A 56729-nucleotide genomic window follows, 5' to 3' on the forward strand; every position below is an offset into this window, starting at 1 on the left:
CGGGGCATCGTCACGGCCAACGGCGCGGGCACCAACGACGACAGCGTGGCCGACCATGCGCTGGGCCTGCTGATCGCCAGCGTGCGCGAGATGCGCAAGCTCGACCGCCTGTGCCGCGAAGGCGTGTGGCGCGACGCCATCGCGCAGCCGCGCAACGTCTCGGGCAAGAAGCTGGGCATCCTGGGGCTGGGCACCATCGGCCAGAAGATCGCCAGGCGCGCCCAGGCCTTCGACATGGAGATCGGCTATCACAACCGCAGCCCCAGGGCCGGCGTGCCGCACCGCTACTTCGATTCGGTGCTGGCACTGGCGCAGTGGTGCGACTTCCTGGTCTGCGCCGCGCCGGGCGGGCCGGCCACCCGGCACCTGATCGACGCGCAGGTGCTGCGGGCGCTAGGGCCGGATGGCTTCCTCGTGAACATCGGCCGCGGCAGCACGGTCGACACCGAAGCGCTGGCCCATGCGCTGCGCGAAGGCCTGATCGCCGGTGCCGGGATCGATGTGTATGAAAGCGAGCCGCAGCGCCCCGAATTGCTGATCGGCCTGGACAACCTGCTGCTCACGCCCCATGTGGCTGGCTGGTCGCCCGAGGCCACGCAGGCCAGCGTGGACCGCTTTCTGGCCAACGCCCAGGGCCACTTCGCCGGCCGCGGCGTGGTGTCGCCCATCTGAAAACCCCGTCAGGCCCGGCCCATAATCGCGCCCCATGGAAACCAAGTGGCTCGAAGATTTCGTGAGCCTGGCCGAGACCCGCAGCTTCAGCCGATCGGCGCAGCTGCGGCATGTGACACAGCCAGCCTTCTCCAGACGCATCCAGGCGCTGGAGGGCTGGGCCGGCACCGACCTGGTGGATCGCAGCTCCTACCCCACGCGGCTCACGCCCGCCGGGCAGACGCTCTACACCCAGGCGCTGGAAATGCTGCAGGCGCTGCAGAGCACGCGCGCCATGCTGCGCGGCCATTCGGCCGTGGCGCAGGACGTGATCGAGTTCGCCGTGCCGCACACGCTGGCCTTCACCTTCTTTCCTTCCTGGGTCACCTCGCTGCGCGAGCAGTTCGGCCCCATCAAGAGCCGGCTCATCGCGCTGAACGTGCACGACGCCGTGCTGCGCCTGGTCGAAGGCAGCTGTGACCTGCTGATCGCCTACCACCATCCCTCGCAGCCGCTGCCGCTGGACACCAACCGCTATGAGATGGTGAGCCTGGGCGCCGAAGAGGTCGCGCCCTGGGTGCGGCCCGAGGCCGACGGCTCGCCACGCTTTCTGCTGCCCGGCCAGCCCGGGCGCCCGCTGCCCTATCTGGGCTATGCCCCCGGTGCCTACCTGGGCCGGGTGGTCGACCAGCAGCTCAAGAACTCGGGCCGGCCCGTGCATCTGGACCGGGTCTATGAAACCGACATGGCCGAAGGCCTGCGCGTGATGGCGCTCGAGGGCCATGGCATCGCCTTCCTGCCCGAAAGCGCGGTGCGCCGCGACGTGCGGGCCGGGCGGCTGGTCAGCGCGCTGCCGCCGGAGCTGTCCAGCCTGGTGGCCACCATGGAAATCCGCGCCTACCGCGAGCGGCCCATGCCGCAGGCTGCGCGGCCGGGCGTGCGGCAGTCCACGGCGGTCGAGTCGCAGTCCAGGCGGGCCGCCGACGCACTGTGGGCCTTCCTGGCCCGGCCCGGCTGATCGCCGCCTGACCGAGGGTTGATGCCCTGCGGTCATGAGGGCCATGCATGCCAAGCTGCGCACACGGCATTGGCAAGCCGCCGGCCCTGCCCCTACAGTGCGGCCTGCCCGGCGAGCCTGTTTCGCGTATGGCACAGACTTTGGTGGTCCCGGGGGCCTGCGCTTGCATCGGCAAATCCCTTAGGCACAAAGGCTGCTAGATGGCTTGCAATTCATCGTCCGACAAAAGCCTGCGTCAAAATGAAGCGGGCCGTCGATGGCACAGGCACGCAAGGTGCGTCCTGCACCAAGGTGATGCGGGTATTCCCGTGACACAGTGTGTCTAGAATTTCGTTTTGTGTTCACCGTCATTCCCTAGGAGTTCTGAATGAAGAAACAAGCACTGGTTCTGGTTCTTGCGGCGCTGGCTGCGGGCGGCGCCTTCGCCCAGGCCAACGACACCCTGGCCAAGATCAAGGCCAGCGGCACCATCAGCCTGGGCGTGCGTGATTCGTCTGCGCTGTCGTTCACGCTGGGCAATGGCAAGTACGTGGGCTTCCACACGGAAATGGGTGAACGCATCATTGCCGACCTGTCCAAGGCGGCCGGCAAGGAACTGAAGATCACCTACACCCCCGTGACCTCGCAGAACCGCATTCCGCTGGTGCAGAACGGCACCGTGGATCTGGAGTGCGGCTCCACCACCAACAACGCCGCACGGCAGAAGGACGTGTCCTTCGCCATGACCACCTACGTGGAAGAAGTGCGCATCCTGACCAAGGCCAATTCGGGCATCAACGGCATTGCCGACCTCAAGGGCAAGACCGTGGCCACCACCACCGGCACGACCTCGGTCCAGACCCTGCGCCGCAACAAGCGCGCCGAAGGTGTGGACTTCAAGGAAATCATGGGCAAGGACCACGCCGACAGCTTCCTGCTGCTGGAATCGGGCCGCGCCGATGCCTTCGTGATGGACGGCTCCATCCTGGCTGCCAACGCATCCAAGTCGCGCAACCCCGCCGACTTCAAGATCGTGGGTGAAGTGCTGTCGGTGGAACCGATCGCCTGCATGGTGCGCAAGGACGACGCGGCCTTCAAGACCGCCGTGGACAACAGCATCAAGCGCCAGATCGCCGACGGCTCGCTGGCCAAGCTGTACGACAAGTGGTTCATCCAGCCGATCCCGCCGGCCAACACCAAGATCGGCCTGCCGATGTCGGAAGCCACCAAGGCAGCCTGGGCGAACCCGAACGACAAGCCCATGGAAGACTACAACAAGTGATTCACGTCACACTGATTCCGTGAAGAAACGCAAACACCCGCCATCAAGGCGGGTGTTTGTTTGGGGCTGCGTCAAGTAAGAGAGGTGCCGAATGGCAAATTGGGAATGGCAGGTGTTCTGCAAGGACACCATCGAGGGCGAAATCGTCCCTCGCTGCTTTGGCTCCGGCGGGAGCGTGACTTACCTGGACTGGATGATGTCCGCCTGGGGCTGGACGGTGTCCGTGGCCCTGTGCGCGCTGGTGCTGGCGCTGGTGGTGGGCTCCATCATCGGGGTGCTGCGCACGCTGCCTGACAGCCCCTGGCTGGTGCGGCTGGGCAATGCCTGGGTCGAGCTGTTCCGCAACATCCCGCTGCTGGTCCAGATCTTCCTCTGGTACTACGTGGTCCCGGCGCTGGTACCGCCCATGCGCGACTTCCCGCCCTTCATCCTGGTGGTGATCGCCCTGGGCCTGTTCACTTCGGCGCGCATCGCCGAGCAGGTGCGCGCGGGCATCCAGGCGCTGCCCAAGGGCCAGCGCTATGCGGGCATGGCGGTGGGCTTCACCACCTTCCAGACCTATCGCTTCGTCATCCTGCCGATGGCCTACCGGATCATCATTCCGCCGCTGACCAGCGAGTCGATGAACATCTTCAAGAACTCGTCGGTGGCCTTTGCAGTGTCCATTGCCGAGCTGACGCAGTTCTACCTGCAGGCCGGCGAGGAAACCTCGCGCCAGATGGAAATCTACATCGGCGTGGTGGCGCTGTACGTGATCTCCGCCATGGCCATCAACCGCATCATGGCCTTCGTCGAAAAGAAGGCGCGCGTGCCGGGCTTCGTGGCTGCAGGCGGCACGGGCGGAGGGCATTGATATGAACCCCCACGCTCATCACTTCGTGTATTCGCTGCCCCCCGAGGGGGCACAGGCCTCCCTTGGGGCGGCCCGGCGGGAGGCCTGATATGAATCTCGACTTCGGTTTCTACAACTGGGACGTCATCAGCAGCTACGTCCTCAAGGGCCTGTACTTCAGCGTCTTCCTGACCTTCGTGGCCACGCTGGGCGGTGTGTTCTTCGGCACCCTGCTGGCGCTGATGCGCCTGTCGGGCAAGAAGTGGCTGGACATGCCGGCGGCGATCTACGTCAACGGCATGCGCTCGGTGCCGCTGGTGATGGTGATCCTGGGCTTCTTCCTGCTCGTGCCCTTCATGATCGGCCGGCCCATCGGCGCCGAGAGTTCGGCCATCATCACCTTCATCGCCTTCGAGGCGGCCTACTTCTCCGAGATCATGCGCGCGGGCATCCAGTCCATCCCGCGCGGCCAGGTCTTCGCCGGGCAGGCCGTGGGCATGAGCTACAGCCAGAACATGAAGCTGGTGATCCTGCCGCAGGCCTTCCGCAACATGCTGCCGGTGCTGCTCACGCAGACCATCATCCTGTTCCAGGACACCTCGCTGGTCTACGCCATCGGTGCCTACGACCTGCTCAAGGGCTTCGAGACCGCGGGCAAGAACTTCGGCCGTCCGACCGAAAGCTACCTGCTGGCCGCCGTCGTCTACTTCGTGATCTGCTTCTCGCTGTCCTATGTGGTCAAGCGCATCCACAAGAAGATCGCCATCATCCGCTGAACCCCGACCCAGGAAGGATTAGTTCCATGTCTGAAAAAATGATCGAAATCAAGAACGTCTCCAAGTGGTACGGGCCCGTGCAGGTGCTCAACGACTGCTCGGTCAGTATCAACAAGGGCGACGTGGTGGTGGTGTGCGGCCCCTCGGGCTCGGGCAAGTCCACGCTGATCAAGACGGTGAACGCGCTGGAGCCGATCCAGAAGGGCGACATCATCGTCAACGGCATCAAGGTCAACGACCCCAAGACCAACCTGCCGCAGCTGCGCTCCAAGGTGGGCATGGTGTTCCAGCACTTCGAGCTGTTCCCGCACCTGTCGGTGACCGAGAACCTCACGCTGGCGCAGATCAAGGTGCTGGGCCGCAAGCCCGACGAGGCCAAGACGCGCGGCCTGAAGATGCTGGACCGCGTGGGCCTGATGGCGCACAAGGACAAGTTCCCGGGCCAGCTCTCGGGTGGCCAGCAGCAGCGCGTGGCCATTGCGCGCGCGCTGTCGATGGACCCGATCGTGATGCTCTTCGACGAACCCACTTCGGCGCTGGACCCCGAGATGGTCGGTGAAGTGCTGGACGTGATGGTCAGCCTGGCCAAGGAAGGCATGACCATGATGTGCGTGACCCACGAGATGGGCTTTGCGCGCAAGGTGGCCAGCCGCGTGATCTTCATCGACGTGGGCGGCCGCATCCTGGAAGACTGCACGAAGGAGGACTTCTTCGGCAACCCCGAGGCCCGCCAGCCGCGCACCAAGGACTTCCTCAACAAGATCCTCCAGCACTGAGCGCCACGGCGCCTCGGCAATGACAAAGCCCCGCATCGCGGGGCTTTGTCGTTTGTGCAGCGAAGGCCTTCGCCGGTCTTACTTCTTGCGTGCGGCAATGGCCTTCTCGGCCTTGTTCACCAGGTCATTGCCCACCGTGGGCTTCCACTTGTTGTAGACCGGGCGCGTGGCCTTGACGAAGGCTTCGCGTTCGGCCGGCGTGAGCTGGGTCACCGTCACGCCAAAGCCGGCGATTTCCTTGAGCAGCGGCTTGTCGGCCTCCACCAGCCCCTTGCGGGCCAGCGCCACTTCTTCCTTGCCGGCGTCGATGGCGGCCTGGCGCACGATGGCCTGGTCAGCCGGGGTCCAGGAGTTCCAGATCTCCTTGTTGACCACGAAGATCAGCGGGTCGGCCACGTAGCCCCAGGTCGTCACGTACTTCTGGCCCATGTTGTGCAGCTTGAGCACGGGGAACATGAACAGCGGGTTCTCCTGGCCGTCCACCGCGCCGCTGGCCAGCGCGGGCTGCGCGTCGGCCCAGCTCATCTGCGTGGGGTTGGCGCCCAGGGCCGTGAAGGTGTCGGCGAACAGCGGCGAGCCCACCACGCGCAGCTTCATGCCCTTCATGTCTTCGGGCGACTTGATCGGGCGCTTGGAGTTGCTGACCTCGCGGTAGCCGTTCTCGCCCCAGGCCAGCGGCACCACGCCGGCGCGGTCCAGCCGCGTGAAGATGTCCTTGCCCACCTCGCCCTGCGTCAGCGCGTCGATGGCGGCATGGTCGGGCATCAAAAAGGGCAGCGAGAACAGGTTCAGTTCCTTGATCTGCGGCGACCAGTTGATGGTCGAGCCCACCGCCATGTCGATCACGCCCTGGCGCAGCGCGCTGAATTCGCGCGTCTGGTCGCCCTGGATCAGCGAGACGCCCGGGTACAGCTTGATGTTGATGCGGCCCTGCGTGCGCTCCTTGACCATGTCGGCCCAGATCTTGCCGGCCATGCCCCAGGGCGTGGGCGGCCCCAGCACCAGCGAGAGCTTGTACTCGGCCTTGTAGTTGCTCTGGGCCAGCGCGCCGGCCGAGAAGGTGGCCAGCGCCGTGGCCACGGCCGCCAGGCCGAGCAGAGTGCGACGGAATTTCATGGGACAGGTCTCCTCTTTGGATAAATCAGTCAGTAGCCGAGCTTGTTCGGCAGCCACAGCGCCAGTTGGGGCCAGGCGATCACGGCCACCATGACCAGGGCCATGGCGAACAGCATCCAGCCCACCCAGCGCACGGTCTCTTCCATGCGCACCCCGGCGATGCGGCACGAGACCATCAGATTGACGGCCAGCGGCGGCGTGAACTGGCCCAGCGCCACCTTGAGCGTGAGGATCACGCCGAACCACACCGGGTCCCACTGGTAGTGCTGCATGATGGGCCACAGCAGTGGCACGAAGATCAGGAAGATGGACACGCCGTCCAGGAACATGCCCACGGTGATCAGCAGCAGGATCAGGAGCGCGAGCACGCCGTACTCGCCCAGGCCCGAGTTCACGATGGCCTTGGCCACCGGGTCGATCACGCCCAGCGTGGACAGCGAATAGGCAAAGATGCCGGCCAGCGACACCACCAGCAGGATCACGGCCGACAGCTCGCCGGCCTCGCGCAGGATGGGGAACAGGTCGCGCACGGTGATCGTGCGGTGCACCGCCATGCCTACGAACAGGCCGTAGAACACGGCGACCACGGCGGCCTCGGTGGGCGTGAACCAGCCCATGCGCATGCCGCCCAGGATCAGCACCGGCGCGGCCAGGCCCCAGATCGCCTCGCGCAGGCTCTTCCAGAAGGGCGGGCGGGGCAGGGCGGCTTCGAGTGCGCCCATGTTGTTGCTGCGCGCCATCCACACGGCCGGGATGATCAGCGCCAGCCCGGCCAGCACGCCCGGCACCATGCCGGCGGCGAACAGCGCCGGCACCGAGGCGCCCGGCACCAGCACCGAATAGACGATGAAGGCCACCGAGGGCGGGATCAGGATGTCGGTGGCAGCCGCGGCGCCCACCACGCTGGCCGAATAGGCCTTGGGGTAGCCGGCGCGCGACATGGCCGCGATCATCACGGCGCCCACGGCCGCCGCGTTGGCCGGGCCCGAGCCCGAGATGCCGCCCAGGAACATCGCCACCACGATGGCCACCAGCGGCAGCATGCCCGGTCCGCGGCCCACGATGGCGATCGCGAAGTTCACCAGCCGCAGCGCCACGCCCGAGCGGTCGAAGATCGAACCCACGAGCACGAACATCGGAATGGCCAGCAGCGGGTACTTGCCCAGGCCCGCATAGAAGTTCTGCGGCACGGCCAGCAGGCCGAACCATTGCGCGTCGGCATTGGCCAGCGCGATGCAGGCCGCACCGGCCAGGCCCAGCGCGGCGCCGATGGGCACGCCCAGCAGCATCAGCGCCAGAAAGCCGACGAAGAGCAGCGTCGCGATCATGCCTGCCCTTCTTCCTGCGCGAGGGGCGCACGGCTGCGGCGGATGAACAGCCCCACCGCGCGCAGCCCGATGCCCGTGCACACGATGGGCAGCCAGATCGAATACCACCACTGCGGCAGGCCCAGGCCGGGCGAGGTCTCCTCGAAGCGGTAGTCGTCCCACACCACGCGCAGGCTCAGGGCCGCGATCAGGAAGAACAGCGCCGCCACCATCAGCGCGCCCAGCTGGGCCAGGCGCTTGCGCCGCAGCGCCGAGCCGCGCTCGGTGAAGTACTCGATGCGGATGTGCCGGTCGCGCGCCACGGCCGCGCTGCCAGCCACCATGGCCAGCAGGATCATCAGAAAGACCGAGAACTCCTCGGTCCAGGCGAAGGACTGGTCGCTCAGGTAGCGCACCAGCACGTTGGCAAAGGTGATGCAGGCCAGCAGCGCCATGATGATGACGGTGGCCCAGTCCTCGATGGCCAGCGGCACCTTGGCGGGTTCGTCGGCGGCGGGCAGGTCTGGGGGCAAGGGGCTGGCGGCGTCCAGCTGGGCGCCGGACTCGGGTGGTGTGGTCATCGACAGGCGGGGAGGCAGAACGAACGGAAGCAGCGGACGGGAACGCGGGAGGCAGCAGAAGAAGACGCAAGGCGGCGCTGTCGTGGCCGGCCGCCGGGCGCGGGCTCTGCGCCGCGGCAGCAAACAGGGGCGCATGCTACGGGCGCAACGCCCCTTGCGCTCCTGGGGGCTTCACTGAGGCAGCGCTTTGCGCGACAGCCGCGGGCCTGCAGCAAAAGACATGGTGAAGGGCGGTTTCTCGCGCCGCACTGCCTTTACGATACTGTTCATGCATCCAGTATTCGGGGCCTGAAGCGATGGAGCTGCAGGCCAAACTCGCCATCCTGGCGGACGCCGCCAAATACGACGCCTCCTGCGCGTCCAGCGGCTCCAACGCGCGCCATTCGCTGGGCGGGCGCGGCATCGGCTCGACCGAGGGCATGGGCATCTGCCACAGCTATGCGCCCGACGGCCGCTGCATCTCGCTGCTCAAGATCCTGCTGACCAACCACTGCCAGTACGACTGCCTCTACTGCGTCAACCGCGCCAGCAGCAACGTGCCGCGCGCACGCTTTTCTGCCGACGAGGTGGTGCAGCTCACGCTCGATTTCTACCGCCGCAACTGCATCGAGGGCCTGTTTCTGTCCAGCGGCATCGTCAAGTCACCCGACTTCACGATGGAGCAGGTGGTGGAGGTGGCGCGCGCCCTGCGCGAAGACCATGACTTTTGCGGCTACATCCACCTCAAGACCATTCCCGATGCCAGCCCCGAGCTGATCGCGCGCGCGGGCCGCTATGCCGACCGGCTCAGCATCAACGTCGAGATGCCCACCACCGACGGTCTGCAGGCGCTGGCGCCCGAGAAGGACGAAAGCGCCATCCGCCGTTCGATGGCGCGGCTGCGGCTGCAGATCGACGATGCACGCGAGGAGCGCAAGCGCGTGGTGCCCATCCGCGCGCTGCCCGGCGCCACGCCTGTGGCCACCAAGCCGCCGCCCTTTGCGCCGGCTGGCCAGAGCACGCAGATGATCGTGGGCGCCGACGCCACCGACGACCGGCGCATCCTGGCCACCAGCGCCACGCTCTACGGCGCCTACCGGCTGCGCCGCGTGTACTACTCGGCCTTCAGCCCCATTCCCGATGCGGCGCGCGCGCTGCCGCTGGTGGCACCGCCGCTGATGCGCGAGCACCGCCTGTACCAGGCCGACTGGTTGATGCGCTTCTACGGCTTCGAGCACCAGGAAATCGTCTCGGCTTCCAACGGCCTGCTGCGGCTGGACGTGGACCCGAAGATGGCCTGGGCGCTGGCCCATGCCGAGCGCTTCCCGGTGGACCTCAACCGCGCGCCGCGCGAGATGCTGCTGCGCGTGCCGGGCCTGGGCGTGAAGGCCGTGGAGCGGCTGCTGCAGGCGCGCCGCGTGCGCCGCCTGCGGGCCGAAGACCTGCGCAGCCTGCATGTGCCCGCGCGCAAGGTGCTGCCCTTTGTGGTGGCCGACGGGCATCGGCCGGCCGCGGGCGATGCCGCGCGCGCCGCGCAGCAGTTGCGTGCGCCCGCGCCGCCCGTGCAGGCCTCCCTGTTCTGAGGGCCCAGCCATGCAGGTGCGCCTGGCAGACCCCATCGACCTGGACGGCTTCAGACGCCAGGCGCGCCAGCTGCTCGCGGCCGGCGTGCCGCCGCAGGAGGTGCAATGGTGTGAAGGGCCGGGCCAGAGCCTGTTCGACGATGACAGCGCGCCAATGCCCGCGCTGCGGCCTGCGGCCCCCGCGCCGCGCGTGCCGGCCGCCTTCGTCGAGCTGTGCCGCCGCCTCATCCTGCACCGCGACCCGCAGCGGCTCGATCTACTGTATCGGCTGCTGTGGCGCCTGGCGCACGAGCCCGCGCTGCGCCACGACCCGCTCGATGCCGACCTGCTGCAGGCCCAGCGCATGGCGCGCGCCGTGGCCCGCGACATCCACAAGATGCGTGCCTTCGTGCGCTTCACGCGCGTGGCCGAAGGCGAGGGTGGCGCAGAGCGGCATGTGGCCTGGTTCGAGCCCGAGCACCGCATCGTCGAAGCCAATGCGCCCTTCTTCATGCGCCGCTTTGCGCAGATGCGCTGGGCCATCCTCACGCCGCAGCGCTGCGTGGCCTGGGATGGCCATGCGCTGCGCATGGAGCCCGGCGCCGACGCCTCGGCCCGCCCGCCGCCCGATGCCGGCGAAGCCCTGTGGCTGACCTACTACGAGCACATCTTCAACCCCGCGCGGCTCAAGCTGGCCATGATGCGGCGCGAGATGCCCGTGCGCTACTGGAAGAACCTGCCCGAGGCCGCGCTGATCGCGCCGCTCTCGGCCGCTGCGCAGCAGCGCAGCCAGGCCATGATCGAGGCGCCCGCCACCGAGCCGCGGCGCATCCGCGCGCCGCAACCCATTCACCTGCTGCCGGCCGCCGGCAGCGCCCCCGCCAGCCTCGAAGAACTGCGCGCCGCCGCGCATGCCTGCCGTGCCTGCCCCATCGGCGCGCTGGCCACGCAGGCCGTGTGTGGCGAAGGGCCCCGGGCCGCGGCGCGCATGCTGGTGGGCGAGCAGCCGGGTGACCAGGAAGACCTGGCCGGTCGGCCCTTCGTCGGCCCCGCGGGCCAGTTGCTGGACCGCGCCATGGCCGAGCTGGGCTGGCCGCGTGAATCGGTCTACCTGGCCAATGCCGTCAGGCATTTCAAGTTCGAGCTGCGCGGCAAGCGCCGCATGCACAAGACGGCCGGGCAGCGTGAGGCCCTGGCCTGCGCGCCCTGGCTGGGCCACGAGATCGACCTGGTGCAGCCCCAGGCGCTGGTGGCCCTGGGCGCCACGGCCGCGCGCACGCTGCTGGGCCGGTCCGTCGCCGTTCAGGCCGAGCGGGGCCGCTGGCTGCACGAGCGCGCCGACGGCCGGGCCGTGCTGGTCACCTTGCACCCCTCGGCCCTGCTGCGCCTGCCCGAGGCCCACAGGCCAGCGGCCTACCGCCAGTGGCTGGCCGACCTCGCGCTGGCGCGCGCACCGGTGGCCTGAAGGGCTGTGGCTGCGTCGGGCCGATGGGAGAATCCCATGCCATGACCGACACACTCACGATCACCCGCCCCGACGATTGGCATCTGCATGTGCGCGATGGCGCGCCCCTGAAAGACGTGGTGCCCCATTCCGCGCGCCAGATGGGCCGCGCGCTGATCATGCCCAACCTGCGCCCGCCCGTGACCACGGCGCAGATGGCGGTCGACTACCGCGAGCGCATCCGGGCCGCCCTGCCTGAAGACGCGCGCTTCGAACCGGTGATGTCGCTCTACCTCACCGACAAGCTGCCGCCCGAGGAAATCGCACGCGCAGCGGCGGCCGGCGTGAAGGCCCTCAAGCTCTACCCGGCCGGCGCCACCACCAACAGCGATGCCGGCGTGACCGACATCCGCAAGACCTACGCCACGCTGGCCGCCATGCAGCAGCACGGCCTGCTGCTGCTGGTGCACGGCGAAGTGACCGACCCCGCGGTGGACCTGTTCGACCGCGAAGCCGTCTTCATCGACAAGGTGCTGATCCCGCTGCGCCGCGACTTTCCCGAACTCAAGATCGTGTTCGAGCACCTGACCACCAAGGAAGGTGCGCACTACGTGCGCGACGAGGGCGGCGACGTCACCGCCGCCACCATCACGGCCCACCACCTGCTCTACAACCGCAACGCCATCTTCACGGGCGGCATCCGTCCGCACTACTACTGCCTGCCCGTGCTCAAGCGCGAGACCCACCGCCTGGCGCTGGTGGAGGCCGCCACCAGCGGCAGCCGGCGCTTCTTCCTGGGCACCGACAGCGCGCCGCACCCCGCGCATCTGAAGGAACATGCGCTGGGCTGCGCCGGCTGCTACACCGCGCTCACCGCCATCGAGCTGTATGCCGAGGCCTTCGACAACGCGGGCGCGCTGGACAAGCTGGAAGGCTTTGCCAGCTTCCACGGCCCGGACTTCTACGGCCTGCCGCGCAACACCGACACGATCACGCTCAAGCGCGAAGCCTGGACCGTCCCCGAAACCGTGCCCTTCGGCGAGGCCACGCTCAAGCCGCTGCGCGGCGGCGAGGCGCTGGGGTGGAAGCTGCTGGGAGGCTGAGCCATGACCCGCGACACCGCCTTGTTCATCGACGCGGACAACGTGACCGCAGCCCTGGCCGATGAGGCGATGCGCCAGTTGCGCAAGGCGGGCGCGGCGGTGTCGATCAGACGGGCCTACGGCGGTGACGAAAAGCTGGGCGGCATGAAGGACATGCTTCGTCGCCACGCCTTCAAGGCTTTCATCAACCACGGCAAAGGCACCACGGACGTTGCGCTGGTCGTCGATGTGATGGATCTGCTGCATGCCGGGGCCCTGCCCGACGAGGTCACCATCGCATCGAGCGACGCAGACTTTGCGGCGCTGGCCGTGCGCCTGCGCGAAGCGGGCATCCGCACGGTCTGTTTTGCCCATCGGCAGAAATCGGACGAGCCCGCGCTCGGGCGCGTGTACGACGAAGTGGTGTACGACGACATGGTGCTGCCCGTGCCAGCGGGCGTGCCTGCTTCGGCAACCATGGCATCGGTGCCCGCGCCCGTCGCGCCGCCAGTTGCGGTGGCCAAGGTGCCCGCACCCGCACCAGCACCTGGCAGCACGGAAGACGTCGAACAGGTCCGGCGAATCCTCGCCGTCTTTCCAAAATGGCTGCCCAACACGGTTCGTCAGCTCAACCAGTTGGGCGCACCGCTGCGTGACGCCAAGATCAAGACGGGGAACAGGCCGCTGCACGAGCTGTTTCGCAAGAGCCCCAGTTTTTTCAAGGTGATGCCCGCCACAGGGCCAGCCAAGCAGGTCAAGCTGCTGCAAAGGCCGCCGGCCCATTGAACCTGGGCATTTCTGCTGATGATCTCTGGCGTGAACTGGGCCGAGCCTTGGCTGGCGCCGTATGCAGGCGCAGGCCGTTGCGCGCAAGCAGTGATCCCGCAGCTTGGCGTGGCCGGGGCGCTGAACACCCACGGCTGCGCAGGACCGCCCCGCTTTGTCGAACAGCAAGCCCTGCCGGCGAACGAGGCCTACGAATCCTTCATCGCCCGCACCGGCACCGTCCCCACGCGCGACAACTTCCATGATTTCTTCAACGGTCTGGTCTGGCTGGCCTTTCCGCAGGCCAAGCGGCGGCTCAACGACCTGCAGGCGGCCGAGATCGCGCGCTGCGGCGTCGGCCCCACGCGCGGGCCGGTGCGCGATGCGCTGACGCTGTTCGACGAGAACGGCGCCGTGCTGCAGGCGCCGTCCGCGCTGTGGGAGGCGCTGCGCGCGCGCGACTGGCTGCGGCTGTTCGTCGGCCAGCGCGCGCTGTGGCAGCAGGCCCGGCTGCTGGTCTTCGGCCATGCGCTGATGGAAAAGCTGCTGGCCGGCCGCAAGGACGCCACCGCCCACGTGCTGCTGGCGCCCGGAAGCGGCGCCTTTTCCATCGCGCCCGAAGACGGCGCCATCGCCGCCGCGCTGCAAGCCGGGCATTTGGCGCAAAAGCCCTTCACGCCGCTGCCCATCCTCGGCGTTCCGCTCTGGTGCGCAGGCAATGAAGACTTTTGCTTTTATGATGATCTGCGAGTCTTCAGACCGCGCCGGAACCCAGAAAAAACAACAAGAAAGGCGCCTGCGCACGACCGCCGTGCCGCTTGAAGCGGGCCCTGGGGCCCCCATCTGCACGGCAGCATTCCTCCCACGGAGAAATCCCCTTGAAACGCATCTTTCTGTTCGTCCTGACCAACGTGCTGGTGGTGGCGGTGCTGGGCATCGTCGCCAGCCTGCTGGGCGTCAACCGCTTCCTCACCCAAAACGGCCTCAACCTCGGCGCGCTGCTGGGCTTTGCGCTGATCATGGGCTTCGGCGGCTCGATCATCTCGCTGCTGATCTCCAAGCCCATGGCCAAGGCCAGTGCCGGTGTGCGCCTGATCAACGAGCCCCAGTCGCCTGACGAAGCCTGGATCGTCGCCACCGTGCGCAAGTTCGCCGACCAGGCCGGCATCGGCATGCCCGAGGTCGGCATCTTCGAGGGCGAGCCCAACGCCTTCGCCACCGGTGCCTTCAAGAACTCGGCGCTGGTCGCCGTTTCCACCGGCCTGCTGCAGAACATGACGCGCGAGGAAGTCGAGGCCGTGATCGGCCACGAGGTGGCGCACATCGCCAACGGCGACATGGTCACGATGACCTTGATCCAGGGCGTGATGAACACCTTCGTCGTGTTCGCCTCGCGCGTGATCGGCTATGCGGTCGACTCCTTCCTGCGCCGCGGCGACGACCGCGAAAGCAGCGGCCCGGGCATCGGCTACATGGTCACGACCATCGTGCTGGACATCGTGCTGGGCTTTGCCGCCGCCATCGTGGTGGCCTGGTTCTCGCGCCAGCGCGAGTTCCGTGCAGACGCCGGCGCCGCCCAGCTGATGGGCCGCAAGCAGCCCATGATCAACGCCCTGGCGCGCCTGGGCGGCCTGCCTGCCGGCGAACTGCCCAAGGCGGTGGAAGCCATGGGCATCACGGGCAAGCTGGGCAGCCTGTTCGCCACCCACCCGCCCATCGAACAGCGCATCGCGGCGCTGCAGAACGCGCAGCAGTGAGACGCTGAGGCATGGCGGCTCAGGCGCGGTGGCTTCTGATCGGGGCCATCGGGCCCTGGCTGCTGGCCGGCGCGCTGCAGGCGGCACCTCTCAGCGATGCCGATGTGGCTCAGGCCCAGGCGCTGCTGGGCTTCGATGTGGTCATGGACACGCTGATCGACGATGCGGTGCGCGAATTGCGCGACGAGATCCGCACCAGCACCGACCAGTTGTTTCCCGACTTTGTGCCGCCGGACAGCGCCCTCGGCAGTGCGGAGCGCGCGAGTCTGCACGAAGCCATGGGCCAATGTGTGGCCCGGCAGGTGCGGCCGGCGTTCGCGGCCTGGTCGGCCGAAGCCTTCCGGCACATGTTTGAGAGCCGCGAGAACCTGGCCGCCTGGGTTGATTTCTCTCATACCCCTGCCGGCGTGTGGCTGCTGGCGGACCTGCGCGCCCGGCTGCACGTTCCGCGCGGTGCGGCAATGGCGCCGCCGTCCGAGCGTCTGGCCGACCTGGGCGCCGAGGACCGGGCGGCCCTGCGCGCTTTTCTGGGCAGCCCTGCGGCCCAGGTGCTGCGCAGGAAGAAACAGGCACCTGCCGCGCTCTCCGATGCGACCCTCGATGCGTTGGCGCAGCAGGTCATCCACGAGTGCGTAGTGGCCGACGAGGTGCTGCAGCTGCTGGAACAGCTCAAGAAGGGCACGGCCGCCGGCAGCGGCCGTTGACGGCCCGCTGCCCACGCGTGCTCATCGCTTTTTCTTTTTGTGTCAGTCCGCTGCGGCCTGCCCGGCGGCCGCAGCGCGCTCGCTCCTGACGCGCTGCAGCGTGCGGGCCACCTCGGCGGGGTTCATGCCGTACATGTCCGCAAATTCCTTCTCGCTACTGCGGCCGCTGGCCTCGAAGGCGCGCAGCAGCGCTTCGCGCTTGGCGGCCTGTTCGGCCAGCAGGGCGAGGGCTTCGTCGAGCACGGCATTGTTGTTGGCGTCGCGCGAGCGCACCAGCACGGCATAGGCCTCGCGGTCCAGGCCTGAGGTTTCGACCGCGCGGGCCAGGCGCGCCACCAGTTGAGGGCGCAGGTCTTCTTCGGTGCGCTGCGAACGGCGGCGGTGCAGCTCGAGGATCGCGTGATGCACATGCTCGGGTGCGACCGCCTCGGCGACGTTGCCGTCGAGGTCGTGGCGCGGATGGCCCGCGGCCACGCTCTCGAGGTAGCGGGTGGAGCGCGCATGCAGGCCCATGGCCACCTTCAGTTCCTCGGCCTTGAACTCCTCGGGATGGCGGGCGATCAACTCTTCGAACACGCCGCGCTTGAGCGGCAGGAAGCGCGCGCCGAACAGGTTCGGGTACAGCTCGAACAGGCGCTCGAGCACGGGATGCACCTTGCGTTGCTGGCGCGCTGGCTGCTGCTGTGGCTGCGGGCCCTGTGCGGGCTGCGCCTTCCTGGAGCGGCGCTGCTTTTGCGGGCGCGGCCTGGCCTGCGCGGGCGCCGAGGGCGCGTCGGCAGCGGCTTCCGGCACCGTGGCTGCGTCACTGCTGTCGCCCCGCAGCGCCTGCAGTTGCTGCGCCATGTCGAGGCGCTCGCCCCTGGGGCGGTGCGACTTGTTGTTGTTCGGGTTGGCGGTGCTTGCTTCGGTCATTTTTGGAGATTCGGCCCGAGGCACGAGGCATCAAAAAAAGATTCAGTGGAATGCGCTCGCGCAGGCAGCGCGGCGGGCGAAATGGGGGCTGGGCGCATTGTCGTTTCTGTCGCCGCCATCAAAGCGCAGCGCCCGCACGCGCAAGCTGACGACCGATCAGCAGCCTGAAAGGCAGCAGCATCAGCACGCCCACGGCCAGCTTGACCAGCAGGTCGCCCAGCGCCCAGCTCAGCCACGGCCCGCCGGTGCCGGCGAAGCCGATGCTCCAGAACACGGCGCTGTCGAGCAGCGCGGCGGCCAGCGTGGCCACCAGCGGGGCGCGCCACCAGGCGCCAAGGCGCAGTCGGTCGAACACGCGGATGTCCAGCAGCTGCGAGGCGATGAAGGCCGCGCCCGAGGCGATGGCGATGCGCGCGGGCGCCAGCCACAGCGAAGCCGCGACCGCCACCGCAAACCCCACCCAGGCCACGCGCCGCGCCAGCGCGGGGCCGAAGCGGCGGTTGACCAGCTCGCTGACCAGGAAGGCCACCGGGTAGGTGAAGGCGCCCCAGGTCAGCCAGTCGCGCAGCGGGCCTTCAACGGCGTACTGCACCAGGATGTTGGAGGCCAGCACGACGGCCGCCATGGCGGCGATGGCCAGGGCGAACCAGGGCGCGGTCGGCCCGGCAAAGGGAAAGGGCGCACGCGAAGTCGGGTTCACTGAGGTACCTTCGCGCTGACGCGCTGCGGTGCGAGCGCCTTCGGGCGGCCGGGCGGCGCTCATGCCGTCACCTGCCGGGCTTGCTGCCCGGACGCCGCCAGCGCGCGTGCCACGGCTTCGGCCACCTTGATGCCGTCCACGCCGGCCGACAGGATGCCGCCCGCATAGCCCGCGCCTTCGCCGGCCGGGTACAGGCCGGCCAGGCCCGGGCACTGCAGCGTGTCGTTGTCGCGCGCGATGCGGATGGGCGAGGAGGTGCGCGTTTCCACGCCGGTCAGTACCGCATCGTGGCGGTCGAAGCCCGGGATCTTCTTGCCGAAGGCCGGGAAGGCCTCGCGCAGGGCTTCGATCGCATAGGCCGGCAGCGCGGCATGCAGGTCGCCCAGCAGCACGCCGGGCTTGTAGCTGGGCTGCACCTCGCCAAATTCCTTCGACGGCGTGCCCGCGACGAAATCGCCCACCAGCTGGCCGGGCGCGCAGTAGTCGCGGCCGCCGAGCACGAAGGCCTGCGATTCCAGGCGCCGCTGCAGCGCTATGCCCGCCAGCGGATGCGGCTTGCCCTGCACGCGCTCCAGCGCCTGCGGCGACAGGTCGAGGTTGCTGTAGTCGGTGGGGTAGTCCTCGGGCGTGATGCCGACCACGATGCCTGCGTTCGCGTTGCGCTCGGCGCGCGAATACTGGCTCATGCCGTTGGTCACCACGCGGTTCGGCTCGCTGGTGGCGGCCACCACGGTGCCGCCCGGGCACATGCAGAAGCTGTAGACCGAGCGGCCGTTGCTGGCGTGGTGCACCAGCCGGTATTCGGCCGCGCCCAGGGCCGGGTGGCCGGCATGGCGGCCCCAGCGCGCGCGGTCGATCAGGCCCTGCGGATGCTCGGCACGGAAGCCGATCGAAAAGGGCTTGGCCTCGATGGGCGCGCCGCGTTCCCACAGCATGGCAAAACTGTCGCGCGCGCTGTGGCCCAGCGCCATCACCACATGGTCGCAGCGCAGTTCATGGGTCTGGCCGCTGGCCTGGTCGCGCACCACCAGGCCGCGCACCCGGCCGGCCTCCACATGCACGTCGCTGACCTTCTGCTCGAAGCGGATCTCGCCGCCCAGCGATTCGATCTCGGCACGCATGTTCTCGATCATCTTCACCAGGCGGAAGGTGCCGATGTGCGGGTGCGCCTCCCACAGGATTTCCTCGGGCGCGCCGGCCTTCACGAACTCCTCGAGCACCTTGCGCCCCAGGAAGCGCGGGTCCTTGATCTGGCTGTAGAGCTTGCCGTCGGAGAAGGTGCCGGCGCCGCCTTCGCCGAACTGCACGTTCGATTCGGGGTGCAGCTCTTTTTTGCGCCACAGGCCCCAGGTGTCCTTGGTGCGTTCGCGCACGGTCTTGCCGCGCTCCAGCACGATGGGCTTGAAGCCCATCTGCGCCAGCAGCAGCGCCGCGAACAGGCCGCAGGGGCCGAAGCCGACGACCACGGGGCGCGAGCCCCCTTCGGCCGCCCGCACGGGCGCGCGATAGGCCATGTCGGGCGTGGGCTGCAGGTGCGGGTTCTTGGCGTTGGCCGCCAGCAGGGCCGCTTCCCGGGCCGGATCGGCCAGCGCCACATCGGCGATGTAGACGGCCAGCAACTGCGGCTTGCGCGCGTCGAAGCTGCGCTTGAAGACGGTGTGGCTGGCGACCTGTGCGGGCGCGAGGCCCAGGGTCTGCGCGATCAGCGCGGGCAGCGCCTCGGGCGCGTGGTCTAAGGGAAGCTTGAGTTCGGACAGGCGGATCATGGTGCGCGGGCCCGTGGTGATCGGGCATTCGGCGAGGCCGCCATTGTCCACGACCCGCCCGCGGCGGCCAAACGCACGGCGTTCAGCCCATCTGCCGCTGCGCCTTGACCCAGCGCTTGAACACCTCGGGGTCTTCCAGCATCCGCTGCTCGCGCTGCAACTCGCGCAGGGCGTTGTTGATCTTGGTGATCTCGTGCCGCAGCCGGTCGGCCAGCAGTTCGGGGCGCAGCTTGCCGTGCGGGTTCAGGCCGTGGCGGGCCTTGAAGTCGGCCTCCACGGTGCGCAGCTCCTGCTTGAGCTCGCGCAGTTGGCCGGCCAGCAGTTCGTTGTAGTGCACCAGCTTCGCGTCGGCCAGCCCCTGCAGGTGCGCGGCGTCGATCTGCGCGATCTCCAGTTGCAGCTGCAGCAGATCGAGCAGCCGGTTGGCCGCATAGGCCTCGTTCACGCGCTGCATCAGCGCGGTCTTGCGCTGGCGCTCCTTCTCGTCGGGCTCGCGGTCGGGGTGCAGGGCGCTGACCAGCTGGCGGTAGACGGCGCGCACCGACTGCGTGGCCTGCACCACCTCTTCCTTTTGCCGATGGGCCTGCTGTTCGCGCGTGGTGCCCTTGCGCTGGCGCTCGGCGCGGCGCTTCTCGCGCGCGGCCGCGGCCTTGGCGCGCGCAGCGTCCAGCTCGGCTTCCATGCGGTCCAGCAGGGCCTCGGTGTCGTCGTCAATGTTCTCCTCGGGCGCGGCCTCGTCGGCAGGCGCATAGCGTTCGTGCACGGCCGTCAGATGGCGGCGCCGCGCCGCATCGTCTTCGCCCGGCAGCAGGCTCTGGGCGATCTGCGCGATCAGCGCGTGCAGGGCCTGCGCATCGGTGCGGCCCAGCCGCATGCCGCCCGATGCGGCGTGGTCCAGAAAGTCCAGCAGCGCCACGTGCTGCGCGCGGTACTGCGCGTGCACGGGCAGGTAGTCCTGCAGGTAGCGCTGCTCGTAGCTGTCGATGGCGCCTTGCCATTGCGCGAGCAGCGCGCGCTGGGCCGCAATCTCCTCATGCAGGCGGGCGAAGCGCTGCTGCTCGGCGCTTGGGGGCGCGGCACCGTCGTCGGCCGGGTCCAGGTGCAGTCGGCGTGCGGGTGCGTCGGGCATGCGGCTTCTGGCTCCTCGCGAATCGGTGGCGGGGCTCAGGCGGCGCTCAGCGCCTGCCAGGCGCCAAAGAGCAGCGTGCCGCCGGCCAGGCACAGCAGCCCGCCCACCAGGGCCTTGAGCGTGCGCGGCTCGAACTCGTGCGGCAGCCAGCGATGAAAGCGCGAGACCAGGTAGACGGACGGGAAGGCCGCGGCCGTCAGCAGCGCAGCCTGCAGCGAAAACTGGCCCGTGGGCAGCACCACCGCCAGCCGCACCAGGCCGCCCAGCGCGAAGCTCAGCAGCAGCACGCGCCGGATGACGTCCGCCCCCAGCGGCTGGCGGTACATGTGGAACACCAGCGGCGGACCGCCACTGGAAAACAGCCCGCCCAGCAGGCCCGACAGCACGCCTACGAAGGTGAAGCTGGCGCGGCCCGAGAGCTGGGCGCGGGGGCGCGTCTGCAGCATGAACAGCAGCGCGCACACCAGGATGGCCAGGCCCAGCAGGCCGCGCAGCGCGTCCATGGCCGAGCCGCTGAGCCAGGCCAGCAGCATCAGCCCGCCCAGCACGCCGACCACGCTGCCGTTGAGGATGGGCCGCAGCAGGTGCCAGGGGTTGTGCGCCGGGTGCCCGCGCAGGTAGGCCCAGGCATTGACCAGCGACAGCACGCTGGCCGCATTGGCGGCATCGTTGATCGAGGCGACGTGCAGCACCGAGCACAGGCCCAGCAGGATCAGGCTGAAGGCGAAGCCGGTGAGGTTCTGGGCGTAGGTGGCAACGCCCGCGCAGGCGGCAAAGGCAAGGGCAGGCCCGGCCAGGGCCTGAAGTTGAAGCGACATGGGAGGCGGGCGAACGGGTTGGGCCGGCAGCGGTGGCCGGCGCCCGGGCGCGGGGGGCTCGAAAAGGGCCGTATTGTCGGGCAGCCATCGACAGGCCGCCCGACGCGCCGCTGCGGCGCAGCGTTCAGGCCGGCAGGAAGCCTTCGATCGACAGGTAGCGCTCGCCCGTGTCGTAGTTGAAGCCCAGCACCACGGCGTCGGCCGGCAGCTCGGGCAGCTTCTGCGCGATGGCCGCCAGCGTGGCGCCGGAGGACACGCCCACCAGCATGCCTTCCTCGCGCGCACAGCGGCGGGCCATCTCGCGCGCCGGTTCGGCATCGACCTGGATGATGCCGTCGAGCAGGCCGGTGTCGAGGATCTGCGGCACGAAGCCGGCGCCGATGCCCTGGATCGGGTGCGGAGCCGGGCTGCCGCCCGAGAGCACGGGCGAGGCCACGGGCTCCACGGCGTAGACCTTGAGCTTCGGCCACTTCTTCTTGAGCACCTGGGCGCAGCCCGTGATGTGGCCGCCCGTGCCCACGCCCGTGATCAGCACGTCCACGCCCTCGGGGAAGTCGGCCGCGATCTCCTCGGCCGTGGTGCGCACGTGCACGTCGACGTTGGCCGGGTTGTTGAACTGCTGCGGCATCCAGGCGCCCGGTGTGGCGGCCACCAGCTCCTCGGCGCGCGCGATGGCGCCCTTCATGCCCTTTTCCTTGGGCGTGAGGTCGAAGGTGGCGCCGTAGGCCAGCATCAGGCGGCGGCGCTCGATGGACATGGATTCGGGCATCACCAGCACCAGCTTGTAGCCCTTGACGGCCGCGGCCATGGCCAGGCCGATGCCGGTGTTGCCGCTGGTGGGCTCGATGATGGTGCCGCCGGGCTTGAGCGCGCCGGACTTCTCGGCGTCTTCGATCATGGCCAGGCCGATGCGGTCCTTGATGGAGCCGCCGGGGTTGCTGCGCTCGGACTTGATCCACACCTGTTGAGAGGCGCCCTTGAACAGGCGCTGGATGCGGATGTGCGGCGTGCGGCCGATGGTGTCGAGGATGGTGTTGGCTTTCATGCAGGTCTCCGGCAATGAAGGGAACGAGGTCGGGTCGGCGAACAGGGCATTGTGGCGATAATCGCGGCGTGAAGCACGCCAGGCCGTCGCTGGTGCAAGTCTCGAAAGAGCGCACTGGAGGAACGTCCGGACTGCACAGGGCAGCGCAGGAGCTAACGGCTCTCCACCGCGAGGTGAGGATCAGAGCAACAGAGACGAGTCCCGGGGGAGTGCCGCAAGGCAAACCACCGGGGGTGAAACGGGCAATCTCTGCGCGCAGCAATACCAAGTAGGTGGACGATGAGGCGGCCCGCTGAGTCCACGGGTAGGTAGCACCGAGCCGTGTGGGTGACCCACGGCCCAGATGAATGACGGTCACGCGCCTGTCTTCGCAAGAAGGCGGTCGTGCACAGAATCCGGCGTATCGGCGCGCTTCACACTTTTCTTGTTCCGGCAGCCGCCCACGCGCGCATGGCTGCCGCGCCCAACCCCCAAGCCCCGCGATCAGAACCTTTCCTGCGTGCGCAGGCAGCGCCAGTGGCCCGGCGCCAGGCCCGCCATCGACAGCCGGCCGATGCGCAGGCGCCGCAGCGCCAGGATGGGTGCCAGGCCCGCGCGCTGGCACAGGGCCGCGATCTGGCCCGGCTCGGGGCCATGCAGCACCACGCGCAGGCCTGTGAGTTCTTCGGTCTGGCGGCTGATGCTGGCGCGCGCGGGGCGCAGCCGCGCCAGCTGATCGGGCGCCACTGCGGCGCCAAGCTCGACGCTGAATTCATGCTCGACCAGCGGCGCGTCGTCCAGCAGGCGGCGGGCCACCCCCGGCACCTGGCTGAAGACCAGCAGCCCGCTTTCCTGCGGGCCCAGCGGCGCCACGCAGCGCTGGCCCATGAACAGGCCCGGCACGGCGGGGCGGCCGTGCAGGGCGTCGTGCGCGTCGCGCTGCAGCCGGGCCCAGAAGCCCGGCGCCTCCCAGTCCAGGCCGGCGGGCTTGTGCACCAGCAGCGTGGCCGGGGCCATGGCCTGGGGGCGCGCGCCCGGTGCCACGGCCACGTGCTGCTCAGGCCGCACGCGCTGCTGGGGCTGCGTGGCGGCTTCGCCGTCGACCGTGACCGCGCCCTGGGCCACCAGTTGCTCGGCTTCGCGGCGCGAGCAGTGCAGCTGCGCCGCCACGCGCTTGGCCAGCCTTTCGCCGGCCTCGGAGGATGGGTCTTCCTGCATGCGTTCCTAGAAAACCGGCGTTGCCGCGGGGTTCGCCCTCATGCGGCATTGGCCCGCTGGATCTCGGCCCGGCGCGCGGCCAGCTCGCGCAGCCGGTCCACGTGGGCCTGCAGCGAACGCAGCGCCACGGGCCACAGCGCGCGCGGCGTGTCGCTGTAGGCCACGCTCAGCCACTCTTCGGGCGTGCCGTGGGGGTTCTGGCGCAGCGCGGCCGCGACCTTGGCTTCGCGCTGCAGGCGATGGGCCTTGAGCCGCGCGATGGCATTGCGCGCGAAGCCCAGCACATGGCCATGCGCGGGCAGCACGTATTCCACCTGCAGTTCCTCGCAGGTGGCGTCCAGCGCGTCCAGCGAATCCAGGTAGGCGCTCATGTTGCCGTCGGGCGGATCGATCACCGTGGTGCTGCCGTTGAGGATGTGGTCGCCCGAAAAGAGCAGGCCGTCCTCTTCCAGGAACAGGCACAGGTGGTTGGCCGCATGGCCGGGCGTGTGCAGCACGCGCAGCGTGTGGCGCAGGCGCCGGTGCGGGCCTTCGGCCACCGGGTCGCCCTCGAGCACCAGCCGCTCGTGGTTCTCGAGCGAGCGGTCGGGCACGAAGCGCGCGTTGCTGCGCGCCGTGTGGGCCGAGGGCAGGCCCAGGATGGGCGGCTTCACGTTCTGGCACAGCGCCTGCAGCGGCTGCGCGCCCGGTGAATGGTCGGCGTGCGAATGGGTGCAGACGATGGCGCGGATGTTGCCGCCCGTGGCGCGCCACAGCCGGCCCACGTGGCCGAAGTCGTTGGGCCCCGGGTCGATGACGATGTAGCCGCTTTGCGCATCGCCCACGATGTAGCTGTTGGTGCCCGGCCCGGTCATGGCGCCGGCATTGGGCGCCGTGAGGCGGCGCACATTGCGCAGCAGCGGCACCGGCCGCAGCGACTGCCAGTCCAGGCTGTGCTGCAGCTGGCCGTCGGGGCAGGTCAGGGCCAGCTCGCCATAGGGCGCGTCGTGCTCCATGTAGCGCACCTCGCGCCCGTCCAGCCAGGCGCCGCGCGGGCAGCTCTGCCACAGCGGCTTTTCGCGCGCGCAGGCCTGCAGCACGGCGTCCACGCGGTCGAAGGCGGCCAGCCGCTGCAAGGTGCGCAGGGTCGAGAAGATCAGCGGAAAGCGCTCGTCCTCGTGCCAGGCCAGTGCGTCGGCCGGGCGCACCCAGGTGGGCTCGAACTGTTCGACCTCGTCGGCCTTGGGTTGCTGGCCTTCGGGCATGCGCGCCACCATGCACAGCACGTCGAAGCGCTTGGGCAGGTCGAGGTCGGTCAGCCAGTGGGCCATGGCCCAGATGCGGTCGGTGGACAGGCGCAGGCCGCGCGCGGCGCATTGCTGCGCGAAGGGCAGGGCGGGCAGCGGGTGGCGGTCGAGCGCGGCGACTTCCTGCGCGCTCACGGGCCGGCCGTCGGCATGCTCGGCCAGCAGCACGCCCAGTTCCTCGAAGGTCTCGCGCACGGCGGCCACGGCATGGGCCAGGTGATGGCGGCTCTGGGTGCGCCGGCGCAGCGCGATGGGGCGGGCCTGCACGTCGGCCTCTTCCACGCGTCCGCCGGGGAAGACGAAAGCGCCCGGCGCGAAGCGCGTCATGGCCGAGCGGCGGGTCATCAGCACTTCCATGCCCGCAGGGCTGTCGCGCAGCAGGATCAGCGTGGCGGCGGCCTGTGCCGTGGCGGGTTCGCGCGCGGCGTGGAGCTGTTGGGAAGGCCTGACCATGGCTCGGGATGATACGTAGCAGTGGGGTGAAATGCAGGAAGCGTGCGCAGTGCCCGTCGGCCGGCTCAGCGCGCCGCTTCGCAGCCCTGGCCGGCGCGCAGGGCCTGCGCGCGGCGCGGGGTGTCGGGGTGGGTGCTGAACCAGTCGGCGCCGCCTTCTTGCGTGTCGGGTGTCGTGGCGGCGCCCTCGGCCGGCTTCTGGGCGGCTTCTGGCGCGTGGTCGGGGCCGTCGATGCGCAGCAGCAGATCGGCCATGGGCGCGACCGGCAGTTGCGCGTGCCGCATCAGCGCCACGGCGAAGCAGTCGGCCTCGCGCTCGTGGTCGCGCCGGTAGGCCATGTGCGTCAGCACGGTGCTGGCCGTGGCCACCATGCTGGAGACATCGCCCAGCGCCAGCCCCAGGCCGACGTTGAGCACGCCCTGCTCGACCACCAGGCGCGTGCCATGGCGGTGCACCACATGCCCCATTTCGTGCGCGAGCACGCCGATCAGCGCGTCGTCGCCCAGCTTCGCGCGCTCGGCCGCGCGCACCAGCGCATCGGTCATCACGATCTGCCCGCCGGGCAGCGCGAAGGCATTGGGCGGCATGCCGCTGCGCAGCGCCAGCTTCATGGGCGGCGCGTAGTCGCCATAGCGGGAGAGCACGCCCGGCGCGGCCTGCGCGCGGGCCTGGCGCCATTGCGCGTCCAGCGCCTCGAAGCGCGCCTGCAGCACGGCCTGGCGCTCGGCCGGCAGGCGGCTGGGGCGCAAAAAACCGTCGTCGAGCTCGCGCATGGCCTGCTCGCTCACGGTCTGTTCCCAGCCCAGCGGCACGAAGCGCGCGAGCTGCGTGGCGGCCCAGGGCGTGCCCCAGCGGTAGAACAGCACCAGGCCCAGCACCGCCAGCAGCAGCACGGCCACGAAGACCTGCCAGCGCGTCTGCATGCGCTGGGCCAGGCCCGCGCGCGCGCCGGCGGCCTGCAGCGCGGCCTGCCAGGCGGCGCCGTCCTCGATCTCCAGGCTGCCGTGCGGGCCCAGGCCCACGACCAGCCGCGCCTGCGCGCGGCGCGCGCTCCAGGTTTCGGGCCAGTCCACGGCCTCGTGCGGCAGCAGCGGCGGGGCCGCAGCGCCGGCCTTGAGCGGATGCAACTGCAGCCCCGGGCCGCGCGGGCCGGGGTGCAGGCCCACCAACACGGGCTGCGCGCCGCTGTGGATGCCGTCAAACCAGCGCGCGCTCAGCAGGCCGCGCTGGTGGGGCTCGGGCGTCGGGGCGGGCGTCATGGCCATGGCGGGCAAGGAAGGCTCAGCCGACCAGGTCCAGGCCCAGCGCGTCGGCCACGGCATCGCCAAAGCCTTCCTTCTGCTGTGCCTCGAGCTGGCCCACCAGCTGGTCGAGCTCGCCCTTGATGTGCAGCGTCACCGACTCGGCCTTCATGCGGTATTCGGCCACGCGCGCGAAGGGGCGGTAGAAGCCGAAGGTGATCATGCCCAGGAGGATGTTCTTGATGCGCAGCCAGACGAAGGCCATGGGCTTGAGCTCGCTGCGAAAGCGCGCCACCTGGCCCAGGCCGATGTTGTTCCACATCAGCTGGAACATGCGCGCCTCGCGGTAGGCCAGGGCCGGCGAGCCCGCCAGGAACAGGCCGAAGAAGCCGACGAAGAAGGCCAGCATGAACAGCAGCACCATGCCCGCGCTGCGGCCCGAGCCGCCGCCCATGGCATTGAGAACGGCGCCCAGCCCGGCCAGCAGCACGATCAGCGACGTGAGCGCCGCGATGGCCAGCGCCGTGAGCAGGAACACGCCCACCGTGGCCAGCCAGACGCGCAGGAAGTCGTTGAACACGGGCTTCCAGCGGCCCACCTGGCCCCCGATGCGCGTGCGCGAGACAAGCAGGCGCTTGTAGTTGAACTCCAGGCGGATGAAGCACAGGAAGCTCAGGAAGAGCGCGGCCAGCGCCACGCCGGCCATGGGCCAGGTCGGGCGCGGCAGCGAGTCCAGATCGGGGGCTTCGCCGCTGCTGTCGCCGTCTTCAGCGGGCGAAGCATCGCCCTCTTCACTGCCCTCTTCGCCGGCCGCCCGCGTGGCGGCCTCGATGGCGGCCTGGATCTCGGCCAGCTCTTCCTCGGTCAGCTCGGGCTCCTCGCCCTCCTGCGCGGGCTCCGGCTCGGCGGAGGCGATGGGCGCTTCGGGCGAAGGGGCCTGCAGCGCTTCCTGGGCCTGGCTGGCGCGCTGCTCGGCCTGCGCCCTGTCGATCATCTGGCTCAGCGCCAGGCCCGCGGCCACCCACACGGCGGCGATGGCGAACACGGGCCAGCTCGCGGCATAGACCTCGCGCCAGCGCGCGCCGAAGTGCAGCCGCAGGCCGCGCCAGCGGGTGTGGAACAGGCGAAATCGCATGGCGCTGCCCCACAGCCAGGGCGCCAGCAGCACGGCGCCGAGCATGATGACGCCCACGACCCAGTCCTGCCCCAGGTTGCCCGCCACTTCCATCGCGATGTACAGCAGGGCGAAGAGCACGAAGCCCACCACCATGCTGCGGATGCCGGCCGTGAACTCCAGCGGCTGGCCCGCCACGTCGGTATGGCCATAGAAATAGCGCGCGGTGCGGCGCCGTGCCCAGGGCGTGTACAGGCCCAGGGTGATGATGGTCAGCAGCACATTGACGATCCAGACGCCGAAATAGACGCCGCCGTCGCCACTGAAGCCGATGCGGTGGGCTTCGATGGCCGGCGTGCCGGAGCTGCTGGCGGGCGTTTCGGGCGGTCGGGTGTCGCCCGCGCCTGCGGCGGACGGGTCGGGATCGTGCATTTGTGCCTCCTCCTAGAGAGCGGGCGCAGTGTATAGAAGCTGCATGGCGGCTCGTGTCGGTCGGCTTCCCGCCCGCGCCCGGCGCCCGCAGGCGCCATGCACCTACGGGCGCGGCGCGCCGATTCGGGGCACCATCGCCCACTTCGTCGTCGTTGTTGGGCCTGCCGGCGCACGGCCGCCCCTGTGACCATGCTCCTCCATTGCACTGTCTATCAGGACGGCCGCCAGGTCGCGCAACTGCAGCCCGAACACATCGGCGCCGCGCTGCAGGCCCGGGACGCGCAAGGCGCCGAACACGCCCATGGCAGCCGCTTCATCTGGGTCGCCCTGCACGACCCCACGCCCGAGGAGCTGGCGCCGCTGCAGGCCGCCTTCGGATTGCACCCGCTGGCGGTGGAAGACGCGCTGCAGGGGCGGCAGCGGCCCAAGCTGGAGGAATACGGCGAAGACCTTTTCGCCGTGCTGCATCTGCTGCACTTCGAGTCACCCGCATCGCCCGCCGCGCGCCACAAAAAAGCCGGCCCGCCGCCGCGCCTGCAGACCGGGCAGCTGGCCATCTTCGCGGGGCCGCGCTACGTGGTGTCGGTGCGCACGCACAGCGAACAGAGCCTGGCGCCGGTGCGCGAGCGCTGCGAGCGCGAGCCCGAGCTGCTGCGCCAGGGGCCGGGTTTCGTGCTCTATGCGCTCATGGACGAGGTGGTGGACCGCTACTTCCCGCTCACCGAACGCATCGAGGACGAGCTGGAGGAGATCGAAAAGCAGATCTTCACCCAGGGGGCCGGGCGCGAGATCGTGCAGCGCCTGTACGCGCTCAAGCGCCGGCTGCGCCTGTTGCGGCACGCGGTGGCGCCGCTGCTGGAAGCGGCCGCGCGGCTGCATGGCGGGCGCGTGCCGCCGCTGTGCGCGCAGGCGCAGCACTACTTTCGCGACGTGTTCGACCACCTCAGCCGCCTGGCCGCCGCCATCGACGGCACGCGCGACAGCCTCACGACCGCGATCCAGGTCAACCTGTCGCTGGTCACCATCGATGACAGCGACGTGACCAAGCGGCTGGCCGCCTGGGCCGCCATCTTCGGCGTGTGCACGGCCTTCGTGGGCGTGTGGGGCATGAACTTCGATGCGATGCCCGAGCTGCACTGGCGCTGGGGCTACCCGGCGGCGCTGGGGCTGATCGGCGCCGTGTGCGTGCTGCTGTATGTGCGCTTTCGCCGTGCGGGCTGGCTCTGATCCGGGCCGGCTTCAGGCGCATCGCGGGATAATCCCGCCATGCGAATCCGCTTCACCAAGATGCAGGGTGCGGGCAACGACTTCGTCGTGCTCGACGAGACCCGCGGCCTGCTGGGCCTGAGCCCCGGCCAGTACCGTTTTCTGGCCGACCGGCATTTCGGCGTCGGCGCGGACCAGATCCTCAGCGTGCGCACCGCCAGCGACCCGGGCGTGGATTTCCAGTACGTGATCCACAACGCCGATGGCGGCGAGGTGGAGCAGTGCGGCAACGGCGCGCGCTGCTTCATGCGCTTCGTGCGCGAGCAGGGCCTGACCGACAAGGACGTGGTGCGCGTGCAGACCCTGGCCGGCCTGATCGCGCCGCGCATGAACGCCGATGGCCGCGTGACGGTGGACATGGGCCCGCCCATCTTCGAGCCTGCGCGCGTGCCCTTTGACGACGCGGGCCTCGATGCGCAGCCCACCGGCGGCTGGCAGACCTGGCACCTGGCGCTGTCGACCGAGGCCGAAAGCCCCATCGTGCCGCTGGCCGTGCTCTCCATGGGCAATCCGCACGCGGTGCAGCTGGTGCCGGACGTGGACGGCGCGCCCGTCGCCACGCAGGGCCCGCTGATCGAAAGGCACCCGCGCTTTCCCCAGCGCGTGAACGCGGGCTTCATGCAGGTGCAAAGCCGCGGCCAGGTGAAGCTGCGCGTGTTCGAGCGCGGTGCCGGCGAAACGCTGGCCTGCGGCACCGGCGCCTGCGCGGCCGTGGTGGCGGGCATCCGCCTGGGCCTGCTCGACGCGCGCGTGGATGTGCACACCCGCGGCGGTGTGCTGACCATCGAATGGGCTGGAGAACAGGGCGATTTGGGCGCGCCGGTGTTCATGACCGGCCCGGCCGTGACCGTCTTCTCGGGCGAGATCGATGTGCCCGATGAAGGCTGAACGCTCAGCGTTCAGCAAGAACATCCAACTCCTATCCGCCCAACGCTGAACGTCCCTCCTCATGATCACTGAAGACGACATCGCCAACTACCTGGCCATCACGCCGGACTTCTTCGAGCGCCATGCCCAGCTGCTGGCCCAGGTGCAGCTGACCAGCCCGCACGGCAACCGCGCCGTGAGCCTGCAGGAGCGCCAGGCCGAGATGCTGCGCGAGAAGATCAAGGCGCTGGAGCACCGCATCATGGACATGGTGCGCCACGGCACCGAGAACGTGATGACGGCCGACCGCCTGCAGCGCTGGACGCGCACCCTGCTCACCTGGCGCGACACGCGCCAGTTGCCCTGGGAGGTGCTGAGCGGCCTGCAACGGCAGTTCATGGTGCCGCAGACCGGCCTGAAGCTGTGGGACCTGGACGCGGCCTATGCCGAGGAAGGCTATGTCCAGAACGTCAGCGACGACGTCAAGGCGCTGGCCACCTCGCTCACCACGCCCTACTGCGGGCTCAACGCCGGCTTCGAGGCCGCTTCGTGGCTCAACGATCCGCAGCAGGCCGTCTCGCTGGCGCTGCTGCCGCTGCGCGCCGAGCCCGAGCAGCCGGCCTTCGGCCTGCTGGTGCTGGCCTCGCCCGACGCCCAGCGCTACCACGCCGAAATGGGCACCGACTTCCTGGAGCGCATCGGCCAGCTGGCCGGGGCAGCGCTGTCGCGCCTGCGCGCCTGATGCGCAAGCCGCCGGCCGTGCCGAGGAACGCAGCGCATGGCCGAGCATGACGCCGACGCGGACGAAGGCCTGGTCACGCGCTACCTCGAGCAGGCCCGTGTGCAGCGCCGCCTGGCGCCGCGCACGCTCGAGCTGTACGCCGAGCACCTGACGCTGCTGCGTGCCCGCGCGCAGGAGGCCCGGCTGCCGCTGCTGCGCGTGCAGACGGCCCACGTGCGGCGCTGGATGGCGCAGCTGCATGCGGCGGGCCGGCAGCCGCGCGGCATCGCGCTGGTGCTGTCGTGCTGGCGCAGCTTCTACCGCTGGCTGGGGCACGAGCGGCTGATCGCCGCCAACCCGGTGCAGGACGTGCAGGCGCCCAAGGCCGCCCGCCCGCTGCCCAAGGCCCTGGCGGTGGACGACGCCATGCAACTGGCCGACTTCAGCCGCCCCGATGCCGACCCCTGGACCGAAGCGCGCGACCGCGCCATCGTCGAACTGCTCTACGGCTGCGGCCTGCGCGTGAGCGAACTCACGGGCCTGGACCTGCGGCATTCCGCCGGCGCGCGCGGCTGGGTGGACATGGACAGCACCGAAGTCAGCGTGCTGGGCAAGGGCGGCAAGCGCCGCGCCGTGCCGCTGGGCCGGCAGGCCGTCCAGGCGCTGCAGGCCTGGCTGGCGCTGCGTGGGCAGGGCGCGGCTGGGCGCGGCGGCGACGACGGTGCCGCGGCGCTCTTCATCGGCACGCGCGGCGCACGCCTGACGCCGCAGGCCGTCTGGAAGCTGCTGCGCACGCGCGGCATCCAGGCCGGCCTGGCCGCACCCGTGCATCCGCACATGCTGCGCCATTCCTTTGCCAGCCACCTGCTGCAGTCCAGCAGCGACCTGCGCGCCGTGCAGGAACTGCTGGGCCACGCCAACATCGCCACCACCCAGGTCTACACGCGGCTGGATTTCCAGCACCTGGCCAAGGCCTACGACGCCGCGCATCCGCGCGCGCACCTGCGTTCCCCCGCGCACGCCGAGCCCGAAGTGCCGGCGGGCGATCCGAAGAAGAAGCCACCATGAAAGTCCTGCGCCTCAAGCCCGGCAAGGAGCGCTCGCTCCTGCGCCGCCATCCCTGGGTTTTCGATGCCGCCATCGCCAAGGGCGGCGGTGACGCCGGGGAAACCGTGCGCGTGGAGTCGCACGAGGGCCAGTTTCTGGCCTGGGCCGCGTTCAGCCCGGCTTCGCGCATCCGCGCGCGGGCCTGGAGCTTCGACTCGGGCCAGCGCATCGACGCGGCCTTCCTGGCCGGCCGCGTGCAGGCGGCGGTGCAGGCGCGCGCGCTGTTCGAGCTGCGCAGCGACAGCGTGCGGCTGGTGCACGGCGAGGCCGACGGCCTGCCCGGCCTGATCGTCGACCGCTATGGCGACACCCTGGTGGCGCAGTTCTCGTCGGCCGGTGTGGAGCGCTGGAAGAGCGTGCTGGCCGACGCGCTGCTGGCGGCCACCGGCTGCCAGCGGCTGTACGAGCGCTCCGACACCAGCAGCCGCGAGCGCGAGGGCCTGGCGCCGGCCACGGGCTGGCTGCGCGGCGAAGGCAGCACCGAGCTGCAGATCCAGGAACACGGCTGGCGCCTGAGCCTGGACGTGGCCAGCGGCCACAAGACCGGCTACTACCTCGATCAACGCGACAGCCGCGGCCGCATGGCGCAGCTGGCGGCGCACCGGCGCTTCGGGCGCGTGCTCAATTGCTACAGCTACACGGGCGGCTTCACGGTGGCCGCGGCCAGCGGGCTGGCGGCGGCCGGCGCGCTGGCGGGCGCCGAGCTGGTCTCGGTTGATTCATCGCTGCCGGCGCTGGAGCGCGCGCAGGCGCACCTGGCGCTCAACGGCTTCGGGCCCGAAAGCGGCGTGAAGGCCGAGTTTCTGGATGCCGACGTGAACGCCACCTTGCGCCGCTTCATCGCCCAGGGCCGGCAGTTCGACGCCATCGTGCTTGACCCGCCCAAGTTCGCGCCCACAGCGGCCCATGCCGAGCGGGCCGCGCGCGCCTACAAGGACATCAACCGCCTGGCCTTCAAGCTGCTGCCGCCCGGTGGCGTGCTGCTGACCTTCTCGTGCTCGGGCGGCATCTCGGCCGACCTGTTCCACAAGATCGTGGCCTCGGCCGGCATCGACGCGGGTGTGGACGGCTACATCAGCGAGCGCCTGGGCGCCGCCGCCGACCACCCGATGACCATCGAGTTTCCCGAAGGGGAGTACTTGAAGGGGCTGGTGGTGGTGCGCAAGTAAAAGAAAGAAAAACAAAAGGCCGCTGCGCCCGCCCTGGGCTCAGGGCTTTCGCAGGGCAGGGGACGCAGCTTCCTGACCTGCGGCCTACACTTTCGCCCCTTTCCTCCTCGAACCCCATCTCCGGAGCGCCCATGGCCCTGATCCCCGCCACCATCCTCACCGGCTTCCTCGGCTCCGGCAAGACCACCTTGCTCAAGCGCGTGCTGACCGAGGCGCACGGCCAGAAGATTGCCGTGGTCGAGAACGAATTCGGCGAAGAGAACATCGACTCCGACATCCTGGTGACCGAGTCCAAGGAGCAGATCGTGCAGATGAGCAACGGCTGCATCTGCTGCACCATCCGCGAGGACCTGCGCGAGACGCTGCAGACGCTGGCCGCCAGGAAGCGCAAGGGCGAGCTGGATTTCGACCGCGTGGTGATCGAGACCACCGGCCTGGCCGACCCCGGCCCCGTGGCCCAGACTTTCTTCATGGACGACGAGATCGCCGAAAGCTATCTGCTGGACTCCATCATCACGCTGGTGGACGCCAAGCACGCGCCGCAGCAACTGAACGACCGCCAGGAGGCGCGCCGCCAGGTGGGCTTTGCCGACCGCATCTTCGTGAGCAAGACCGACCTGGTGAGCGCCGAGGAGACCGAGGCGCTGATCCACCGACTCAAGCACATGAACCCGCGCGCGCCCATCGAGCGCGTGCATTTCGGCGAGGTGCCGCTGGAAGGCTTCTTCGACCTGCGCGGCTTCAACCTCAACGCCAAGCTGGACATTGACCCGGACTTCCTCAAGGAAGACGAGCACGGGCACGAGCACCACGATCATGACCATGACCACGCGCATGGCGAGCACTGCGACCACCCCTCGCACCAGCATGGCCATGCGCACGGGCACCACCATCATCACGACGACGACGTCAAGAGCTTCGTCTACAAGGCCGACCGGCCCTTCGACCCGGCGCGGCTGGAGGACTTCCTGGGCGCCATCGTCAACATCTACGGCCCGCGCATGCTGCGCTACAAGGGCGTGCTGCACATGCAGGGCACCGAGCGCAAGGTCATCTTCCAGGGCGTGCACCAGCTGATGGGCAGCGACCTGGGCCCGCAATGGGCCGAGGGCGAGGCCCGCCAGAGCCGCATGGTCTTCATCGGCATCGAGCTGCCCAAGGACATCCTCGTGCAGGGCCTGGAGCAGTGCCTGGTCTGAGAAGCTGAGCCCGGACCCATCCCGCGCGCCGCACGGATGATGCGGCGGATCGCAACCTCTATACAATCCGCGCGCCCGTGCCGGCCCCGGCCATCCGGCGGGCCCTTCGGGGGGCCTGCCGGAGCCGTCGGAACGCCGGTCATGCATGGGTGGCCCCGACCTTGGCAAGTGGGGGTATAACCCCTGTCCAGCTTCGGGTCGGTGTCCGGCTGCGGTGCCGAGGATGGCTAGAGCCAGCCTCGATCTGCAGACCGAGTCAGCATCCGTGAAAGCGCGAATCAGCCCGTCCAAGGAGCCAGCGATCGTGAAGAAGACCGTCCCCGCCAAATCGGCAGCCGCCACTGCAGCGCCGAGCAAGTCCGAGGCCACCGGCACGGACAAGACGCCGTTGGCGGCCGCGCCCGCTGCCGATGCCGTGCCGCCGCGCGCCCGCGCCTCTGCGCGTCTTGCGCAGCTGACCGTTCCCTCCATGCCCCAGGCGGTGGCCTCCACCGCCCCCAAGGCCAGTTTCACCCAGACCATGTCCACAGCCCTCGTTTCCCCTGCACCCGTGGCGATCAAGAAAGATCCCAAGCTTGCCAACAACTGGAAGACCAAGACCGCCGAGGAACTGACCGACGCCGAGGTTCTGGCCATGCCCGACGGCGAGTACATGAACGACAAGCAGATGGCGTTCTTCCGCCTCAAGCTGCTGGCGCTCAAGCAGGGCATCCTGGAAAACGCCGGCGAGACCACCGAGCACCTGCGTGAGGACACCGTGGTGGTGCCCGATCCGGCCGACCGCGCCACCATCGAGGAAGAGCATGCGCTGGAGCTGCGCACGCGCGACCGCGAGCGCAAGCTGCTCAAGAAGATCGAGCAATCCATCGGCCGCATCGACAACGGCGACTACGGCTACTGCGACGAGACCGGCGAACCCATCGGCGTGGGCCGCCTGCTGGCGCGCCCCACGGCCACGCTGTCGCTGGAAGCGCAGCAGCGCCGCGAGCTCAAGCAGAAGATGTTCGGGGACTGAAGCTGCCCCGACCTTAAGAAAAGCCGAAATGCCCAAGGAAGAAGGCGGTGGCCGATTGCTGTCCAAGGTGGCGAAGTTCGTTCGCAATCCGCTCAAGGATTGGTCCGAACTCGACACCGCCCAGCGGTCCGGCCAGCCTTCGCCCGTCGACAGCGATGGCTATAGCCGCGAAGCGCTCAAGGAACTGATCGAGCGCCGCCAGCGCAACGAGTTCGTGCGCCGGCGCGAGTTCGACATGCTGCGCAAGATGCGCCAGCGCGAAGCCGCCGGCGCCCGCGACGGCACCGGCGTGTCTTCCTCCTTCCACCTCAACACGGCCGGCAAGACCGATGGCCGCGCGCTCACGCTCAAGAAGATCGACGAGATCGAAGAGCAGATGTCGCAGCAGTGGTGGAAGGTGCGGCCCTCTGCGCCAGCCGACTCCGTGCCCGCTGAATCGCTGGCCGAGCAGCACGCGCGGGCCTATGCCGACACCGCGCCGGGCGAGGTGTCGTTCGAGGGCGCGGCGGACGAGTCGGCTTCCGCCGTGCTGCCGCCCTGGCGGCTGAAGTTCGAGAACCCGCTGCAGGAGGCCTCGCTGCGCTTTGCCGAAGGCCGCCCTGCGGACGCCGAGCGCCTGTTGCAGGGCGCCGTGGCGCCCGACGGCCCGCACGCGGACGACGACGACGGCTGGCGCGTGCTGCTGGACTTCTACCGCGCCATCGGCGACGCAGAGAAATTCGCCGCCGCCAGCATGCGCTACGCCCAGCGCTTTCGCCGCCCCGGGCCCGAATGGGTGTCGCTGCGCGCGCTGGTGCGCCACGAGGCAACGCCCGCGGCGGCCGAGGCGCGCATCGACTGGTACTGCCCGGCACAGCTTGGGCGTGAAGGCCTGCTGTCGCTGACGCAGGCCCTGCAGCGCGCGGGCCCCGTGTGGGGGCTGGACTGGCGGGCGCTGCAGCGCATCGAGCCCAACGCCGTGGCGCCGCTGGTCACGCTGCTGACGCACTGGGCCGATCTGCCCACGCAGCTGCGTTTTTCGGGTGCCGAGCGGCTGATCGCCGTGCTGGACCAGGCCACGCCCCTGAGCGTGCGCGAGACCGATCCCGCCTGGTGGCAGGCCGCCATGGCGCTGCGGCGCCTGATGCACCAGGCCGATGAATTCGAGCTGGTGGCGCTGAACTACTGCATCACCTACGAAACCCTGCCGCCGGCCTGGCAGGAGCCCGCCGGCCACTACGCCAGCGTCGAAGGCCCGGCTGGCGCGCGCGCCGGCGGCCTGGCGCTGTCTGCCGCCGCGGGCGAGGCGCCCGCGGACGCGGCCCGGGGTGCCGAGCTGTCGGGCGAGCTGGCCGGCGACGGCCTCGCGCTCTGGGAGCGGCTGGACGCCGAGCTGGCCGAGGCGGAAAGCGCCCAGGTGTCCTGTGCGGCGCTGCTGCGCCTGGACCTCGCGGCCACGGCCGGGCTGCTGGCCTGGCTGGAAACGCGCAACGCGCGCGGGCAGACGGTGGAACTGGTGGACGTGCACCGCCTGCTGGCCGTCTTCTTCGCCATGGTCGGCGTCTGCGACCTGGCGCGCGTGCTGCCCCGGCGCTGAACGCGGCTTCTGCGCAATCCGGCCCTTGCAGCGCGGGGCACCTGTCCCCACCTGCCTGCGATGGAACAATTTCACGGCACCACCATCGTCAGCGTGCGCCGCAAGACCCCCCAGGGCGACCAGGTCGCCATCGGCGGAGACGGCCAGGTCACGCTGGGCAACATCGTCATCAAGGGCACGGCGCGCAAGGTGCGCCGGCTCTACCACGGGCAGGTGCTGGCCGGCTTTGCCGGCGCCACGGCCGACGCCTTCACCCTCTTCGAGCGCTTCGAGGCCAAGCTGGAAAAGCACCAGGGCCAGTTGGCGCGCGCCGCCATCGAGCTGACCAAGGACTGGCGCACCGACCGCGTGCTGCGCAAGCTCGAGGCCATGCTGCTGGTGGCCGACAAGGAGGTCTCGCTCATCATCACCGGCAACGGCGATGTGCTGGAGCCCGAGGGCGGCGTGGCCGCCATCGGCTCGGGCGGCGCCTATGCCCAGTCGGCCGCCAAGGCGCTGATCGAGAACACCGAACTCTCGGCCGAAGAGGTGGCCCGCAAGTCGCTGCAGATCGCCGGCGAGCTGTGCATCTACACCAACCTGAATCACACCATCGAGACCCTGTGAGCCGCGCCATGTCCATGACTCCTCAAGAGATCGTCTCGGAACTCGACAACCACATCGTGGGCCAGCCCGAGGCCAAGCGCGCCGTGGCCATCGCGCTGCGCAACCGCTGGCGGCGCCAGCAGGTCGATGCCAAGCTGCGCGCCGAGATCACGCCCAAGAACATCCTCATGATCGGCCCCACGGGCGTGGGCAAGACCGAGATCGCGCGCCGCCTGGCCCGCCTGGCCGATGCGCCTTTCATCAAGGTGGAAGCCACCAAGTTCACCGAGGTGGGCTACGTGGGCAAGGACGTGGATTCCATCATCCGCGACCTGGCCGAGGTGGCCGTCAAGCAGACCCGCGAGGCCGAAGCCGCCAAGGTGCGCATGCGTGCCGAGGATGCCGCCGAGGACCGCATCCTGGACGCGCTGCTGCCCGGCGCACGCGACGCCGAGGGCCGCCCCGCCAGCGACAGCGGCAACGCCACGCGCCAGGCCTTTCGCAAGAAGCTGCGCGAAGGCCAGCTCGACGACAAGGAGATCGAGATCGACGTGGCCGAGCAGCGCGCGCCGCTGGAGATCATGGGCCCGGCCGGCATGGAGGAGATGACCGAGCAGCTCAAGGGCATGTTCAGCCAGCTGGGCGGCGGCAAGCGCAAGACGCGCAAGCTGCGCATTGCCGAGGCGCTGCGACTGCTGATCGATGAGGAGGCCGGCAAGCTGCTCAACGAGGAGGAAGTGCGGGCCCAGGCCATCGCCAGCGCCGAGCAGAACGGCATCGTCTTCATCGACGAGATCGACAAGGTGGCCACGCGTAGCGAGGCCCAGGGCTCCGACATCTCGCGCCAGGGCGTGCAGCGCGACCTGCTGCCGCTGGTGGAGGGTACGGCCGTGTCCACCAAGTACGGCGTGGTGCGCACCGATCACATCCTGTTCATCGCATCGGGCGCCTTCCACCTGAGCAAGCCCAGCGACCTGATCCCTGAGCTGCAGGGGCGCTTCCCGATCCGCGTGGAGCTGTCCTCGCTGTCGGTGGCCGACTTCGAGGCCATCCTCATGGCCACGCGCGCCTCGCTGGTCAAGCAGTACCAGGCGCTGCTGGCCACCGAGGGCGTGACGCTGGACTTCCAGCCCGAGGGCATCACGCGGCTGGCCCAGATCGCGCACGAGGTCAACGAGCGCACCGAGAACATCGGCGCGCGCCGCCTGTCCACGGTGCTGGAGCGGCTGCTCGACGAAGTCAGCTTCGATGCCGTGCGCCTGCAGGGGCAGACCGTGCACATCGACGCCGCCTTCGTGAACGAACGGCTGGCGGCACTAAGTCACGACGAGGACCTTTCGCGTTTCATCCTCTGAATGTGAGCGCCGGCCTACATGCCGGCTCAGGAAACACTTTCATTGCAGAAGTTAAGTGTTTGTTCCTAAACGGTTTTTGCGGCAGGGTTCTGTGGCAAAAACCGAGCTAAGTCCTTGATTCCATTACAAAAAATAGCGTGGCCACCGGGTTGCGACACCACCGTTTGCTGCTACAGTGCAAAAAAGTGCAGTTAAGTGGGAAAAGGTGCCAGAAAATCCTCAGCAGAGGGCTGGCCGTGTCCAAAACGGGGAACCACAGTCTTGTTTCAAGGCGCGTCATCGCTGAGTCTGGATGCCAAGGGGCGGCTGTCGGTGCCGACCCGGCATCGTGACGTCCTGCTCGCGACCGCCGGCGGCCAGCTCACGCTCACCCGCCACCCGCATGGCTGCCTGATGGTGTTCCCGCGCCCCGAGTGGGAAAAGTTCCGCGAGAAGATCGCCGCCCTGCCCATGAATGCCCAGTGGTACAAGCGCCTGTTCCTGGGCAGCGCCATGGATGTGGACATGGACGGCACCGGCCGCGTGCTGGTCTCGCCCGAGCTGCGCACGGCAGCCAACATCACGCGCGAAGTGCTGCTGCTGGGCATGGGCAGCCACTTCGAGCTGTGGGACAAGGCCACCCACGACGCCAAGGAGGCCGAAGCGCTGGCCGCCATGGATCCGCAGACGCTGCAGGACCTGGCCTTCTGAGGGCGTGACGATGAACGCCCCCCTGACCCACACCACCGTTCTGCTGGACGAGGCCGTCGACGCCTGGCTCGGCGATGCGCCCGCGGTCGGCTGCTTCGTGGACGCGACCTTCGGCCGCGGCGGCCACAGCCGCCTGGCGCTGAGCCGGTTGCCGGCCGGCGCGCAGCTGATTGCCTACGACAAGGACGCCGAGGCCATTGCCGCGGCGGCGCAGGTGGCCGATCCACGCTTTTCCATCCGTCATCAGGGCTTCGCCGCCCTTGGGGAGTTGCCGCCGGGCAGCGTCGCCGGCGTCCTGATGGACCTCGGCGTCAGCTCCCCCCAGATCGATGACCCCGCACGGGGTTTTTCTTTTCGTTTCGACGGCCCGCTGGACATGCGCATGGACACATCGCGCGGACAGAGCGTGGCCGACTGGCTGGCCTCAGCCGAAACCCAGCAGATTGCAGAGGTGATCCGTGACTATGGCGAAGAACGGTTTGCTGTTCAGGTTGCAAAGGCGATTGTTGCTCGCCGACAGGAACGGGGCGCAATTTCAACCACCGCCGAGCTGGCCGAGCTCGTGGCTGGTGCGGTCAAAACCCGCGAGCCGGGCCAGAACCCTGCAACGCGCACATTTCAGGCTCTTCGGATTTTCATCAACGCCGAGCTTGAAGAGCTGCAACAGGCGCTGAGCGCCAGCCTGTCGGTGCTGCAGCCGGGCGGCCGGCTGGCGGTGATCAGTTTCCATTCGCTCGAGGACCGCATCGTCAAGCAGTTCATCACCGAGCATTCGAAAGAGGTCTATGACCGCCGCGCGCCCTTCGCCGCGCCCAAGCCGATGAAGCTGCGCGCGCTGGGCCGCATCAAGCCCTCGGCGCAGGAAGTGGCGGCCAACCCGCGCGCGCGCAGCGCCATCCTGCGCGTGGCCGAACGCACCGAGGTGCAAGCGTGAGCGCAGCGCCGGGCCGCCCCAAGCAAGCTCGCGCCCCCTCGGGGGGCAGCGAGGACACGAAGTGCCGAGCGTGGGGGCAGACATGATCGCGCGCCTGAACCTCATCCTGCTGCTGCTGGTGATCGGCACGGCCATGTTCCTGGTGCACACGCAGTACCAGTCGCGCCAGCTCTACACGCAGCTGTACCGGGCGCAGGGCGAGGCGCGTCAGCTCGAGACCGAGTTCGAGCGCCTGCAGGTGGAAAAGCGGGCCCAGGCCACGCCCCTGCGCATCGAGAAGCTGGCCAAGGAGCAGATCAGGATGCGCACCACCACGCCGGCCATCACGCTGTATGTGCGTGGCGACGGCAGCGTGATCCCGGCCGTGGCACCGCTGTCGCCGGCCGAAGCGGCCCGGCAGGCCGCCATCGCCGCGCAGGCCGGCCGCGCACCCAGCGAACGCACGCCCGTGCCGCCGCTGCCCGCGCCTGCCGCCAACCGGAGCCCCCGATGAGCCGGCACAGCGTCCGCTACACCACCAGCCCGCTGCTGGCCAGCAAGACGCCGGTCTGGCGCAGCAAGTTCATCGTCGCCGCCGTGGCGCTGGGCTTCGTGGTGCTGGGCGTGCGCGCGGCCTACGTGCAGGTGATCGACAACGACTTCTACCAGCGCCAGGGCGTGGTGCGCTTCGAGCGCACGCTCACGCTGCCGGCCAATCGCGGCCGCATCCTGGACCGCAACGGGCTGATCCTGGCCTCCAGCGTGATCGCACCCAGCGTCTGGGCCATCCCGGAGGATGTGGAGCGCAACGACCCCGAGACGCGCACCAAGTTGCGCCAGGTGGCCAAGCTGCTGGGCATGAAGCCGCAGGAGCTGGACAAGAAGCTGGCCGACGAGGACAAGACCTTCGTCTGGATCCAGCGCCAGGTCGACGAGCCCATCGCCAAGCAGATCGCGGCGCTGGGCATCAAGGGCCTGCACCAGACACGCGAGTACAAGCGCCAGTATCCCGAGGGCGAGGCTGCCGCGCACGTGGTGGGCTTCACCAACGTGGAAGACCAGGGCCAGGAAGGCATCGAGCTGTCCTTCAACAAGGCGCTGGGCGGCCAGCCCGGCTCGCAGCGCGTCATCAAGGACCGGCTGGGCCGCGTGGTCGAGGGCGTGGGCGACGTGGTGCCGCCCGTGGATGGCAAGGACATCCAGCTGTCCATCGACTCCAAGGTCCAGTTCTTCGCCTACCAGAAGCTGCGCGATGCCGTGAGCCAGCACAAGGCCAAGGCCGGCAGCGTGGTGGTGCTGGACGCCGTGACCGGCGAGGTGCTGGCTCTGGCCAACTACCCGAGCTACGTGCCCGACAAGCGGCAGAACCTCACGGGCGAGATGCTGCGCAACCGCGCGCTCACCGACACCTTCGAGCCCGGCTCGACCATGAAGCCGATCACCGTGGCCATGGCGCTGGAGGCCGGGCGCATCAAGCCCAGCTCCGTGATCGACACCAGCCCGGGCCGCTTCCAGCTGGCCGGCTTCACCATCCGCGACACGCACAACTACGGCGCGCTCACGGTGGAAGGCGTGATCCAGAAGTCCAGCAACGTCGGCGCGATCAAGGTCGCGCAGAAGATGGCGCCGCAGGAGATGTGGGACACCTACACCGCGCTGGGCTACGGCCAGAAGCCGCAGGTGCAGTTCCCCGGCGCCGTGGCCGGCCGGCTGCGGCCCTGGAAGAGCTGGAAGCCCGTGGAGCAGGCCACCATGTCCTACGGCTACGGCCTGTCGGCTTCGCTGTTCCAGATGGCGCAGTCGTACACCTCCTTCGCGCATGACGGGCGCATCCTGCCCGTGACCATCCTCAAGAGCCCCGAGCCGGCCATGGGGCAGCGCGTGTTCTCGCCCCAGAACGCAGCCGCCGTGCGCAAGATGCTGCAGATGGCCGCCGGCCCCGGCGGCACCGGGCAGCGCGCGCAGACCGTGGGCTACTCGGTGGGCGGCAAGTCCGGCACCGCGCACAAGCAGGTGGGCAAGGGCTACGCCAGCAACAAGTACCGCTCCTGGTTCACCGGCATGGCGCCCATCGACAAGCCGCGCATCGTGGTGGCCGTGATGATCGACGAGCCCAGCGCCGGCCAGTACTTCGGCGGTACCGTGGCCGGCCCGGTGTTCGGCGAAGTGGTGCAGCAGACGCTGCGCATGATGAACGTGCCGCCCGATCTGGCCGTCAAGCCGCTGGTGGTGGCGCAGGACGTGGACGAGAGCTTCTGATGGCGGCCACCCACGCTCCCCTCGAACCCGTGCTCGACGTGCAGGCGGCCGTGCAGTGGCTGCGCGCGCGCGGCGCCCGCGCCCTGCGCGTGGACAGCCGCGCCGTGCAGCCCGGCGACGCCTTCATCGCCTGGCCCGGCGCTGCCACCGACGGCCGCGCCTACGTGGCGGCCGCGCTGGCGCAGGGCGCCGTGGCCTGCCTGGTGGAGGCTGAGGGCGTGGACGCCTTCGATTTCGGCAGCGGCGAAGGCACGCTCGCGGCGGTGGCCTGCTATGCGGGCCTCAAAGCCGCCACCGGCCCCATCGCGGCGGCCTGGTGCGACCAGCCCTCGCAGGCGCTCGATCTGCTGGCCGTGACCGGCACCAACGGCAAGACCTCCACCGCGTGGTGGCTGGCGCAGGCGCTCAACGCCGGCCAGGCCCGGCCGCGCTGCGCGCTGATCGGCACGCTGGGCGTGGGCGTGCCGCCCGCGCTGACCTACACCGGCCTGACCACGCCCGACCCCGTGACCTTGCAGCAGAGCCTGCGCGAGTTCGCCGACCAGGGCTTCGACGCCTGCGCCATCGAGGCCTCGTCCATCGGCATCGTGGAGCGCCGGCTGGACGGCACGCGCATCGGCGTGGCCGTCTTCACCAATTTCACGCAGGACCATCTGGACTACCACGCCAGCATGGACGCCTACTGGGAGGCCAAGGCCGAGCTGTTCCGCTGGCCCGGCCTGCGCGCGGCGGTGATCAACATCGACGACCTGCGCGGCGCGGCCCTGGTGCAGGCGCTGATCGACCGCGGCACGCGCGGGCTCGATCTGTGGACCACCTCCGCCCAGGGCCGGCCGGCGCGCCTGTGCGCCCAGGAGGTGGGCTACGGCAGCGGCGGCCTGCAGTTCACGGTGGTGGAGCAGGGCATGGCGCCCGTGCGCCTGGCCACGGGCCTGACCGGCGACTACAACGTGGCCAACCTGCTGGGCGTGATCGGCGCCCTGCGTGCGCGCGGCATGGCGCTGCGCGAGGCCGTGGCCGCCTGCGCCGATCTGGACAGCGTGCCCGGCCGCATGGAACGGGTGAGTGCACCCGGCCTGGCTGGCCCCTTGCCCATGGCGGTGGTGGACTATGCCCACACGCCCGACGCGCTGGACAAGGTGCTGACCGGCCTGCGCAGCGTGGCCGGCCAGCGCGGCGGCCGCCTGTGGTGCCTGTTTGGCTGTGGCGGCGACCGCGACCCGCTCAAGCGCCCTTTGATGGCTGCCGTGGCCGAGGCCAGGGCCGACGTGGTGGTGCTGACCAGCGACAACCCGCGCAGCGAATCGCCGTCCGCCATCCTGAGCCAGGTGCTGCGCGGCTTCGCCCGGCCCGACGCCGTGCAGGTGCAGCCCGAGCGTGCGCAGGCCATTGCCGATGCGCTGGCCCAGGCCGCGCCCCAGGACGTGGTGCTGATCGCCGGCAAGGGCCACGAGGCCTGGCAGGAGATCGCGGGCCAGCGCCTTCCTTTTTCCGACCGCGCGCATGCGCTCGCGGCGCTTGAAGCCCGGAGCGCCGCATGAGCGATACCCCGCTGTTCACCCTGGCCGAGGCCGCCGCCTGGCTGCCCGGCGCGCGCCTGATCGGCGACGGAGCAACGCCCATCGCGCGCGTGCACACCGACACGCGCACCCTCGCCGCCGGCGACCTGTTCGTGGCGCTCAAGGGCGAGCGCTTCGATGCCCACAGCTTCTTGCCCGAGGCCGGCGCCAAGGGGGCCGTGGCGGCCGTGGCGCAGGGCGGCCTCGAAGCCGCGGGCCTGCCGGGTCTGGAGGTGGACGACACGCTGGCGGCGCTGGGCGCCATCGGCCGCGGCTGGCGCCGGCGCTTCGAGCTGCCGCTGATCGCGGTGGCCGGCAGCAACGGCAAGACCACGGTCACGCAGATGATCGCCTCCATCCTGCGTGCCGCGGCGCCGGGTGCCAGCCTGGCCACGGCCGGCAACTTCAACAACGAGATCGGCGTGCCGCTGACCTTGTTGCGCCTGCGTGACGAACACCGGCTGGCAGTGGTGGAGCTGGGCATGAACCATGTGGGCGAAATCGCGCGCCTGACGGCCATTGCCGAGCCGACCGTGGCGCTGGTCAACAACGCGCAGCGCGAGCACCAGGAATTCATGGCCACGGTGGACGCGGTGGCGGCCGAGAACGGCGCCGTCTTCAGGGGCTTGCGCGAAGGCGGCACGGCCGTGTTCCCGCACGGCGATGCCTTCACCGGCCTGTGGGAAGACATGGCCCGTGCGCCGGGCCAGGGGGCCGCGAGCCGCTGCCTGCGCTTTGGCCTGCGCAGCGAGGCCGACGTGGCGCTGCTGCGGGCCGACTGGCGCAGCGATGCGCAGGGCGGCGCCTGGGACTTCGAGGCCCGCACGCCCATCGGCAAGGTGCAGGCGCGGCTGCACATCGCCGGGCGCCACAACATTCACAACGCGCTGGCGGCCGTGGCCTGCGCGCTGGCCGCGGGCGTGTCCTGCCAGGCCATCGGCGCGGGGCTCTCGGCCTTCGAGGCCGTCTCGGGCCGTTCGCGCAGCCTGCCGCTGCGCTGGCATGACGGCCTCGCGCGCACGCTGGTGGACGACTGCTACAACGCCAACCCGGATTCCGTGCGTGCGGCCATCGACGTGCTGGCCGAGCTGCCGGGCCCGCGCCTGCTGGTGCTGGGCGACATGGGCGAGGTGGGCGACCAGGGGCCGCAATTCCACGCCGAGATCGGCGCCTATGCGCGCGAGCGCGGCATCGAGGCCTTCTACGCGCTGGGCGAGGCCTGCGCGCATGCCGTGTCCGCCTTCGACGCGCCCGGCGCGCGCCATTTCAAGAACATCGAGACGCTCAACGCGGCCGTGCTCCAGGGCGTGGATGCGGCGCGCAGCGTGCTCGTCAAAGGCTCGCGCTTCATGGCGATGGAGCGCGTGCTGCGCGCCCTCGAAGCCGCCGGCCCTGCTGCAACCCAAGAGGAGGAGACCGGCCATGCTGATTGAAGCCGGCGCAACCACATGCTGATGCACCTGGCCCAATGGCTGCAGGCGCAGAACCCCGACTGGGGCTTCCTGCGCGTGTTCCAGTACCTCACCTTCCGCGCGCTGATGGCCGCGCTCACGGCGCTGCTCGTGGGCCTGGTCGCGGGGCCCTCGGTGATCCGGCGCCTCACGGCGCTCAAGATCGGCCAGCCCGTGCGCGGCTATGCGATGGAAACGCACCTGGTCAAGAGCGGCACGCCCACCATGGGCGGCGTGCTGATCCTGTTCGCCATCGGCCTGGCCACGGTGTTGTGGTTCGACACTTCCAACCGCTTCGTGTGGGTGGTGCTGTGGGTGACGCTGGGCTTCGGCGCCATCGGCTGGGTGGACGACTGGCGCAAGGTGGTCCGCAAGGATCCCGAAGGCATGCGTTCGCGCGAGAAGTACATGTGGCAGTCGCTGATCGGGCTGGTCGCGGCGGTGTACCTGCTGTTCGCCATGTCGCAAGGCTCCAGCGGCCGCGTGCTCGAGCTGTTCATGGCCTGGGTGCGCTCGGGCTTCGCGATGGACCTGCCGCCCCGGATCGAGCTGATCGTGCCCTTCTTCAAGGAGATCAGCTACCCGCTGGGCGGCATCGGCTTCGTGATCCTGACCTACCTGGTCATCGTGGGTGCGAGCAATGCCGTGAACCTGACCGATGGCCTGGACGGCCTGGCCATCATGCCGGTGGTGATGGTGGGCTCGGCCCTGGGCGTGTTCGCGTACGTCTCGGGCAGTTCCGTCTACAGCCGCTACCTGCTGTTCCCGCACATTCCGGGCTCGGGCGAGCTGCTGGTCTTCTGCTCGGCCATGGCCGGCGCGGGCCTGGCCTTCCTCTGGTTCAACACCCATCCGGCGCAGGTCTTCATGGGCGACGTGGGCGCGCTGGCGCTGGGCGGCGCGCTGGGCACCGTGGCCGTGATCGTGCGCCAGGAGATCGTGTTCTTCGTGATGGGCGGCATCTTCGTGGTCGAGGCCATTTCGGTGATGGCCCAGGTGGCCTACTTCAAGTACACCAAGCGCCGCTTCGGTGAAGGCCGCCGCATCCTCAAGATGGCGCCGCTGCACCACCACTTCGAGAAGAGCGGCTGGCGCGAGACCCAGGTGGTCGTGCGCTTCTGGATCATCACCATGCTGCTGTGCCTGGTGGGCCTGTCCACCCTGAAGCTGCGCTGAACGGAAAGCCGCCGCATGCATTCACTCCACCAGCTCCCCGTGCTGATCCTGGGCCTCGGTGCGTCCGGCCTGGCGATGGCGCGCTGGTGCGCGCGCCACGGCGCCGACGTGACGGTGGCCGACACGCGCGAAGCGCCGCCCCAGCTGGCCCAGCTGCAGGCCGAACTGCCCACCGTGCGCTTCGTCAGCGGTGCCTTCGACGCGTCGCTGATCGAGGGCAAGCCCATCCGCGCCGTGTACCGCTCGCCGGGCCTGTCGCCTGCGCAGATCGCGCCGGTGGTGGATGCAGCGCGCGCCATCGGCCTCGTGGTGGGTGGCGAGCTGGACCTGTTCGCGCAGGCGCTGCGCGACATCGATGCGCAGCGCCGCGAGGCTTATGAGGCGGCGTGGGCGCAGATCCAGGCCGAGCATGCGCAGGCGCAGGCCGTTGTGGTTCAAAACCCCGTGCTTGAAGAAAGCGCTGAGCCCGAGGCCCAGGCCGTCGAGGCAGCCATCGAGGCACCTGTTGAAGCGGAAGAAGCGGAACCCGCCGCTTCCCCGCCCGGCGTGGAAGAAGAAAGCGCCGCGCCCGTCGAGCAGCTCACCGACACCACGCCAGCGCCCGAGCCCGAGGCTGCAACCCCCGCTGCTGCGCCCGCCGCGCAAGCCTACGTGCCCCATGCCGCGCGCGAAGCGGCCGAGTTCGTCGCGCGCATCGCCGAACTCAGCGCCGCCGCGCCGCAGGCCGAGGAAGAGCAGGAGCCGCTGCCCGTGGCCGAGGCCGCGCCCGTGCTGCAGCGCCCCGCATTGCCCGAAGGCTACCGCCCGGCCGTGCTCGCCATCACGGGCACCAATGGCAAGACCACCGTCACCTCGCTCACGGGCCTGCTGATCGAGAGCGTGGGCAAGTCCGTGGCCGTGGCCGGCAACATCGGCCCGACCTTGCTGGACACGCTGGCCGGCCACCTGGACGCCGGCACCCTGCCCGAAGCCTGGGTGCTCGAACTGTCGAGCTTCCAGCTCGACGGCGTGCAGGGCTTCGAGCCCACGGCCGCGACGGTGCTCAACATCACGCAGGACCACCTGGACTGGCATGGCGACATGGCCAGCTATGCCGCGGCCAAGGCACGCATCTTTGGCCAGACCGGCCTGATGGTGCTCAACCGCGAAGACGCGGCGGTGATGGGCATGCTGCCGCCGCCTGTGAAGGTCAAGCTGCAAAAGCCGCAGATCCGCGCGCACATCACCTTTGGCGCCGACCTGCCCCAGCGCCCGGGCGACTTCGGCATCGAGCGCGTGAACGGCATGGCCTGGCTGGTGCGCGCGCACGAGGCCGATGAGACGCAAAAGCGCAAGCGCGGCGCCGTGCAAGAGGAAGACATTCATCTGCAGCGCCTGATGCCCGCCGACGCCCTGCGCATCCGCGGCCAGCACAACGCGCTCAACGCGCTCGCGGCGCTGGCTCTGGCTGCGTCGGCCGGCTGCGCGCTGGCGCCCATGCTCTACGGCCTGCGCGACTACCGCGGCGAGCCGCATCGCGTGGAGCCCATCGCGCTGATCGACGACGTGGAGTATTTCGACGACAGCAAGGGCACCAACGTGGGCGCGACCGTGGCCGCGCTCGCGGGCCTGGGTGTGGAGCGCAAGCTGGTCGTGATCCTCGGCGGCGACGGCAAGGGCCAGGACTTCACGCCGCTGGCCGAACCCGTGGCGCGCTACGTGCGCGCCGCCGTGCTGATCGGCCGCGATGCGCCGCAGATCGAAAGCGCGCTGGCCGACACCGGCGTGCCGCTGCTGCATGCCGCCGACATGGACGCCGCCGTGCGCGCCGCCGCGCGGCAGGCGCACACCGGCGATGCCGTGCTGCTTTCACCGGCCTGCGCCAGCTTCGACATGTTCCGTGGCTACGGCCACCGGGCCGAGGTCTTCATCGCCGCCGTGCAGGCCCTGGCGGACGACCCCGAACCGGCCGCAGAAGGAGAGAGCGCATGAGCCGCGCACAGGCAGCCGCAGCCACGGCCAACGAGAGCCCCGGCCGCTTCGGCGCCTGGTGGCAGCGCCTGCGCGGCCAGGCCGCCGACGCCATGCCCATGCACCTGCCCGTGCGTCTGGGTGGCGGCGACTTCACGCAGACCAAGGCTGCCCCGGTGCGCGTGCTGGGCTTCGACCAGGCACTGGTGTGGGTGGTGGTGGCGCTGCTGCTGTGGGGGCTGATCATGGTGTATTCGGCCTCCATCGCGCTGGGCGACAACCCGCGCTTCGCGCGCGCCAGCTACAGCGAAGGCTTCTTCGTGCTGCGCCACGGCGCCTACATCTTCCTGGCCTTCGTGACGGCGCTCATCGCCTTCCAGGTGCCCATGCGCACCTGGGAGCGCTGGGCGCCGTGGATCTTCGTCGTGGCCCTGCTGCTGCTGGTGCTGGTGCTGGTGCCGGGCGTGGGGCGCGTGGTCAACGGCGCGCGCCGCTGGCTGCCGCTGGGGGTGATGAACTTCCAGCCCTCGGAGCTGGCCAAGGTGGCGATGGTGCTCTACGCGGCCAGCTACATGGTGCGCAAGATGGACGTGAAGGAGCGCTTCTTCAAGGCCGTGGTGCCCATGGGCGTGGCCGTGGTGGTGATCGGCATGCTGCTGCTGGCCGAGCCCGACATGGGCGCCTTCCTGGTCATCGCCGTGATCGCCATGGGCATCCTGTTCCTGGGCGGCGTGAACGCGCGCATGTTCTTCCTGATCGCTGCGCTGATGGTGGCGGCCTTCATGGTCATGATCATGACCAGCGAATGGCGGCGCGAGCGCCTGTTCGCCTACCTGGACCCGTTCAGCGAGGCCCATGCGCTGGGCAAGGGCTACCAGCTCTCGCATGCGCTGATCGCCATCGGCCGCGGAGAGATCTTCGGCGTCGGCCTGGGCGCCAGCGTGGAGAAGTTGCACTGGCTGCCCGAGGCCCACACCGACTTCCTGCTGGCCGTGCTGGGCGAGGAGTTCGGCCTGGTGGGCCTGCTGATCATCATCAGCCTGTTCTTCTGGCTCACCCGCCGCATCATGCACATCGGCCGCCAGGCCATCGCGCTGGACCGCGTGTTCTCGGGCCTGGTGGCGCAGGGCGTGGGCGTGTGGATCGGCTTCCAGGCTTTCATCAACATGGGCGTGAACCTGGGCGCGCTGCCCACCAAGGGCCTGGGCCTGCCGCTGATGAGCTTCGGCGGCTCGGCCATCCTCATGAACCTCGTGGCGCTGGCCATCGTGCTGCGTGTGGACTATGAGAACCGCGTCCTCATGCGAGGGGGCCGCATATGAAAACGGCGCTGGTGATGGCTGGCGGCACCGGCGGCCACATCTTCCCGGGCCTGGCCGTGGCCGAGGAGCTGCGTGCGCGCGGCTGGCGCGTGCACTGGCTGGGCGCGCCCGGCAGCATGGAAGAGCGGCTGGTGCCGCCGCGGGGCTTCGCCTTCGAGCCGGTGCAGTTCGGCGGCCTGCGCGGCAAGGGCCTGGCCACCGTCGCGCTGCTGCCATGGAAGCTGTTGCGCGCCTTCTGGCAGGCGCTGGGCGTGGTGCGGCGCGTGAAGCCCGACGTGCTGGTGGGCCTGGGCGGCTACATCACCTTCCCGGGCGGCATGATGGGCGTGGCCACGGGCCGGCCGCTGGTGCTGCACGAACAGAACTCGGTGGCCGGCATGGCCAACAAGTGGCTGGCCAAGGTGGCCGACCGCGTGTTCACAGCCTTCCCGCATGTGCTGGAGAAGGCGCCGTCCGCGCAGTGGGTGGGCAACCCGCTGCGCGCCGAATTCCTGGCCCAGCCCGGCCCCGCCGAACGCTTTGAAGGCCGCAGCGGCCCGCTGCGCGTGCTGGTGGTGGGCGGCAGCCTGGGCGCGCGGGCGCTCAACAGCGTGGTGCCGCAGGCGCTGGCGCGCATCGCGCCCAGCGAGCGGCCCATCGTGCTGCATCAAAGCGGCGCCACGCAGATCGAGGAGCTGCGCGCGAACTACGCCGCGGCCGGCGTGCAGGCCGAGCTCACGCCCTTCATCGACAACGCGGCCGAGGCCTATGCCCAGGCCGATCTCATCGTGGCGCGCGCGGGCGCCAGCACCGTGACCGAGCTGGCCGCGGTGGGCGCCGCGGCGCTGTTCGTTCCCTTCCCCTCGGCCGTGGACGACCACCAGACCACCAACGCGCGCTTCCTCGTGGATGCGGGCGCCGGCTGGCTGGTGCAACAGACCGAACTGACTCCTGAACTGCTGTCCGACTTGATCCAGAAGACCGACCGCGCCGCGCTGCTGGAGCGCGCGCTCAAGGCCAAGAGCCTGCAAAAGACCGAGGCCACCACAGCGGTGGCCCTGGCCTGCGAACAACTCGTGCACCGGGGGGTGGATCCATGAAGCACGCCATTCGCCACATCCACTTCGTGGGCGTGGGCGGCTCGGGCATGAGCGGCATCGCCGAGGTGCTGCTGAACCTGGGCTACACCATCTCGGGCTCCGACCTGGCCGACAGCGCCACCTTGCGCCGCCTGGGCGCCCTGGGCATCCGCACCCACGTGGGCCATGCGGCGGCCCATATCGCCGGCGCCGACGCGGTGGTCACCTCCACGGCCGTGAAGGCCGACAACCCCGAGGTGCTGGCTGCGCGCGAGAAGCGCATCCCGGTGGTGCCGCGCGCGCTGATGCTGGCCGAGCTGATGCGGCTCAAGCAGGGCATCGCCATCGCCGGCACGCACGGCAAGACCACCACCACCAGCCTGGCCGCCAGCGTGCTCGCGGCTGCGGGGCTGGACCCGACCTTCGTCATCGGCGGGCGCCTGAACAGTGCCGGCGCCAACGCGCGCCTGGGGCAGGGCGAGCACATCGTGGTGGAGGCCGACGAGTCCGACGCCTCCTTCCTGAACCTGCTGCCCGTGATGGCGGTCGTCACCAACATCGACGCCGACCACATGGAGACCTATGGCCATGACTTCGGCAAGCTGCAGCGCACCTTCGTCGACTTCCTGCACCGCATGCCCTTCTACGGCGTGGCGATCCTGTGCGTGGACGACCCGGCCGTGCGCGAGATCGTGCCGCAGGTGACCTGCCCGGTGACCAGCTACGGCTTCGCCGAGGACGCGCAGGTGCGCGCCATCGACGTGCGGGCCGTGGGCGCGCAGATGCACTTCACGGTGCAGCGGCGCAACGGCGTGACCCTGCCCGATCTGCCCATCGTGCTGAACCTGCCGGGCGAGCACAACGTGCGCAACGCGCTGTCGGTGATCGCCATCGCGGTGGAGCTGGGCATTGCCGACGAGGCCGTGCAGCGCGGCCTGGCCGAGTTCAAGGGCGTGGGCCGGCGCTTCCAGCGCTATGGCGATGTCGCGGCCCCGGCCGGTGGCCAGTTCACCGTGATCGACGACTACGGCCACCACCCGGTGGAGATGGCCGCCACGCTGGCCGCCGCGCGCGGCGCCTTCCCGGGCCGGCGCCTGGTGCTGGCCTTCCAGCCGCACCGCTACACGCGCACCCGCGACTGCTTCGAGGATTTCGTCAAGGTCATCGGCCAGGCCGATTCCGTGCTGCTGGCCGAGGTCTATGCCGCGGGCGAGGCGCCCATCGTGGCCGCAGACGGCCGCTCGCTCGCGCGGGCGCTGCGCGTGGCGGGCAAGGTGGAGCCGGTGTTCGTCGACGACATCGGCGCGATGGCGCAGGCCGTGATCGACAACGCGCAGGCCGGTGATGTGGTGCTGTGCATGGGCGCGGGCTCCATCGGCGGCGTGCCCGCACAGATCGTCGAGCGCGCGGCGAGGAACCAACCATGACTGACGCTCGACCCTCCACGCTCAACACGCCAGCCGCTGCCCTGGGCAAGGTGGCCGTGCTCTTCGGCGGCCGTTCGGCCGAGCGCGAGATCTCCATCCTCTCGGGCACCGGCGTGCTCGCTGCGCTCAAGTCGCGCGGCGTGGACGCCCATGCCTTCGACCCGGCCGAGCGCGACCTGGCCGACCTCAAGCGCGAAGGCTTTGCGCGCTGCTTCATCGCACTGCACGGGCGCCATGGCGAAGACGGCACGGTGCAGGGTGCGCTGGAGCTGCTGGGCATTCCCTACACCGGCTCGGGCGTCATGGCTTCCAGCGTCGCGATGGACAAGGTGATGACCAAGCGCCTGTGGCTGGCCGAAGGGCTGTCCACGCCGCGCTATGTGCGCCTGGCGCCGGATCAGCAATCGCCAGAGCGCGTGCGCGCCGTGCCCGACGAGCTGGGCCTGCCGCTGATCGTGAAGCCGCCGCGCGAGGGTTCGTCCATCGGCGTGACCAAGGTGCAGGGCCTGGGAGACGTGGATCGCGACATGCAGGAGGCCGTGCGCCTGGCCGCCCGCTACGACGCCGACGTGCTGTGCGAAGAGTTCATCGAGGGCGAGGAAGTCACCTGCGCCGTGCTGGGCCAGGGCGCCGACGCGCAGGCACTGCCGGTGGTGCGCATCGCGGCGCCCGAAGGCGCCTACGACTACCAGAACAAGTACTTCACCGACGACGTGAAGTACCACTGTCCGGCCGGCCTGCCCGATGCGCTGGAGCAGGAGATCCGCACCCTGGCGCTGGCCGCGTATCGCAGCCTGGGCTGCCGCGGCTGGGGCCGCGCCGACGTGATGATCCGCGCCAGCGACCGCAAGCCCTTCCTGCTGGAGATGAACACTTCGCCCGGCATGACCGGCCATTCGCTGGTGCCCATGTCGGCACGGGCCGTGGGCATCGCCTACGAAGACCTGTGCGTGCGCGTGCTGGCGGCCGCTGCGTTGGACAGCGCCGCCCCCGACGCCTTCGTGAAGGAGCGCGGCTGAGCGTTTTCCCATGGCCACCGATGCACTCACCCCTCCGCTGGACGTCCGGCTCATGAACCTCACGGCGACTTTGTTGTTCGCGCTGTGCGGTCTCATGCTGCTGGCCGCGGCCGGATGGTGGGTGCTGCGCCAGCCCTTCTTCCCGCTGGCGGGGATCAAGGTGCAGGGCGACGTGACCCACAACAACGCGGCCACCCTGCGCGCCAACGTGGCCCCGCAGCTGGCCGGCAACTTCTTCACCGTCGATCTGCAGCGCGCCCGCGTGGCCTTTGAATCGGTGCCCTGGGTGCGCAAGGCCGTGGTGCACCGCGAGTTCCCGAACCGCCTGCGCGCCACGCTCACCGAGCACGTGCCCGTGGCCTTCTGGGGCGGCGAAGACCGCTCCACCCTGGTCAACAGCTTCGGCGAGGTCTTCGAGGCCAACACGGCCGAGGCCAGTGACGAGCTGCCGCGCCTGGTGGGGCCCGACGAGCAGAGCGGCCATGTGCTGGGCATGTTCCGCGAGCTGCAACCGCTGTTTGCCGCCGCCGAGCTGGAGATCCAGCAACTGGTGCTGTCGCAGCGCGGCAGCTGGCAGGCCACGCTGGACAGCGGAGCCGTGATCGAGCTGGGCCGCGGCAGCAGCGAGGAAGTGGCGGCGCGTGCCCAGCGCTTCCTGACCAGCGTGCGGCAGGTGGCCGGCCAATACAACCGCGGCGTGGATGCGGTGGAAAGCGCCGATCTGCGCCATGCCGACGCCTATGCCGTGCGGCTGCGCGGCGTGACCACGGTGGACAACAGCAGCGCCCAGCCCGCGCGTGCGGGCGTGGCGGTGCGCGCGCAGCCGGCAGGCAGCGGCGCCTCAGCGCGTCGGCCCTAAGACGAAATACGAGAGAAGAGCAGGCTCAATCAGGACATCAAGATGCCCAAAGACTACAAAGATCTGGTTGTCGGACTCGACATCGGCACCGCCAAGGTGATGGCGATGGTGGCCGAGGTGCTGCCCGGCGGCGAGCTCAAGCTCGCAGGCCTGGGCGTGGCGCCTTCCAACGGCCTCAAGCGCGGCGTGGTGGTGAACATCGACGCCACGGTGCAAAGCATCCAGCAGGCCCTGAAGGAGGCCGAGTTCATGGCCGACTGCAAGATCAGTCGCGTCTACACCGGCATCACGGGCAGCCACATCCGCGGCATCAACTCCAGCGGCATGGTGGCCGTCAAAGACAAGGAGGTCACCACGGCCGACGTGGCCCGCGTGGTGGAGACCGCGCGCGCCATCAACATCTCCAGCGACCAGCGCCTGCTGCTGGTGGAGCCGCAGGAGTTCGTGATCGACGGCCAGGACGTCAAGGAACCCATCGGCATGAGCGGCATGCGGCTGGAGGCCAAGGTGCACATCGTCACCGGTGCCCAGAGCGCGGCTGAGAACATCATCAAGTGCGTGCGCCGCTGCGGCCTGGAAGTGGACCAGTTGATGCTCAACCCGCTGGCTTCGAGCCAGGCGGTGCTGACCGAGGACGAGCGCGAGCTGGGCGTGGTGCTGGTGGACATCGGCGCCGGCACCACCGACGTGGCCATCTTCACCAACGGCGCGATCCGCCACACGGCCGTGATCCCCATCGCGGGCGACCTGATCACCAGCGACATCGCGATGGCCCTGCGCACGCCCACCAAGGATGCGGAGGACATCAAGGTCGAACACGGTTTTGCCAAGCAGCTACTGGCCGACCCCGAGACCCAGGTGGAAGTGCCGGGCCTGGGCGACCGCGGCCCGCGCATGCTCAGCAAGCAGGCGCTGGCCGGCGTGATCGAGCCGCGCGTGGAAGAGATCTTCCAGCTCGTGCAGCAGGTGGTGCGCGAGTCCGGCTACGAAGAGGTGCTGTCCTCGGGCGTGGTGCTCACGGGCGGCAGCTCGGTGATGCCGGGCATGCTGGAGCTGGGCGAGGACATCTTCCTCAAACCCGTGCGACGCGGCATTCCCAAGTATTCGAGCGCCCTGTCCGACATGGTGGCGCAGCCGCGTGCGGCGACAGTCATGGGCCTGCTCGAAGAGGCGCGCTTTGCCCGCATGCGCGGCTACAAGGTGGCCGCCAAGAGCGGCACCGTGAAGACCGCCTTCGGCCGCTTCAAGGACTTCATCGTGGGGAACTTCTGATGAGCCTCCTCACCCGCGCCAGCTTCCACACCGGCCCGCCGCGTCATTTCAACGAGCGATGGCGACGAACCGGTCCACCGCCTCACGCCCTGTCGCGTTCCTGCTTTCAAACATAAATCGTCAGTCTTCAATCCATACGGCAACTGCAAGCAATCCAGGAGTTCACGATGCCCATCGAAATGATCGAACCCAATGAAGAGTTCAACCAAGGCACGCAAATCAAGGTGATCGGCGTCGGCGGCGGCGGCGGCAATGCCGTGGCGCACATGATCGCCCGCAGCGTGCAAGGCGTGGAGTTCATCTGCGCCAACACCGACGCACAGGCACTGGTGCGCAACAACGCGCACAAGTCCATCCAGCTGGGCCAGACCGGCCGTGGCGCCGGCAGCAAGCCCCAGGTGGGCCGCGATGCCGCCGAGCTGGCGGTGGACGACATCCGCACCTCGATCGAAGGCGCGCACATGCTGTTCATCACGGCAGGCATGGGCGGCGGCACGGGCACGGGCGCTGCGCCCGTGATCGCGCGCGTGGCCAAGGAAATGGGCATCCTCACCGTCGGCGTGGTCACCAAGCCCTTCGACTGGGAAGGCGGCAAGCGCATGAACAACGCCGAGACCGGCCTGGCCGAGCTGGAGGCCAATGTCGATTCGCTGATCGTGATCCTCAACGAGAAGCTGCTCGACGTGCTGGGCGACGACGTGACGCAGGAGCAGGCCTTCGCCCATGCCAACGACGTGCTCAAGAACGCCGTGGGCGGCATCGCCGAAATCATCAACGAGTACGGCCACGTGAACGTCGACTTCGAAGACGTGCGCACCGTGATGGGCGAGCCCGGCAAGGCCATGATGGGCACGGCCTCGGCCAGCGGCCCGGACCGCGCGCGCATCGCATCGGAGCAGGCCGTGGCCTGCCCGCTGCTCGAAGGCATCGACCTGTCGGGCGCCAAGGGTGTGCTGGTGCTGGTCACGGCGTCGAAGGGCTCGCTCAAGCTGTCCGAATCGAAGCTGGCGATGAACACCATCCGCGCCTACGCCTCGCCCGACGCGCACGTGATCTACGGCGCCGCCTATGACGAGTCACTGGGCGACGAGATGCGCGTCACGGTGGTGGCCACCGGCCTGTCGCACCAGAACGCCCAACGCAGCGCGCCCGAGCTGCAGGTCATCCGCACCGGCACCGACAACATCGGCTTCCAGGTGCCCACCCTGGG

General features: G+C 69.6%; 50 protein-coding genes, 1 other RNA gene and 1 pseudogene (2 of these 52 running past the window's edge). 39 read left to right on the forward strand and 13 right to left on the reverse strand.

Annotated features, from left to right (window positions below; all coding sequences use genetic code 11):
* The 6 genes from PGB34_RS15840 to PGB34_RS15865 form a co-directional block, all read left to right on the forward strand.
* Window positions 1–672: the 3' portion of a 2-hydroxyacid dehydrogenase gene (locus tag PGB34_RS15840; RefSeq protein ID WP_271429073.1), read on the forward strand. Its footprint begins 267 nt before the window's first position; 672 of the gene's 939 nt are visible here — the last part of the coding sequence; its start codon lies off the left edge, out of view; the stop codon is at window positions 670–672.
* A 34-nt stretch (window positions 673–706) separates the two neighbouring features.
* Entirely contained in the window at window positions 707–1669 is a 963-nt protein-coding gene (locus tag PGB34_RS15845) for a LysR substrate-binding domain-containing protein (protein ID WP_271429074.1), read from the forward strand.
* A gap of 367 nt (window positions 1670–2036) precedes the next feature.
* Window positions 2037–2930, forward strand: coding sequence for an amino acid ABC transporter substrate-binding protein (locus PGB34_RS15850; protein WP_271429075.1), 894 nt, complete (start codon window positions 2037–2039; stop codon window positions 2928–2930).
* Between the two features lie 91 nt (window positions 2931–3021).
* Window positions 3022–3783 (forward strand): amino acid ABC transporter permease, encoded by a 762-nt coding sequence (locus PGB34_RS15855; RefSeq protein ID WP_271429076.1) that lies wholly within the window; start codon window positions 3022–3024, stop codon window positions 3781–3783.
* 89 nt (window positions 3784–3872) lie between these two features.
* Window positions 3873–4538: an amino acid ABC transporter permease gene (locus PGB34_RS15860; RefSeq protein WP_271429077.1), complete on the forward strand. Its 666-nt coding sequence runs from the start codon at window positions 3873–3875 to the stop codon at window positions 4536–4538.
* A gap of 38 nt (window positions 4539–4576) precedes the next feature.
* Window positions 4577–5314: an amino acid ABC transporter ATP-binding protein gene (locus tag PGB34_RS15865; RefSeq protein WP_271429175.1), complete on the forward strand. Its 738-nt coding sequence runs from the start codon at window positions 4577–4579 to the stop codon at window positions 5312–5314.
* A gap of 78 nt (window positions 5315–5392) precedes the next feature.
* Here PGB34_RS15865 and PGB34_RS15870 read toward each other — a convergent pair whose 3' ends face one another.
* The 3 genes from PGB34_RS15870 to PGB34_RS15880 are packed head-to-tail and all read right to left on the reverse strand — an operon-like array spanning window position 5393 to window position 8318.
* Window positions 5393–6430 carry a DctP family TRAP transporter solute-binding subunit gene (locus tag PGB34_RS15870; protein ID WP_271429078.1) on the reverse strand — a complete coding sequence of 346 codons (1038 nt, stop codon included), beginning with the start codon at window positions 6428–6430 and terminating at the stop codon, window positions 5393–5395.
* Between the two features lie 29 nt (window positions 6431–6459).
* On the reverse strand, window positions 6460–7758 hold the full coding sequence (locus tag PGB34_RS15875) for a TRAP transporter large permease (RefSeq protein ID WP_271429079.1): 1299 nt from the start codon (window positions 7756–7758) through the stop codon (window positions 6460–6462).
* Window positions 7755–8318, reverse strand: coding sequence for a TRAP transporter small permease (locus PGB34_RS15880; protein ID WP_271429080.1), 564 nt, complete (start codon window positions 8316–8318; stop codon window positions 7755–7757). The genes PGB34_RS15875 and PGB34_RS15880 overlap by 4 nt, the downstream gene beginning before the upstream one ends.
* Window positions 8319–8614: 296 nt before the next feature.
* On the opposite strand from PGB34_RS15880, the gene PGB34_RS15885 reads away from it, so the two are divergent.
* The 7 genes from PGB34_RS15885 to PGB34_RS15915 all read left to right on the forward strand — a co-directional run bounded on the left by PGB34_RS15885 (window position 8615) and on the right by PGB34_RS15915 (window position 15611).
* The gene (locus tag PGB34_RS15885) at window positions 8615–9880 is read left to right on the forward strand and encodes a putative DNA modification/repair radical SAM protein (RefSeq protein WP_271429081.1); all 1266 of its coding nucleotides are present in this window, start codon (window positions 8615–8617) and stop codon (window positions 9878–9880) included.
* 10 nt (window positions 9881–9890) lie between these two features.
* Window positions 9891–11324, forward strand: a complete 1434-nt coding sequence (locus PGB34_RS15890; protein ID WP_271429082.1) for a UdgX family uracil-DNA binding protein — start codon at window positions 9891–9893, stop codon at window positions 11322–11324.
* A 41-nt stretch (window positions 11325–11365) separates the two neighbouring features.
* Window positions 11366–12406, forward strand: a complete 1041-nt coding sequence (gene pyrC / locus PGB34_RS15895; RefSeq protein ID WP_271429083.1) for a dihydroorotase — start codon at window positions 11366–11368, stop codon at window positions 12404–12406.
* A gap of 3 nt (window positions 12407–12409) precedes the next feature.
* Window positions 12410–13171 carry an NYN domain-containing protein gene (locus PGB34_RS15900; protein WP_271429084.1) on the forward strand — a complete coding sequence of 254 codons (762 nt, stop codon included), beginning with the start codon at window positions 12410–12412 and terminating at the stop codon, window positions 13169–13171.
* A gap of 18 nt (window positions 13172–13189) precedes the next feature.
* A complete protein-coding gene (locus PGB34_RS15905; protein WP_271429085.1) occupies window positions 13190–13972 on the forward strand; it encodes a DUF3025 domain-containing protein in 783 nt (260 codons plus the stop codon).
* Window positions 13973–14028: 56 nt separating this feature from the next.
* The gene (gene htpX, locus PGB34_RS15910; protein WP_271429086.1) at window positions 14029–14907 is read left to right on the forward strand and encodes a protease HtpX; all 879 of its coding nucleotides are present in this window, start codon (window positions 14029–14031) and stop codon (window positions 14905–14907) included.
* 143 nt (window positions 14908–15050) lie between these two features.
* Window positions 15051–15611, forward strand: coding sequence for a hypothetical protein (locus PGB34_RS15915; protein ID WP_271429087.1), 561 nt, complete (start codon window positions 15051–15053; stop codon window positions 15609–15611).
* A 42-nt stretch (window positions 15612–15653) separates the two neighbouring features.
* Here the strand turns inward: PGB34_RS15915 and PGB34_RS15920 are convergent, their stop codons facing one another.
* The 6 genes from PGB34_RS15920 to cysK form a co-directional block, all read right to left on the reverse strand.
* On the reverse strand, window positions 15654–16523 hold the full coding sequence (locus PGB34_RS15920) for a ProQ/FINO family protein (protein WP_271429088.1): 870 nt from the start codon (window positions 16521–16523) through the stop codon (window positions 15654–15656).
* Between the two features lie 118 nt (window positions 16524–16641).
* The gene (locus PGB34_RS15925; RefSeq protein WP_271429176.1) at window positions 16642–17148 is read right to left on the reverse strand and encodes a VUT family protein; all 507 of its coding nucleotides are present in this window, start codon (window positions 17146–17148) and stop codon (window positions 16642–16644) included.
* 134 nt (window positions 17149–17282) lie between these two features.
* Window positions 17283–18989, reverse strand: a complete 1707-nt coding sequence (locus tag PGB34_RS15930) for an NAD(P)/FAD-dependent oxidoreductase (protein WP_271429089.1) — start codon at window positions 18987–18989, stop codon at window positions 17283–17285.
* Window positions 18990–19071: 82 nt separating this feature from the next.
* On the reverse strand, window positions 19072–20118 hold the full coding sequence (locus tag PGB34_RS15935; protein WP_271429090.1) for a J domain-containing protein: 1047 nt from the start codon (window positions 20116–20118) through the stop codon (window positions 19072–19074).
* A gap of 35 nt (window positions 20119–20153) precedes the next feature.
* Window positions 20154–20936 (reverse strand): TSUP family transporter, encoded by a 783-nt coding sequence (locus PGB34_RS15940; protein ID WP_271429091.1) that lies wholly within the window; start codon window positions 20934–20936, stop codon window positions 20154–20156.
* A gap of 124 nt (window positions 20937–21060) precedes the next feature.
* Complete coding sequence (gene cysK, locus PGB34_RS15945) at window positions 21061–21981, reverse strand: cysteine synthase A (protein ID WP_271429092.1); 921 nt, start codon at window positions 21979–21981, stop codon at window positions 21061–21063.
* A gap of 70 nt (window positions 21982–22051) precedes the next feature.
* Here cysK and rnpB point away from each other — a divergent pair.
* Window positions 22052–22400, forward strand: an RNA gene (gene rnpB / locus PGB34_RS15950) — RNase P RNA component class A.
* A gap of 64 nt (window positions 22401–22464) precedes the next feature.
* Here rnpB and PGB34_RS15955 read toward each other — a convergent pair.
* The 4 genes from PGB34_RS15955 to PGB34_RS15970 all read right to left on the reverse strand — a co-directional run bounded on the left by PGB34_RS15955 (window position 22465) and on the right by PGB34_RS15970 (window position 27704).
* Window positions 22465–23178 (reverse strand): RNA pseudouridine synthase, encoded by a 714-nt coding sequence (locus PGB34_RS15955; protein WP_271429093.1) that lies wholly within the window; start codon window positions 23176–23178, stop codon window positions 22465–22467.
* A 38-nt stretch (window positions 23179–23216) separates the two neighbouring features.
* Entirely contained in the window at window positions 23217–24917 is a 1701-nt protein-coding gene (locus tag PGB34_RS15960) for an MBL fold metallo-hydrolase (RefSeq protein ID WP_271429094.1), read from the reverse strand.
* A gap of 65 nt (window positions 24918–24982) precedes the next feature.
* Window positions 24983–26182, reverse strand: coding sequence for a M48 family metallopeptidase (locus PGB34_RS15965; RefSeq protein WP_408647905.1), 1200 nt, complete (start codon window positions 26180–26182; stop codon window positions 24983–24985).
* A gap of 16 nt (window positions 26183–26198) precedes the next feature.
* Window positions 26199–27704 (reverse strand): YjgN family protein, encoded by a 1506-nt coding sequence (locus PGB34_RS15970; RefSeq protein ID WP_271429096.1) that lies wholly within the window; start codon window positions 27702–27704, stop codon window positions 26199–26201.
* A 189-nt stretch (window positions 27705–27893) separates the two neighbouring features.
* On the opposite strand from PGB34_RS15970, the gene PGB34_RS15975 reads away from it, so the two are divergent.
* The 25 genes and pseudogenes from PGB34_RS15975 to ftsZ all read left to right on the forward strand — a co-directional run.
* The gene (locus PGB34_RS15975; RefSeq protein WP_271429097.1) at window positions 27894–28931 is read left to right on the forward strand and encodes a magnesium and cobalt transport protein CorA; all 1038 of its coding nucleotides are present in this window, start codon (window positions 27894–27896) and stop codon (window positions 28929–28931) included.
* Between the two features lie 39 nt (window positions 28932–28970).
* Window positions 28971–29858: a diaminopimelate epimerase gene (gene dapF / locus PGB34_RS15980; RefSeq protein WP_271429098.1), complete on the forward strand. Its 888-nt coding sequence runs from the start codon at window positions 28971–28973 to the stop codon at window positions 29856–29858.
* Between the two features lie 61 nt (window positions 29859–29919).
* Entirely contained in the window at window positions 29920–30579 is a 660-nt protein-coding gene (locus tag PGB34_RS15985) for a DUF484 family protein (protein ID WP_271429099.1), read from the forward strand.
* Between the two features lie 36 nt (window positions 30580–30615).
* Window positions 30616–31626: a tyrosine recombinase XerC gene (locus PGB34_RS15990; protein ID WP_271429100.1), complete on the forward strand. Its 1011-nt coding sequence runs from the start codon at window positions 30616–30618 to the stop codon at window positions 31624–31626.
* The gene (locus PGB34_RS15995) at window positions 31623–32834 is read left to right on the forward strand and encodes a class I SAM-dependent rRNA methyltransferase (RefSeq protein WP_271429101.1); all 1212 of its coding nucleotides are present in this window, start codon (window positions 31623–31625) and stop codon (window positions 32832–32834) included. Before PGB34_RS15990 ends, PGB34_RS15995 begins: the two co-directional genes overlap by 4 nt.
* A 131-nt stretch (window positions 32835–32965) precedes the next feature.
* On the forward strand, window positions 32966–34033 hold the full coding sequence (locus tag PGB34_RS16000) for a CobW family GTP-binding protein (RefSeq protein ID WP_271429102.1): 1068 nt from the start codon (window positions 32966–32968) through the stop codon (window positions 34031–34033).
* 265 nt (window positions 34034–34298) lie between these two features.
* Window positions 34299–35048, forward strand: coding sequence for an RNA polymerase-binding protein DksA (gene dksA, locus PGB34_RS16005; RefSeq protein WP_408647906.1), 750 nt, complete (start codon window positions 34299–34301; stop codon window positions 35046–35048).
* Between the two features lie 28 nt (window positions 35049–35076).
* Complete coding sequence (locus PGB34_RS16010) at window positions 35077–36624, forward strand: STAS domain-containing protein (protein ID WP_271429104.1); 1548 nt, start codon at window positions 35077–35079, stop codon at window positions 36622–36624.
* A gap of 60 nt (window positions 36625–36684) precedes the next feature.
* Entirely contained in the window at window positions 36685–37230 is a 546-nt protein-coding gene (gene hslV, locus PGB34_RS16015) for an ATP-dependent protease subunit HslV (protein WP_271429105.1), read from the forward strand.
* Window positions 37231–37238: 8 nt separating this feature from the next.
* The gene (hslU, locus tag PGB34_RS16020) at window positions 37239–38564 is read left to right on the forward strand and encodes an ATP-dependent protease ATPase subunit HslU (RefSeq protein ID WP_271429106.1); all 1326 of its coding nucleotides are present in this window, start codon (window positions 37239–37241) and stop codon (window positions 38562–38564) included.
* A gap of 261 nt (window positions 38565–38825) precedes the next feature.
* Complete coding sequence (gene mraZ / locus PGB34_RS16025) at window positions 38826–39254, forward strand: division/cell wall cluster transcriptional repressor MraZ (protein WP_271429107.1); 429 nt, start codon at window positions 38826–38828, stop codon at window positions 39252–39254.
* Between the two features lie 10 nt (window positions 39255–39264).
* Entirely contained in the window at window positions 39265–40188 is a 924-nt protein-coding gene (gene rsmH / locus PGB34_RS16030; protein ID WP_271429108.1) for a 16S rRNA (cytosine(1402)-N(4))-methyltransferase RsmH, read from the forward strand.
* 85 nt (window positions 40189–40273) lie between these two features.
* A pseudogene (gene ftsL / locus PGB34_RS16035) lies at window positions 40274–40606 on the forward strand (cell division protein FtsL); the annotation flags it as partial.
* A 71-nt stretch (window positions 40607–40677) separates the two neighbouring features.
* On the forward strand, window positions 40678–42426 hold the full coding sequence (locus PGB34_RS16040) for a peptidoglycan D,D-transpeptidase FtsI family protein (RefSeq protein ID WP_271429109.1): 1749 nt from the start codon (window positions 40678–40680) through the stop codon (window positions 42424–42426).
* Window positions 42426–43967 carry a UDP-N-acetylmuramoyl-L-alanyl-D-glutamate--2,6-diaminopimelate ligase gene (locus PGB34_RS16045; RefSeq protein ID WP_271429110.1) on the forward strand — a complete coding sequence of 514 codons (1542 nt, stop codon included), beginning with the start codon at window positions 42426–42428 and terminating at the stop codon, window positions 43965–43967. The genes PGB34_RS16040 and PGB34_RS16045 overlap by 1 nt, the downstream gene beginning before the upstream one ends.
* Window positions 43964–45418: a UDP-N-acetylmuramoyl-tripeptide--D-alanyl-D-alanine ligase gene (locus tag PGB34_RS16050; RefSeq protein WP_271429111.1), complete on the forward strand. Its 1455-nt coding sequence runs from the start codon at window positions 43964–43966 to the stop codon at window positions 45416–45418. Before PGB34_RS16045 ends, PGB34_RS16050 begins: the two co-directional genes overlap by 4 nt.
* A gap of 15 nt (window positions 45419–45433) precedes the next feature.
* Window positions 45434–46612, forward strand: a complete 1179-nt coding sequence (gene mraY / locus PGB34_RS16055) for a phospho-N-acetylmuramoyl-pentapeptide-transferase (RefSeq protein WP_271429112.1) — start codon at window positions 45434–45436, stop codon at window positions 46610–46612.
* 15 nt (window positions 46613–46627) lie between these two features.
* Window positions 46628–48583, forward strand: coding sequence for a UDP-N-acetylmuramoyl-L-alanine--D-glutamate ligase (gene murD / locus PGB34_RS16060; RefSeq protein ID WP_271429113.1), 1956 nt, complete (start codon window positions 46628–46630; stop codon window positions 48581–48583).
* Window positions 48580–49884 carry a putative lipid II flippase FtsW gene (ftsW, locus tag PGB34_RS16065; protein WP_271429114.1) on the forward strand — a complete coding sequence of 435 codons (1305 nt, stop codon included), beginning with the start codon at window positions 48580–48582 and terminating at the stop codon, window positions 49882–49884. The genes murD and ftsW overlap by 4 nt, the downstream gene beginning before the upstream one ends.
* Window positions 49881–50963, forward strand: a complete 1083-nt coding sequence (gene murG, locus PGB34_RS16070; protein WP_271429115.1) for an undecaprenyldiphospho-muramoylpentapeptide beta-N-acetylglucosaminyltransferase — start codon at window positions 49881–49883, stop codon at window positions 50961–50963. The genes ftsW and murG overlap by 4 nt, the downstream gene beginning before the upstream one ends.
* Window positions 50960–52369, forward strand: a complete 1410-nt coding sequence (gene murC / locus PGB34_RS16075; RefSeq protein WP_271429116.1) for a UDP-N-acetylmuramate--L-alanine ligase — start codon at window positions 50960–50962, stop codon at window positions 52367–52369. The genes murG and murC overlap by 4 nt, the downstream gene beginning before the upstream one ends.
* On the forward strand, window positions 52366–53388 hold the full coding sequence (locus PGB34_RS16080; RefSeq protein WP_271429117.1) for a D-alanine--D-alanine ligase: 1023 nt from the start codon (window positions 52366–52368) through the stop codon (window positions 53386–53388). The genes murC and PGB34_RS16080 overlap by 4 nt, the downstream gene beginning before the upstream one ends.
* A gap of 10 nt (window positions 53389–53398) precedes the next feature.
* On the forward strand, window positions 53399–54247 hold the full coding sequence (locus PGB34_RS16085; protein ID WP_271429118.1) for a cell division protein FtsQ/DivIB: 849 nt from the start codon (window positions 53399–53401) through the stop codon (window positions 54245–54247).
* Window positions 54248–54289: 42 nt separating this feature from the next.
* Window positions 54290–55519: a cell division protein FtsA gene (ftsA, locus tag PGB34_RS16090; protein ID WP_271429119.1), complete on the forward strand. Its 1230-nt coding sequence runs from the start codon at window positions 54290–54292 to the stop codon at window positions 55517–55519.
* Window positions 55520–55686: 167 nt separating this feature from the next.
* Window positions 55687–56729: the 5' portion of a cell division protein FtsZ gene (gene ftsZ / locus PGB34_RS16095; RefSeq protein ID WP_271429120.1), read on the forward strand. Its footprint extends 151 nt past the window's final position; the window shows 1043 of its 1194 coding nt (coding positions 1–1043); the start codon lies at window positions 55687–55689; its stop codon lies off the right edge, out of view.

The sequence above is a fragment of the Xenophilus arseniciresistens genome (assembly GCF_028023875.1).
Classification (GTDB): Bacteria; Pseudomonadota; Gammaproteobacteria; order Burkholderiales; family Burkholderiaceae_C; genus Xenophilus; species Xenophilus arseniciresistens.

Bases quoted from the DNA above. Each gene is read 5' to 3' on its own strand.
- PGB34_RS16000 (WP_271429102.1), top strand. From the start codon at position 32,966: ATGGCCCTGATCCCCGCCACCATCCTCACCGGCTTCCTCGGCTCCGGC.
- PGB34_RS15940 (WP_271429091.1), bottom strand. From the start codon at position 20,936: ATGTCGCTTCAACTTCAGGCCCTGGCCGGGCCTGCCCTTGCCTTTGCC.
- PGB34_RS15915 (WP_271429087.1), top strand. From the start codon at position 15,051: ATGGACACGCTGATCGACGATGCGGTGCGCGAATTGCGCGACGAGATC.
- PGB34_RS16045 (WP_271429110.1), top strand. From the start codon at position 42,426: ATGGCGGCCACCCACGCTCCCCTCGAACCCGTGCTCGACGTGCAGGCG.
- hslU (WP_271429106.1), top strand. From the start codon at position 37,239: ATGTCCATGACTCCTCAAGAGATCGTCTCGGAACTCGACAACCACATC.
- PGB34_RS15920 (WP_271429088.1), bottom strand. From the start codon at position 16,523: ATGACCGAAGCAAGCACCGCCAACCCGAACAACAACAAGTCGCACCGC.
- PGB34_RS15905 (WP_271429085.1), top strand. From the start codon at position 13,190: ATGATCTCTGGCGTGAACTGGGCCGAGCCTTGGCTGGCGCCGTATGCA.
- PGB34_RS15955 (WP_271429093.1), bottom strand. From the start codon at position 23,178: ATGCAGGAAGACCCATCCTCCGAGGCCGGCGAAAGGCTGGCCAAGCGC.
- PGB34_RS15975 (WP_271429097.1), top strand. From the start codon at position 27,894: ATGCTCCTCCATTGCACTGTCTATCAGGACGGCCGCCAGGTCGCGCAA.
- PGB34_RS15995 (WP_271429101.1), top strand. From the start codon at position 31,623: ATGAAAGTCCTGCGCCTCAAGCCCGGCAAGGAGCGCTCGCTCCTGCGC.
- murG (WP_271429115.1), top strand. From the start codon at position 49,881: ATGAAAACGGCGCTGGTGATGGCTGGCGGCACCGGCGGCCACATCTTC.
- PGB34_RS16080 (WP_271429117.1), top strand. From the start codon at position 52,366: ATGACTGACGCTCGACCCTCCACGCTCAACACGCCAGCCGCTGCCCTG.
- PGB34_RS15845 (WP_271429074.1), top strand. From the start codon at position 707: ATGGAAACCAAGTGGCTCGAAGATTTCGTGAGCCTGGCCGAGACCCGC.
- cysK (WP_271429092.1), bottom strand. From the start codon at position 21,981: ATGAAAGCCAACACCATCCTCGACACCATCGGCCGCACGCCGCACATC.
- PGB34_RS15930 (WP_271429089.1), bottom strand. From the start codon at position 18,989: ATGATCCGCCTGTCCGAACTCAAGCTTCCCTTAGACCACGCGCCCGAG.
- PGB34_RS16010 (WP_271429104.1), top strand. From the start codon at position 35,077: ATGCCCAAGGAAGAAGGCGGTGGCCGATTGCTGTCCAAGGTGGCGAAG.
- murD (WP_271429113.1), top strand. From the start codon at position 46,628: ATGCATTCACTCCACCAGCTCCCCGTGCTGATCCTGGGCCTCGGTGCG.
- PGB34_RS15860 (WP_271429077.1), top strand. From the start codon at position 3,873: ATGAATCTCGACTTCGGTTTCTACAACTGGGACGTCATCAGCAGCTAC.
- ftsW (WP_271429114.1), top strand. From the start codon at position 48,580: ATGAGCCGCGCACAGGCAGCCGCAGCCACGGCCAACGAGAGCCCCGGC.
- PGB34_RS15935 (WP_271429090.1), bottom strand. From the start codon at position 20,118: ATGCCCGACGCACCCGCACGCCGACTGCACCTGGACCCGGCCGACGAC.
- PGB34_RS15890 (WP_271429082.1), top strand. From the start codon at position 9,891: ATGCAGGTGCGCCTGGCAGACCCCATCGACCTGGACGGCTTCAGACGC.
- PGB34_RS15865 (WP_271429175.1), top strand. From the start codon at position 4,577: ATGATCGAAATCAAGAACGTCTCCAAGTGGTACGGGCCCGTGCAGGTG.
- mraY (WP_271429112.1), top strand. From the start codon at position 45,434: ATGCTGATGCACCTGGCCCAATGGCTGCAGGCGCAGAACCCCGACTGG.
- PGB34_RS16085 (WP_271429118.1), top strand. From the start codon at position 53,399: ATGGCCACCGATGCACTCACCCCTCCGCTGGACGTCCGGCTCATGAAC.
- PGB34_RS15965 (WP_408647905.1), bottom strand. From the start codon at position 26,182: ATGGCCATGACGCCCGCCCCGACGCCCGAGCCCCACCAGCGCGGCCTG.
- PGB34_RS16050 (WP_271429111.1), top strand. From the start codon at position 43,964: ATGAGCGATACCCCGCTGTTCACCCTGGCCGAGGCCGCCGCCTGGCTG.
- PGB34_RS15885 (WP_271429081.1), top strand. From the start codon at position 8,615: ATGGAGCTGCAGGCCAAACTCGCCATCCTGGCGGACGCCGCCAAATAC.
- PGB34_RS15990 (WP_271429100.1), top strand. From the start codon at position 30,616: ATGGCCGAGCATGACGCCGACGCGGACGAAGGCCTGGTCACGCGCTAC.
- PGB34_RS15850 (WP_271429075.1), top strand. From the start codon at position 2,037: ATGAAGAAACAAGCACTGGTTCTGGTTCTTGCGGCGCTGGCTGCGGGC.
- PGB34_RS15900 (WP_271429084.1), top strand. From the start codon at position 12,410: ATGACCCGCGACACCGCCTTGTTCATCGACGCGGACAACGTGACCGCA.
- PGB34_RS15925 (WP_271429176.1), bottom strand. From the start codon at position 17,148: ATGGCGGCCGTCGTGCTGGCCTCCAACATCCTGGTGCAGTACGCCGTT.
- PGB34_RS15960 (WP_271429094.1), bottom strand. From the start codon at position 24,917: ATGGTCAGGCCTTCCCAACAGCTCCACGCCGCGCGCGAACCCGCCACG.
- rsmH (WP_271429108.1), top strand. From the start codon at position 39,265: ATGAACGCCCCCCTGACCCACACCACCGTTCTGCTGGACGAGGCCGTC.
- PGB34_RS15880 (WP_271429080.1), bottom strand. From the start codon at position 8,318: ATGACCACACCACCCGAGTCCGGCGCCCAGCTGGACGCCGCCAGCCCC.
- hslV (WP_271429105.1), top strand. From the start codon at position 36,685: ATGGAACAATTTCACGGCACCACCATCGTCAGCGTGCGCCGCAAGACC.
- PGB34_RS15875 (WP_271429079.1), bottom strand. From the start codon at position 7,758: ATGATCGCGACGCTGCTCTTCGTCGGCTTTCTGGCGCTGATGCTGCTG.
- ftsA (WP_271429119.1), top strand. From the start codon at position 54,290: ATGCCCAAAGACTACAAAGATCTGGTTGTCGGACTCGACATCGGCACC.
- pyrC (WP_271429083.1), top strand. From the start codon at position 11,366: ATGACCGACACACTCACGATCACCCGCCCCGACGATTGGCATCTGCAT.
- PGB34_RS15970 (WP_271429096.1), bottom strand. From the start codon at position 27,704: ATGCACGATCCCGACCCGTCCGCCGCAGGCGCGGGCGACACCCGACCG.
- PGB34_RS15855 (WP_271429076.1), top strand. From the start codon at position 3,022: ATGGCAAATTGGGAATGGCAGGTGTTCTGCAAGGACACCATCGAGGGC.
- PGB34_RS15985 (WP_271429099.1), top strand. From the start codon at position 29,920: ATGATCACTGAAGACGACATCGCCAACTACCTGGCCATCACGCCGGAC.
- PGB34_RS16040 (WP_271429109.1), top strand. From the start codon at position 40,678: ATGAGCCGGCACAGCGTCCGCTACACCACCAGCCCGCTGCTGGCCAGC.
- PGB34_RS15870 (WP_271429078.1), bottom strand. From the start codon at position 6,430: ATGAAATTCCGTCGCACTCTGCTCGGCCTGGCGGCCGTGGCCACGGCG.
- dapF (WP_271429098.1), top strand. From the start codon at position 28,971: ATGCGAATCCGCTTCACCAAGATGCAGGGTGCGGGCAACGACTTCGTC.
- murC (WP_271429116.1), top strand. From the start codon at position 50,960: ATGAAGCACGCCATTCGCCACATCCACTTCGTGGGCGTGGGCGGCTCG.